51 protein-coding genes and 1 tRNA gene (1 of these 52 only partly in view) are annotated in these 57,003 nt (G+C 63.6%); 26 read left to right on the top strand and 26 right to left on the bottom strand.

What is annotated here, in order from left to right; all coding sequences use genetic code 11:
- Positions 1-191, bottom strand: partial view of a glucan biosynthesis protein gene (locus tag ACR65W_RS10345; RefSeq protein WP_434498329.1) — the start only. 1,378 nt of this gene lie to the left of the window's left edge; the window shows 191 of its 1,569 coding nt (coding positions 1-191); it begins with the start codon at positions 189-191; the stop codon falls past the left edge of the window.
- Between the two features lie 651 nt (positions 192-842).
- On the opposite strand from ACR65W_RS10345, the gene ACR65W_RS10340 reads away from it, so the two are divergent.
- Entirely contained in the window at positions 843-1,988 is a 1,146-nt protein-coding gene (locus ACR65W_RS10340) for a type III PLP-dependent enzyme (protein WP_434498328.1), read from the top strand.
- A gap of 268 nt (positions 1,989-2,256) precedes the next feature.
- Positions 2,257-2,853: a GNAT family N-acetyltransferase gene (locus ACR65W_RS10335; protein WP_434498327.1), complete on the top strand. Its 597-nt coding sequence runs from the start codon at positions 2,257-2,259 to the stop codon at positions 2,851-2,853.
- Between the two features lie 3 nt (positions 2,854-2,856).
- Here ACR65W_RS10335 and ACR65W_RS10330 read toward each other — a convergent pair whose 3' ends face one another.
- The 4 genes from ACR65W_RS10330 to ACR65W_RS10315 form a co-directional block, all read right to left on the bottom strand.
- Positions 2,857-3,468, bottom strand: a complete 612-nt coding sequence (locus ACR65W_RS10330; protein ID WP_434498326.1) for a phosphatase PAP2 family protein — start codon at positions 3,466-3,468, stop codon at positions 2,857-2,859.
- Between the two features lie 191 nt (positions 3,469-3,659).
- Positions 3,660-4,175 (bottom strand): hypothetical protein, encoded by a 516-nt coding sequence (locus ACR65W_RS10325; protein WP_434498325.1) that lies wholly within the window; start codon positions 4,173-4,175, stop codon positions 3,660-3,662.
- Positions 4,176-4,242: 67 nt separating this feature from the next.
- Entirely contained in the window at positions 4,243-6,054 is a 1,812-nt protein-coding gene (locus tag ACR65W_RS10320) for an aminopeptidase P family protein (protein WP_434498324.1), read from the bottom strand.
- 76 nt (positions 6,055-6,130) lie between these two features.
- Positions 6,131-7,060 carry a 50S ribosomal protein L11 methyltransferase gene (locus tag ACR65W_RS10315; RefSeq protein WP_434498323.1) on the bottom strand — a complete coding sequence of 310 codons (930 nt, stop codon included), beginning with the start codon at positions 7,058-7,060 and terminating at the stop codon, positions 6,131-6,133.
- Between the two features lie 102 nt (positions 7,061-7,162).
- Here ACR65W_RS10315 and ACR65W_RS10310 point away from each other — a divergent pair, with 102 nt between their 5' ends.
- Positions 7,163-8,143, top strand: coding sequence for a hypothetical protein (locus ACR65W_RS10310; RefSeq protein WP_434498322.1), 981 nt, complete (start codon positions 7,163-7,165; stop codon positions 8,141-8,143).
- 78 nt (positions 8,144-8,221) lie between these two features.
- The gene (locus ACR65W_RS10305) at positions 8,222-9,043 is read left to right on the top strand and encodes a hypothetical protein (RefSeq protein ID WP_434498321.1); all 822 of its coding nucleotides are present in this window, start codon (positions 8,222-8,224) and stop codon (positions 9,041-9,043) included.
- 3 nt (positions 9,044-9,046) lie between these two features.
- Here the strand turns inward: ACR65W_RS10305 and ACR65W_RS10300 are convergent, their stop codons facing one another.
- Positions 9,047-11,251, bottom strand: a complete 2,205-nt coding sequence (locus tag ACR65W_RS10300; protein WP_434498320.1) for a hypothetical protein — start codon at positions 11,249-11,251, stop codon at positions 9,047-9,049.
- 329 nt (positions 11,252-11,580) lie between these two features.
- On the opposite strand from ACR65W_RS10300, the gene hpnH reads away from it, so the two are divergent.
- Positions 11,581-12,732: an adenosyl-hopene transferase HpnH gene (gene hpnH, locus ACR65W_RS10295; RefSeq protein ID WP_434498319.1), complete on the top strand. Its 1,152-nt coding sequence runs from the start codon at positions 11,581-11,583 to the stop codon at positions 12,730-12,732.
- Here hpnH and ACR65W_RS10290 read toward each other — a convergent pair.
- The 3 genes from ACR65W_RS10290 to ACR65W_RS10280 are packed head-to-tail and all read right to left on the bottom strand — an operon-like array spanning position 12,673 to position 15,737.
- Positions 12,673-13,404 (bottom strand): phosphorylase, encoded by a 732-nt coding sequence (locus tag ACR65W_RS10290; protein ID WP_434498318.1) that lies wholly within the window; start codon positions 13,402-13,404, stop codon positions 12,673-12,675. The genes hpnH and ACR65W_RS10290 overlap by 60 nt on opposite strands.
- A 46-nt stretch (positions 13,405-13,450) precedes the next feature.
- Positions 13,451-15,424: a squalene--hopene cyclase gene (gene shc, locus ACR65W_RS10285; RefSeq protein WP_434498317.1), complete on the bottom strand. Its 1,974-nt coding sequence runs from the start codon at positions 15,422-15,424 to the stop codon at positions 13,451-13,453.
- Positions 15,425-15,446: 22 nt separating this feature from the next.
- Positions 15,447-15,737 (bottom strand): helix-turn-helix domain-containing protein, encoded by a 291-nt coding sequence (locus tag ACR65W_RS10280; protein WP_434498316.1) that lies wholly within the window; start codon positions 15,735-15,737, stop codon positions 15,447-15,449.
- A gap of 163 nt (positions 15,738-15,900) precedes the next feature.
- Here ACR65W_RS10280 and ACR65W_RS10275 point away from each other — a divergent pair, with 163 nt between their 5' ends.
- The 3 genes from ACR65W_RS10275 (at position 15,901) to ACR65W_RS10265 (ending at position 17,797) form a co-directional block, all read left to right on the top strand.
- Positions 15,901-16,272, top strand: coding sequence for a Rieske (2Fe-2S) protein (locus ACR65W_RS10275; RefSeq protein ID WP_434498315.1), 372 nt, complete (start codon positions 15,901-15,903; stop codon positions 16,270-16,272).
- Positions 16,273-16,282: 10 nt separating this feature from the next.
- Positions 16,283-17,035, top strand: a complete 753-nt coding sequence (locus ACR65W_RS10270; protein WP_434498314.1) for a hypothetical protein — start codon at positions 16,283-16,285, stop codon at positions 17,033-17,035.
- Between the two features lie 120 nt (positions 17,036-17,155).
- Positions 17,156-17,797, top strand: a complete 642-nt coding sequence (locus ACR65W_RS10265) for a hypothetical protein (RefSeq protein WP_434498313.1) — start codon at positions 17,156-17,158, stop codon at positions 17,795-17,797.
- A 147-nt stretch (positions 17,798-17,944) separates the two neighbouring features.
- Here ACR65W_RS10265 and ACR65W_RS10260 read toward each other — a convergent pair whose 3' ends face one another.
- From ACR65W_RS10260 to ACR65W_RS10235, 6 genes are all read right to left on the bottom strand, one after another.
- On the bottom strand, positions 17,945-18,289 hold the full coding sequence (locus ACR65W_RS10260) for a Rieske (2Fe-2S) protein (protein WP_434498334.1): 345 nt from the start codon (positions 18,287-18,289) through the stop codon (positions 17,945-17,947).
- A 150-nt stretch (positions 18,290-18,439) separates the two neighbouring features.
- Positions 18,440-19,366: a hypothetical protein gene (locus ACR65W_RS10255; protein ID WP_434498312.1), complete on the bottom strand. Its 927-nt coding sequence runs from the start codon at positions 19,364-19,366 to the stop codon at positions 18,440-18,442.
- Positions 19,367-19,548: 182 nt separating this feature from the next.
- Positions 19,549-19,637 (bottom strand) — tRNA-Leu (locus ACR65W_RS10250).
- Positions 19,638-19,682: 45 nt separating this feature from the next.
- Positions 19,683-20,204, bottom strand: coding sequence for a xanthine phosphoribosyltransferase (gene gpt / locus ACR65W_RS10245; RefSeq protein WP_029649062.1), 522 nt, complete (start codon positions 20,202-20,204; stop codon positions 19,683-19,685).
- A 26-nt stretch (positions 20,205-20,230) separates the two neighbouring features.
- Entirely contained in the window at positions 20,231-20,992 is a 762-nt protein-coding gene (locus tag ACR65W_RS10240) for a competence/damage-inducible protein A (RefSeq protein ID WP_434498311.1), read from the bottom strand.
- A gap of 58 nt (positions 20,993-21,050) precedes the next feature.
- Positions 21,051-22,139: an OpgC family protein gene (locus tag ACR65W_RS10235; protein WP_434498310.1), complete on the bottom strand. Its 1,089-nt coding sequence runs from the start codon at positions 22,137-22,139 to the stop codon at positions 21,051-21,053.
- 212 nt (positions 22,140-22,351) lie between these two features.
- Here ACR65W_RS10235 and map point away from each other — a divergent pair, with 212 nt between their 5' ends.
- From map to ACR65W_RS10215, 4 genes are all read left to right on the top strand, one after another.
- Positions 22,352-23,188, top strand: coding sequence for a type I methionyl aminopeptidase (map, locus tag ACR65W_RS10230; RefSeq protein WP_434497433.1), 837 nt, complete (start codon positions 22,352-22,354; stop codon positions 23,186-23,188).
- The gene (radC, locus tag ACR65W_RS10225; RefSeq protein WP_434498309.1) at positions 23,185-23,910 is read left to right on the top strand and encodes a RadC family protein; all 726 of its coding nucleotides are present in this window, start codon (positions 23,185-23,187) and stop codon (positions 23,908-23,910) included. Before map ends, radC begins: the two co-directional genes overlap by 4 nt.
- Positions 23,911-23,971: 61 nt before the next feature.
- Complete coding sequence (locus ACR65W_RS10220; protein WP_434498308.1) at positions 23,972-25,360, top strand: DHA2 family efflux MFS transporter permease subunit; 1,389 nt, start codon at positions 23,972-23,974, stop codon at positions 25,358-25,360.
- Between the two features lie 76 nt (positions 25,361-25,436).
- Positions 25,437-26,459, top strand: coding sequence for an adenosine deaminase (locus tag ACR65W_RS10215; RefSeq protein ID WP_434498307.1), 1,023 nt, complete (start codon positions 25,437-25,439; stop codon positions 26,457-26,459).
- 9 nt (positions 26,460-26,468) lie between these two features.
- On the opposite strand, the gene ACR65W_RS10210 is transcribed toward ACR65W_RS10215, so the two are convergent.
- The 7 genes from ACR65W_RS10210 to ACR65W_RS10180 form a co-directional block, all read right to left on the bottom strand.
- The gene (locus tag ACR65W_RS10210) at positions 26,469-27,167 is read right to left on the bottom strand and encodes an RlmE family RNA methyltransferase (RefSeq protein WP_434498306.1); all 699 of its coding nucleotides are present in this window, start codon (positions 27,165-27,167) and stop codon (positions 26,469-26,471) included.
- Entirely contained in the window at positions 27,164-29,263 is a 2,100-nt protein-coding gene (locus ACR65W_RS10205; protein ID WP_434498304.1) for an ABC transporter ATP-binding protein/permease, read from the bottom strand. Before ACR65W_RS10205 ends, ACR65W_RS10210 begins: the two co-directional genes overlap by 4 nt.
- Before the next feature lie 82 nt (positions 29,264-29,345).
- Positions 29,346-29,678, bottom strand: a complete 333-nt coding sequence (locus ACR65W_RS10200; RefSeq protein ID WP_124737291.1) for an integration host factor subunit alpha — start codon at positions 29,676-29,678, stop codon at positions 29,346-29,348.
- 213 nt (positions 29,679-29,891) lie between these two features.
- On the bottom strand, positions 29,892-30,716 hold the full coding sequence (locus ACR65W_RS10195; RefSeq protein WP_434498303.1) for a carbon-nitrogen hydrolase family protein: 825 nt from the start codon (positions 30,714-30,716) through the stop codon (positions 29,892-29,894).
- A 112-nt stretch (positions 30,717-30,828) separates the two neighbouring features.
- On the bottom strand, positions 30,829-31,473 hold the full coding sequence (locus ACR65W_RS10190; RefSeq protein WP_434498302.1) for a TetR/AcrR family transcriptional regulator: 645 nt from the start codon (positions 31,471-31,473) through the stop codon (positions 30,829-30,831).
- On the bottom strand, positions 31,470-34,598 hold the full coding sequence (locus ACR65W_RS10185; protein ID WP_434498301.1) for an efflux RND transporter permease subunit: 3,129 nt from the start codon (positions 34,596-34,598) through the stop codon (positions 31,470-31,472). Before ACR65W_RS10185 ends, ACR65W_RS10190 begins: the two co-directional genes overlap by 4 nt.
- Positions 34,599-34,608: 10 nt before the next feature.
- The gene (locus ACR65W_RS10180) at positions 34,609-35,697 is read right to left on the bottom strand and encodes an efflux RND transporter periplasmic adaptor subunit (RefSeq protein ID WP_434498300.1); all 1,089 of its coding nucleotides are present in this window, start codon (positions 35,695-35,697) and stop codon (positions 34,609-34,611) included.
- Positions 35,698-36,056: 359 nt separating this feature from the next.
- Between ACR65W_RS10180 and dnaK the strand changes: the two genes are divergently transcribed.
- The 9 genes from dnaK (at position 36,057) to hpnE (ending at position 45,221) form a co-directional block, all read left to right on the top strand.
- On the top strand, positions 36,057-37,955 hold the full coding sequence (dnaK, locus tag ACR65W_RS10175) for a molecular chaperone DnaK (RefSeq protein ID WP_434498299.1): 1,899 nt from the start codon (positions 36,057-36,059) through the stop codon (positions 37,953-37,955).
- Positions 37,956-38,077: 122 nt separating this feature from the next.
- Positions 38,078-39,190 (top strand): molecular chaperone DnaJ, encoded by a 1,113-nt coding sequence (gene dnaJ, locus ACR65W_RS10170; RefSeq protein ID WP_434498298.1) that lies wholly within the window; start codon positions 38,078-38,080, stop codon positions 39,188-39,190.
- A 164-nt stretch (positions 39,191-39,354) separates the two neighbouring features.
- Positions 39,355-39,957: a class I SAM-dependent methyltransferase gene (locus tag ACR65W_RS10165; protein WP_434498297.1), complete on the top strand. Its 603-nt coding sequence runs from the start codon at positions 39,355-39,357 to the stop codon at positions 39,955-39,957.
- Complete coding sequence (gene pyrF / locus ACR65W_RS10160) at positions 39,954-40,646, top strand: orotidine-5'-phosphate decarboxylase (RefSeq protein ID WP_434498296.1); 693 nt, start codon at positions 39,954-39,956, stop codon at positions 40,644-40,646. The genes ACR65W_RS10165 and pyrF overlap by 4 nt, the downstream gene beginning before the upstream one ends.
- A gap of 14 nt (positions 40,647-40,660) precedes the next feature.
- The gene (locus ACR65W_RS10155; RefSeq protein WP_434498295.1) at positions 40,661-40,867 is read left to right on the top strand and encodes a ChaB family protein; all 207 of its coding nucleotides are present in this window, start codon (positions 40,661-40,663) and stop codon (positions 40,865-40,867) included.
- A gap of 80 nt (positions 40,868-40,947) precedes the next feature.
- Positions 40,948-42,165, top strand: a complete 1,218-nt coding sequence (locus ACR65W_RS10150; protein ID WP_434498294.1) for a glycosyltransferase — start codon at positions 40,948-40,950, stop codon at positions 42,163-42,165.
- 37 nt (positions 42,166-42,202) lie between these two features.
- Complete coding sequence (gene hpnC / locus ACR65W_RS10145) at positions 42,203-43,105, top strand: squalene synthase HpnC (RefSeq protein WP_434498293.1); 903 nt, start codon at positions 42,203-42,205, stop codon at positions 43,103-43,105.
- On the top strand, positions 43,102-43,977 hold the full coding sequence (gene hpnD, locus ACR65W_RS10140; RefSeq protein ID WP_434498292.1) for a presqualene diphosphate synthase HpnD: 876 nt from the start codon (positions 43,102-43,104) through the stop codon (positions 43,975-43,977). The genes hpnC and hpnD overlap by 4 nt, the downstream gene beginning before the upstream one ends.
- Complete coding sequence (gene hpnE / locus ACR65W_RS10135) at positions 43,974-45,221, top strand: hydroxysqualene dehydroxylase HpnE (RefSeq protein WP_434498291.1); 1,248 nt, start codon at positions 43,974-43,976, stop codon at positions 45,219-45,221. Before hpnD ends, hpnE begins: the two co-directional genes overlap by 4 nt.
- A 42-nt stretch (positions 45,222-45,263) precedes the next feature.
- Here hpnE and ACR65W_RS10130 read toward each other — a convergent pair whose 3' ends face one another.
- From ACR65W_RS10130 to ACR65W_RS10120, 3 genes are all read right to left on the bottom strand, one after another.
- A complete protein-coding gene (locus tag ACR65W_RS10130; protein ID WP_434498290.1) occupies positions 45,264-46,703 on the bottom strand; it encodes an amino acid permease in 1,440 nt (479 codons plus the stop codon).
- A gap of 147 nt (positions 46,704-46,850) precedes the next feature.
- Positions 46,851-47,189 carry a small metal-binding protein SmbP gene (gene smbP, locus ACR65W_RS10125; RefSeq protein WP_434498289.1) on the bottom strand — a complete coding sequence of 113 codons (339 nt, stop codon included), beginning with the start codon at positions 47,187-47,189 and terminating at the stop codon, positions 46,851-46,853.
- Between the two features lie 94 nt (positions 47,190-47,283).
- Complete coding sequence (locus ACR65W_RS10120) at positions 47,284-47,685, bottom strand: DUF3775 domain-containing protein (RefSeq protein ID WP_434502633.1); 402 nt, start codon at positions 47,683-47,685, stop codon at positions 47,284-47,286.
- Between the two features lie 125 nt (positions 47,686-47,810).
- On the opposite strand from ACR65W_RS10120, the gene ald reads away from it, so the two are divergent.
- Both ald and phaC read left to right on the top strand, forming a co-directional pair.
- Positions 47,811-48,941 (top strand): alanine dehydrogenase, encoded by a 1,131-nt coding sequence (gene ald, locus ACR65W_RS10115; RefSeq protein ID WP_434498287.1) that lies wholly within the window; start codon positions 47,811-47,813, stop codon positions 48,939-48,941.
- A gap of 247 nt (positions 48,942-49,188) precedes the next feature.
- Positions 49,189-51,213, top strand: a complete 2,025-nt coding sequence (gene phaC / locus ACR65W_RS10110) for a class I poly(R)-hydroxyalkanoic acid synthase (protein WP_434498286.1) — start codon at positions 49,189-49,191, stop codon at positions 51,211-51,213.
- A 130-nt stretch (positions 51,214-51,343) separates the two neighbouring features.
- On the opposite strand, the gene ACR65W_RS10105 is transcribed toward phaC, so the two are convergent.
- Positions 51,344-52,438: a HupE/UreJ family protein gene (locus ACR65W_RS10105; protein WP_434498285.1), complete on the bottom strand. Its 1,095-nt coding sequence runs from the start codon at positions 52,436-52,438 to the stop codon at positions 51,344-51,346.
- A 300-nt stretch (positions 52,439-52,738) separates the two neighbouring features.
- On the opposite strand from ACR65W_RS10105, the gene ACR65W_RS10100 reads away from it, so the two are divergent.
- The 3 genes from ACR65W_RS10100 (at position 52,739) to ACR65W_RS10090 (ending at position 56,878) form a co-directional block, all read left to right on the top strand.
- Entirely contained in the window at positions 52,739-54,361 is a 1,623-nt protein-coding gene (locus ACR65W_RS10100) for a GNAT family N-acetyltransferase (RefSeq protein WP_434498284.1), read from the top strand.
- Positions 54,362-54,566: 205 nt separating this feature from the next.
- The gene (locus ACR65W_RS10095) at positions 54,567-56,021 is read left to right on the top strand and encodes a DUF6538 domain-containing protein (protein ID WP_434498283.1); all 1,455 of its coding nucleotides are present in this window, start codon (positions 54,567-54,569) and stop codon (positions 56,019-56,021) included.
- A gap of 491 nt (positions 56,022-56,512) precedes the next feature.
- The gene (locus ACR65W_RS10090; RefSeq protein WP_434498282.1) at positions 56,513-56,878 is read left to right on the top strand and encodes a hypothetical protein; all 366 of its coding nucleotides are present in this window, start codon (positions 56,513-56,515) and stop codon (positions 56,876-56,878) included.
- Positions 56,879-57,003: the final 125 nt, after the last annotated feature.

Here is a 57,003-nt window from a genome sequence, read left to right as displayed (position 1 = left end):
TCCGGCAGACGCGGCGGAACCGCAGTGTCGAAGGGCGCCAGCGCCAGGTCGTGCGCCCGCTGCACGACGTTCTCAAAGCCGAATCGCGGCTTGGGAACGTCGGAGGCCGCCAGCGCCGGAACTTTGAGCGCAAATTGCGCGCCTGTTGCAGAGAGCGCCCCGGCGAATTGGCGCCGTGTTATTCGCGTCATTCCCGCGTCCGAACCAAGGTCTTGCCTTCGCTGATTGACTGCTGCTCTAGCCTCATCGTCTCGCTTGCGCAAGAAGCTGGCGGCCCAAGGCGGGGGCGCGCGACCAACATGCATCACCCGCTGAAAAAATAATCGCATGGCGCAAAAACCGCTTGTCTCAGCGGCAAAAGCGCGTATCTAAGTCCTTGCCCAAATCGCACGTGCCTGTGGTCGTGTGTCGGTAGGCGGGGATCCGGACAAGAGGCCGGTCAACCGCCAGCGTAAAACCGGCAGCCGGAGGCGAACCGGCGAACTCCGTCTCTGCGGAGGATCGCGACTTAAAGCAACGACGGACCGGGCTTTTTCGTCTCTGTCGACCCTCCAAAGGTCGGCGTACCGAAGAGGCTTGTCTTTCTTGCCGGGCGTGCGGATCGGGATTCTCCCCTTCCAATCGATGGCTGTACCCGCGGAAGCGTGCGCGCTCAGGCGCGCATCATTTCGCATCGGTCCAGTCAACGGCGCATCAACCAGCCATGTGAGCGCTTGCGCTCGCGCGGCCTTGGACAGCTAAACCCAACGTTCGTCGCGTCTCCATCGCGCGCGGGCGAACGGAGCGGCGTGTCCGTTGACGCTCAACGATCTGGGCGCGGTTCGCCGCGCAAGGGGGCCACAATGACCGACCGTATTCTCGATTTCCTCGCCGAGCGCCGACGCAACGGGCGCGACAACGGACCTTGCCTCGTCGTCGATCTCGACGTCGTGCGCGACAACTATGTCGGCTTCGCCAAGGCGTTGCCGGATACGCGCGTCTTCTATGCGGTGAAGGCCAATCCGGCGCCGGAGGTGCTTTCGCTGCTCGCTTCGCTCGGCTCGTGCTTCGACACGGCGTCCGTCGTCGAAATCGAGCAGGTCCTCGCCGCCGGCGCCACGCCCGACCGCATCAGCTTCGGCAATACGATCAAGAAGGAGCGCGACGTCGCGCGCGCCTATGCGCTCGGCGTGCGGCTGTTCGCGGTCGACTGCGAGGCGGAAGTCGAAAAGATCGCGCGCGTCGCGCCCGGCTCCAAGGTGTTCTGCCGCATTCTCTGCGACGGCTCCGGCGCCGAATGGCCCTTGTCGCGCAAATTCGGCTGCGCCCCCGAGATGGCGACGGGCGTTCTGGAGCATGCGCATCGCCTCGGCCTCAACGCCTATGGCGTTTCGTTCCATGTCGGCTCGCAGCAGACGAATCCGCGCATGTGGGACGCCGCGCTGAAGTCGGCGTCGGAAATCTTCCGCGAACTCGCGGAGCGCGGAATCAATCTGCAGATGGTCAATCTCGGCGGCGGCTTCCCGACGAAATATCTCAAGAACGTGCCGGCGGTGAAGCAATATGGCAACGCGATCTTCCGCGCGCTGTCGAAGCATTTCGGCAACCGCATTCCGGAGACGATCATCGAGCCGGGCCGCGGCATGGTCGGCAACGCCGGGCTGATCGAAGCGGAAGTCGTGCTGATCTCGAAGAAGTCGGAGGAGGACAGCGAGATTCGCTGGGTCTATCTCGACATCGGCAAGTTCAACGGCCTCGCCGAGACGACCGACGAGATGATCCGCTATCCGATCCGCACGCCGGCGGACGGCGCGCCGACGAGTCCCTGCGTCGTCGCGGGTCCGAGCTGCGACAGCGTCGACGTGCTCTACGAGAAGCAGCCCTATCAGCTGCCGATCTCGCTGGAGATCGGCGCGAAAGTGCTGATCGAAGGAACCGGGGCCTATACGACGACCTATTCGGCCGTGGGCTTCAACGGTTTCCCGCCGCTCGAGACGCATGTGATCTGAGCCGGCGCTCACCCTCTCCCGCTGCAAACCGGGTGTTCCCGGTTTGCACAGATAGCGCTGAAGTCGGCGACAGCCGACTTCAGTTCGGGAGAGGGTGTCACGCGGAACGCGTGACGGGTGAGGGCCCTCATCCGACCCTCGCTGAAGCGAGGGCCACCTTCTCCCGCAAGCGGGAGAAGGATTCGCCTCACACTACTGTCAGTCCCGATCGGCGGGCGCGTCATGCGCCAGGCGCGAGGGTCGCTTGTCCTTCTTAAGGGAGGAAAAGATGGCCTTTGAACTTGCATGCCCCAATCACGCCCCCGCGTCGTTTGTCGCGCCGCAAGCGCGTGTCGCTCTTGCGCCATTTGCGATTCGCGATGAAGCGACGCGCGACCTTGCGGCGCGTGAAGCCTTGCTCGACGACGCCTTCGGTCCCGCCCGGTTCTTGAAGACCTGCCAGCGGCTGCGCGACGGATCGGCGCCGGCGCCCGGCCTCGCGCTCGTCGCGGCGGACGAAGACGGCGGGTTTATCGGCACGCTGCGGCTTTGGCCGGTTCTTGCTGGCGGGCGTGCGGCGCTGCTGCTGGGTCCGCTCGCCGTCGCGGCGCAGGCGCGTTCGCTCGGCGTCGGCGGCGCGCTGATTCGCGAGTCGCTCGCGCGCGCGGCCGACTTGCGCCATCGCGCCGTGCTGCTCGTCGGCGACGCCCCTTATTATGCGCGTTTCGGTTTCGAGCGGCGGTTCACCGAGCGGCTGACGATGCCGGGCCCGGTCGAGCGCGCGCGCTTTCTTGGCTTGGAGCTTGTCGATGGCGCGCTATCGGCCGCGCAGGGGCGCGTCATTCCCGCGTCTACCCCCGCGCTCGACTTGCCGCAGGCCGCGTGACTTTCACCAATAAGCCAGTATCCCGCTCGCGAGCGGGTAGGAGAGGCCGGCGCCAAGCGCCACGCCCGCCGCGACGTCGCTCGGATAATGGTGCGCCGTCGCGATTCGCGACCAGGCCATCGACAGCAGAAGAAGGCCGGCCGATAGCGTCGTCGCCGGCCAGGCGATGACGATGGGCGCGAGCACGCCGGTGAGCGTCATGGCGTGGCCGCTCGGAAAGGAGTGATCGTCGAGCGTCTTCAACAGCGACGGCAGCCGCGCGTCGACTTGGAACGGACGCCTGCGGCCGAAGCGGCGCTTGATGATCGGATAGAGCATATGCAGCAGCGCGGCGTTCAATCCCGCGAGCGCCGCGACATGCAGTCCTTGCCAGCCGAGGCCGATGAGGACGATGGGCGCGAGGATGAGATAGATCCATCCATTGCCGAGCTTGCTGATGGCGACCGCGAGGAATCTGCCGATCGTGGAGCGCGCCGTTCGAGAGAAGAGATGAACCGCCGCGAGGTCAATTTCGAAGAGACGTTGGCCCCAAGTGGCGGCGACGCTGATGTCTGCTTGCGGCTTTGGTGACGCGTCTCGCGTCAGCTTCGCCAGCTGGTCCGATGTGAACGCCATGACGCAACGCTACGCGACGGACGCTGCGGTTTCGCGACGCGGAGGCTGCGTTTCGATGACGATGCGATAGAGCTTGCGTGACGTTTATGTGATGTTTTGGTGACGCCGCTAGAGCGCTTCCCGATCACATGGAATCATGTGATCGGGAAGGAATCGCTCAAAATCAAAACGTCCGAGCAGGTTCTCCTGCTTTAGGCCGGCGCGTGTTTGGCGAAGGCGCTGCGAAACACGGCGTCGAAGGCGTCGGCGTCGACGTCAACCGTTTCGATCTCCACGCCGTCTTCGGCGACGCCGGAAAAGCGATATTGCGGGTCTGAAAACTCAAGACCCTCGTCGTCTTCAGCGCTCTCGTAAGGCAGCGCGATCTCGACCATCAATTGTCGCTTCAGCGACAGCGCGCGGCCGACCACCGCGTCGATGCGGCCGTCATCACTGCTGAAATACCCATCGAGGATAATCATGCAGACGTCGGCGTTTGGCGCCTCGTCCTCCAGCCATTGCAGCGCGGCCTCGACGCTTTCGGCGACATCGATCTTGCCTGCCTCGCTCACGACGAATTGTTGCGGCTGGTCGACGCCGGCGTCGGACCGCGCCACGCCGAAGGGCGTCAGCATGCGTCCGCGCGCCAGCGTCGTGACGGCTTTCGCGAAGGCCTCGCCGGCCAATGCTGCGATGGGTTCGTTCCGAGATTCTGCGCCAGTGCTCATGATAATTTCCTCCGAGCGAGCGGAGTTCTGAGGATCAACAGATCAACGTCATCCGTTTCGAGATTCATCATATTGACGTCGTCGCCTCTCGCAGCCATTTGCGCGTCTTTGCGTCCACAAGCGGCGATAGGATTTTGCGCACCCGGGCGTGATAGGCGTTCAGCCAGTCGATTTCTTCCGGCGACAGCAATTTCGGCTCGACGCAATTCAAATCGAAAGGCGCAAGCGTGATGGTCTCGAAACCATACATCTCGCGTTCGGCGCCTTTGATCTCGCGCTTCTCGACGATGACGAGATTTTCGAGCCTGATCCCATATTCGCCGGCGCGGTAATAGCCGGGTTCGTTCGACAGAATCATGCCCGGCTGCAAGGGCGTCGTCCCGAGCTTCGAGATGCGCTGCGGCCCCTCATGCACCGAAAGGTAAGCGCCGACGCCGTGGCCGGTCCCATGATCGAAGTCGAGCCCTGCCTCCCACAGCGCGCGGCGCGCGAAAGCATCCAGCTGCGCGCCCGAGACGCCCTTGGGAAAGACGGCGCGAGCAATGGCGATATGGCCTTTGAGCACGCGGGTGAAATGTTCGCGTAATTGTTTCGACGCCGGGCCGACGACCACCGTGCGCGTCACGTCGGTCGTGCCGTCGAGATATTGCGCGCCGGAATCGACGAGATAGACGCCGCGACCGATCTTGAGATTGCTGGTTTCCGTCACCCGATAATGCGGGATCGCCGCATGTTCGCCGAAAGCTGAGATCGTCGGGAAGGAGATGTCGCGCAGGTCGCCGTTTTCGCGGCGAAAGGTTTCGAGCGCTTCCGCCGCGGAGATTTCGGTGAGCCGGCCCTTCGGCGCGGTTTCGGAGAACCAGGCGAGGAATCGCGTCAGCGCCACGCCGTCGCGGATATGAGCTTCGCGTGCGCCTTCGAGCTCCCTTTCATTTTTGATCGCTTTCGGCAGCGTCGCGGGATCGTCGGCGAGACGCGGCTTGCCGCCCGCCGCGCGCAAGGTTTCCACAAGTTTCGCCGGCGCCGTCGCAGAATCGAAGAGAATGGTCGCGCCGCGCTTGCCGGCGTCAACGAGATCGTCGATGAGCGCTTCGGGCGTCTTCAGCGTCAAAAATTTTTCAAGCGCGGCGCGCACCTTCGGCGAGAGCTTCGCTCCATCGATGTAAAGCGCAGGCGCGCCGTCCCTGGGCAGCAGCGCGAAGCACAGCGCGATCGGCGTATGCGCCACATCGGCGCCGCGAATGTTGAACGCCCAGCTGATCGCATGCGGATCGGACATCAACGCCGCGTCCGTATCCTTCAGCGCGGCGCGAAGCTTCTTGATCTTGGCGCCGGCGCTTTCGCCCGCATAACGCGCCGGATGAATCGCCACCGCGCCTTTCGGCTCGGCCGGCCGGTCAATCCAAAGCGCATCGATCGGATTGGCGAGCGGAACCAGTTCGATCTTCTTTTCCGCGAGAATTTTCCCGAAGCGTTCGATCTGCGCGCTGGTGTGCACCCAGGGGTCATAGCCGATGCGCGCGCCTTCGCGCGCATGTCCGCCGAGCCAGGCGGCTGGCGTCGTTTGCGCGATGTCGAGCGGCTTGAAGAGCTTCGCGTCGATCTCGCCGCGCACCTGAATGACATAGCGGCCATCGACGAAGAGCGCGGCCTCTTTCTCCAGCACGACGGCGAAGCCGGCCGACCCGGTGAAGCCTGTCAGCCAGGCGAGGCGCTCCGCGCATTTGGGCACATATTCGTTTTGATGGACGTCGGCGCGCGGAACGAGAAAGCCGTCGAGTCCTTGCCGTTTCAACTCAGTGCGCAGCGCCCTGAGGCGCGCCGCGCTGTCGCCGCGCATGGCGTCGTCGACGAATGTTTGGAATTTCGCTTCGAACATGGAGCAAAGCTAGTCGCGCGCCTGCCGCAGGGCAATGCTTTGCGCGCGCCTTTCCCCATCCCATCCCTCTCCCGCTTTAAAGGGGAAGGGGCAGGGAGGGTGACCGAGACGATCCGCCCCTCCTCAACACCAGAGTCGCCCAGCCGTCGATGTCGCTTCGCTCGGCCAGGAAAAAGCCCTGGGCGCGATAGGCGTCGAGCACGCCGCAAACGTCGCGCGCCAGCAGTCCCGAAAGCACCAGCTCCGCGTCAGCCGCAGCGGCGCGGGCAATCTCCGGCGCGAGCAGGCGCAGAGGCTTCGCCAGGATATTGGCGAAGATCAGATCATATTGGCCTTGCAGCGATGCGTGGCGCAGCCCGGTGGCGACGACCGGGCGAACATCGGCGCCGGCGCCATTGGCGCGGGCGTTAGCCGAGGCTGTCGCCACAGCGACGGGATCGATATCGCCGCAGGCGACGCGCTGGTGAAAGAGCCGCGCGGCGGCGATCGCGAGAACGCCGGTGCCTGTCCCGACATCTAGAATGCGGCGTGGGCGCCGGCGCTTGGCGATTCTCTCGAGCGCTCTAAGGCAACCGAGCGTCGTGCCGTGATGGCCGGTGCCAAAGGCGAGCGCCGCCTCGATTTCGACGCCGATGTCGTTCGGGCGCCGCCGGCCCCGATCATGCGCGCCGTGGACCAGCACCCGACCGGCGCGGACCGGGGCCAATCCGGCAAGAGCGTTCTCCACCCAGTCCTGCTCGGCGACAGTCGAAAAGCGCGCCGCCCGCGCGGTTTCGGCGTCGGCGGCGGCCTCGATCAGGGCGAGGATCTGCGCTTCGTCGGGCGCGGTCGCGAAATAGACCTCGACGGACCATTGGGGGCCGTCGTCCACTTCGAAGGCGGCGGCGGCGGTCTCGGTCGGCTCGAAGGTTTCGACGATGAGGTCGGCGACGGCGCGGGCGCGCTTTTCGTCGCAATCGAGGCGCAGCATGTGGCTGGCGTTATTGGGGGGAAGGCCTTCAAGCATGAGCGCGCTTACCACGGCCGGGGCGCGCGCGTCACCTTTCGCCAGGCGCTATCGGTCTGTATTGTCGCGCTAGAGGCTGGCTCCAACGAGTTGAAGGCGTGAATGACCGAAAGACTTTCGATTTGTCTGATCGGCCCGAAGAAGGGCGGCAAGTCGTCGCTGCTCGCCTCGCTCGTCGACTGCGTCGCGCAAAGCGCCTTCGGCTATTCGCCGCGCCTGCGCCCCGCGCTGCAGCCCATCACCGAGGCGGAATATTTCGCCGAGAGCGCCGAGCCAAAAAAAGCCAGCCTGCTGTCGGTCGAACAGGGCGACTATGAGCGGCTGCGGCGCGAATTCGCCGAGGGCGGCCTCGCCACCGACACGCTCGACACTTACGAATATCGCTTCCGCCTGACGGTCAACGGCGAAGCCCCGCCGGCGGCGGTGCTACGGGGTCCCTGGCTTCTGGAGATCGTCGACTCGGCGGGCGAGATCGCCGTGCCGCCGGACGGCGCCGAAGTCGCCATTCTCAATGATGTCAAAGCCAAGCTCGCCAGGCAGATGCTTGAGGCGGACGCCATCGTGATCGTGCTGCCGCTGGTGCGGCTCGAGGATTCCGGCTGGTCCGGCAATCTTGCGCGCCTCATCGACCGGTTGGCGCTGGCGCCTGAGAAAAAGCTCAAGCGGCTGGTCGTCGTCTTCTCGCAATATGAGCGCTTGTTCGCGCGCCTCGGGCCGAGCGCCTTCACCTATGCCTGCGATCCGGCGGTGGCGCTGCACGCCTTGCGCAAATCGCTGCGCGCCGTGCAATGGCTGGATCGGCTGCGGGCTCTGGAGTCGCCGAACGGCGGCGGCGCATCGGTGCGCTTCACGGTTTGCTCGGCCTATGGCTTCGTCAAGCGCTTTCAGAATCCCAATATCGATCCGCATCAGCCTGGCGAGCGCCGGTTTCGTCGCGCCGGCCTCGAAGGCGCCCGCGCCTATAATGAATATTGGCGGCCGTTTCTCACCGCCGAGCCGTTTCTTTACGCCGCGCTCGGCCTCGATAGCGCCTTCACCTTTTCCTACCCGCAGCTCGACGCGCGCGTCGAGGAACTCGCCTGAAGCGAAATTTCGTCAATTCTTGCTTAAGGCTCTGCGCATAGGGTGATCGCGCGGATTTCCCGCGCGAAAGGACGCGCGATGCGCATAGCTGCGCCGAATGGCGACGAAACGGCTGAGATTTCTCTCGAACGGCTGCACTATGGGAAGCTCGCTTTTGGCGCGACGCTGCGCGTGCCGGCGACCGCGGGCTATGGCGTGACCTTGCGCAGTTGCAATCTGCAGCCGGCCGACGACCAGCTGCTTTCGCCGCCGCGTCTGATGGCGCTTCGCCGCTTCGAGCCTGACCTCGTCGATCCGGCTTCTCGACGACGCGGCTCCTTCATCGCGCGGATCGCCCCGGAGCCCAATTCTCGCCGCGCCATTTTTTTGCGCGCGCGTTTCCGGCCTGAAGACGGCGAAAGCGGCCACGGACGTCTCTATCAGCAGAGCGCCGTCTGGAGCGCGAGCGCCGCGGACTGGCGCCGACATCCGGCGGCGCTCCTCGCCATGGCGGACGCCGAGCTCGATGCGCGACCGGATCTCGTGACCGAAGACGAGGCGACGCGCTACAGCGCCGCGCCGGCGCGTTACCTAGTTCGGTTCATCGATCCGCGGGACGTCTGGAGCGCGCTCGAGGATGCGCTGGGAGCGACCCGCTGGGCGACGCCAACGCTCGAATTTCTGGCGCGGGGCGCCGAAACGGGCCAGGACGCGACGCTGACCTTTGGCGCCGACGATTTTGCGAGCGAGACCGAGTTTCTCGGAGCTGTCGGCCTGGCGCTGCAGTTCTTGCCGGCGAGCTATCCCCGCTGGCGCGAGATCAGCGTCGTTTCCGGTCTGCTGCACGCGCCGCAGGGTCTTTGCCTGCGCTACCTTCCGTCGCTACGCGCGGCAGCGCGCGCAACCCCCGTCGCCGCCTGAACTCTAACCTGGCGAACGCCTCTCCATCGGCCCCGGTTCGGCGATCAGGTAGCGCTCAAGCGCGCCGGAGCGCCGCCGTGGCAGGTTCGCGGCGCCGGCGTCCGAGTAATAGGCGCGCGGGCCGCTGACGACGCCGTCGGCAGAGTAATGCAAGGCGCGGGCGGCGCGCGGCTTCAGCGCCGCGAAGAGCCGCGCCTCAATCTGCCCGACGGTGACATTGTCGACGAGATAGGCGCCTTTGCGGTCGACGTGAGCGATTTCGTCGCGCACGAGCCGATTGAGAATAGCGACGATATTGTCATGCACATTCGGCGGCAGCGCCGACATCGCTTCCGCGTCAGGGTCGATCTCGCTCATGTCGCCGTGAACCGGCTGCGCCGCGCGCAGGACGGCTTTCATCGCGCGGATATCGACGGGCTGCTCCTCGTCGTCGGAGAGATCGATCGGCGCGGCGAACTGACGCCGCTCGCGCGCCTCATAGCCGCGTTTGAAAATCTCCGACAGGAATTTCATGATGAACAGAAAGGCGTCCTGCGCCATCGCGACGCCGATCGCCATCGTCGAATCGGGTGTGAAGCTCCAGAAAGCTTCGCGCGCCAGTTCGAATTTATTGCGCTCGGAACTGTGCGTGCGCAAATAGGCGTCGCTTTTTTTCAAAAGCTCGCGCACCTCGTCGTCTGAAAGCCCAGCCGCCTTGCCGGAGACGACGCAGGCGTCGACGAGGGTCTTCGCATCGTTGAAGCCGTTTGCCGCAGCGGCCTTGTCCGACGCCGGCGCCGAGCGGATCTTGGCGACAATCGCTGAGAGTTCGTCGCGCAGCCCGGCTTCAAGCCCACATTTTTTATCGAAGGCCGCGCGCGCGGCGATCGATTCGTCGCGCGCCGAGAGCAGATCGCGGGCCTCCCCCTGCGGTTCGCAGGTGAAGTCGCGCGGCACGCTTCCCGGCAGCGCATTTGATTGCCGCGCCGCCGCCAGAATCGGTTCGCATAGAGGCTTCGCGTCGCGCACGGCGCGCCACGTCGGCTCGAGGCGCAGCTGGTCGCGCAGCGCGGCGAGGTCGCGCAATGTCGCGTCGAGATCGAGCGCGGCTTCGCCCTTCGGCATCGGACGGCCGGAAGCGGCGCTCGCGGTCTCGGCCTTCTGTTTTAGCGTGATCGTCTGCGCGTTGAGCGCGTCGCGCCGCTTCACCGCGTTGGCGCGTTCGTTGGTCGGGCCGGCGAGCGTCTGCCGCAGCGCCGCAACGCGTTTCATCGCTTCAGCCGCCTTCTCCCGATGCGCCCGGCAGTTTGGTCCGCAGGACGCGCCCATGCCGTCGAGGCCATGCTCGGCGTCGACGGCGAGCTGTTCTTCCTGGCGCACGGCGGCGGCCGCGGACGCCATCTCGTCCTGTTTCGCTTTTACGACGGCGTCGAGCTCGGCGATGCTGCGCTCAAGCGCCTCGATTTCGCGTCGCGCATCCTCGAGCTGACGCATCGCCGCCTGCGCGCTTGCCATTTCCAGCGCGGCCTGGCTCGCGGCCTGCGCGATGACCGCCTGCTGCGCCTCCTGCCGCTTGCGAATGGCGTCGCGCAGCGCCGGTCCCGCTTGCCGCGCGGTGTCGATGAGGCCGTCGATCGAATCGAGATAGGCCTTGTAGCTGGGCGTCGCGGCGATGCGCGCGGAGGCCGCTTCGAAAGCGGCGGCGATGTCTTTCGTCGCCGGCAGCAGGACTTCCGTCGCAAGCTCCATCGGCGCCAGCTCGGCGACGATCTTGCGCGAGGAGAGCTTGAAGATGTTGTTGTAGTAGTAGGTGAACGAAAAAAAGGCGGAGATCGAGAAGACGAACGCGAAGACCAGCGCCGTTACGCCGGTCTTGATGATCATGCGTTCGCGGGCCATGCGCCGCCGCGCGATGAGCGCCGCAAGGTCGACGCCCAGCGACCAGGATGTCGCGGCCAGCATCGTAAGGACGGCGGTCGTCGCGATCAGCGTGCCGGCGATCCCGATCACGTCTCCGGGCTCCCGCTGCATGATGTCGATCATGCCGGACGAGGTTGTGTAGAAGACCCAGCCCAGAACGGGCAGGGCGGCGGCCATGCCGAGGCGGCCGAGGTTGAGATCGCCGCTCCACAGGCGGGCGAGCGGCGAAATCAGAGCGTCGAAAAGACCGAAGCGCCGCCGCGGGGCCGAGGCGTCGGCGACGCGCGCCTGCTGCGTGGAGACGGTCATCGCGCAGACGCTCTCGACGCTGGAACCAGCCGGCTGCGCATGTCCGCTCCCTTGGAAAAAGCAATGTGGGTTGGTGACGTTGCCGGCGAATTGAGACGGATTTGCGCTCCGGCGCAAGGGCGGACCGCCGCTGCGGCGCAGCGCGTTGGCGGCGCTCCCGGCGGATGCTCGCCGCGCATCGGACCTTGGGGGCGGGTGCGGCGCGGCGCCCCGCTTCCCCTTCCTGAACGATTCGTGCTAGACGGCGAGATTATTGTCTGCGGCTGGGCCGTTCGGCCGCGACTCGCGCTGACGGGCCTTGATCCCGTCAGGTCTCCAAGGGGTCAGCCGTGGCCATTCCGTTCCGCTATATCGCCAAGATCGGCGTCTATCTGCTCAAGCAGCACCTCACGGGCGTGCGGCGCTATCCGCTCGTGCTCATGATGGAGCCGCTGTTCCGCTGCAATCTGGCCTGCGCCGGCTGCGGTAAGATCGATTACCCCGATCACATCCTCAACAAGCGGCTTTCGGTCGAGGACGCGCTGCGCTCGGTGGACGAATGTGGCGCGCCGGTGGTGGTGGTCGCCGGCGGCGAGCCGCTTCTGCACAAGGAGTTGCCGGAGATCGTCGAAGGCGTCGTCGCGCGGCGCAAATTCGCGATCGTCTGCACCAATGCTCTGCTGCTCGCCAAGAAGATCGACCTCTTCAAGCCGAGCCCCTATTTCACCTGGTCGATCCATCTTGATGGCGACAAGGAGATGCACGACCGCGCGGTTTGCCAGGACGGGGTCTATGAGCGCGCCGTCGAGGCGATCAAACTCGCCAAGTCGAAAGGCTTCCGCGTCACCACCAACAGCACCTTCTTTTCCGACGCGGATCCTGAGCGCGTCGCGAAATTCCTCGACGCGACCACGGCGCTCGGCGTCGATGGGATGACGCTTTCGCCGGGTTACGCCTATGAGCGGGCGCCGGATCAGACTCACTTCCTCAACCGCACGCGCACCAAGGAATTGTTTCGCGCCATTCTGCGTCGCGGCCGGGGCGGGAAGGCTTGGGACCTCACCCAGTCGACGCTGTTCATGAATTTTTTGGCCGGCAATGTGAGCTATCGCTGCACCCCCTGGGGGATGCCGCTGCGCACGGTGTTTGGCTGGCAGCGTCCCTGCTATCTGCTCGGCGAGGGCTATGTGCCGACGTTCAAGCAGCTGATGGAGGAGACCGACTGGGACGCTTACGGCGTCGGCAATTACGAGAAATGCGCCGACTGCATGGTGCACTCCGGCTTTGAGGCGACCGCCGTCGCCGATTCGGTTCGCCGGCCCTGGCGGGCGGCCGCCGTCGCGCTCTTTGGCGTGCGCACCGAGGGGCCGATGGCGCCTGACGTCTCGCTCGAGAACCAGCGCCCGGCCGAATATGTCTATGACGAAAATATCGCCAAGCTCTCAGAGATCCGCGAGCACGAGGCGCAGCAACGGGCCGAGCAACGGTCCACAGCGGCTTAGCGAGACGAAGGCGGCGCGGGAATCGAGGCCAGCCCGGATCATGCCGCCAAGTTGATGCGGCCCGCGGATCAGCTCGCGGGCGACGCCAAGGGCATGAATGTCGCCTTCAGGCGTCAGCGCTTTGGCGACGAGCGGCGGCAGCGCGCGCGCCGCCGGATCGCTGATCGCGCGCAGCGCGACGAAAGGAATGTCGCGCCGCCGCGCGAATTCTTCGGCCAGATGCGATTCCATGTCGACCGCCACCGCTTGCGCGCCTTCGCGCAGCGCCGCCTTGGCGGCTGGATGCATCGCCGGCTGGTCGACGCCGATGATGGCCCCCGGCGCAACCTTGCAGCCGGCTGCGGCCGCGCCTTTCATCAGCACTGACGAGAGCCGCGGATGGGTGTCGCGCCGCAAGTCGCCCCCGACGATGGCGTCGGCCACGACGACATGGCCGGGCCGCAGCGCGTAATCCAGTCCGCCCGCGAGTCCGAAGCTGACGACGGCGGAAAACTCGGCTCCGCCGAGCGCATCGAGCGCTTGCCGCAGGCGCGCGACATTCGCGCCGCTGCACAGCGTCGTGACGCCTTCGCCGGCGGCGCAGGCGGCCTCGCGCTTCATGCCGACGATGACGAGAATCGGCGCGAGGGCGTTCAGTTCGGCGGTTTTTCTGCGGCCAGCAGTGCGCGCCATTGCTCCTCCGGCCAAGGGCCGTATCAGCTTTATCGAGAAGATGCTTCTAGAGCCCGACCTGCACGCGCTTGCTGTTGGCGCGCCTCAAATTGCGATAGCGCGCGAGCGCCCAGAGCGGGAAGAATTTTCCATAGCCATGATAGCGCAGATAGAAGACGCGCGGAAAACCCGTCGCGGTGAAACGCGCCTCATTCCATAGGCCGGCGTCGTTCTGCGTCGACTGCAGATAGGCGATCCCGCGCGCGACGGCCGGATGGTCGACGTCGCCCGCCGCCATCAGCGCGAGCAGCGCCCAGGCGGTTTGCGAGGCTGTCGAGGGCGATTTTTCATAGCCCTTGTAATCGAGCTTGTAGCTCGCGAGGTCTTCGCCCCAGCCGCCATCCTCGTTTTGGATCGCGGCGAGCCAGCCGACGGCGCGACGGTAAGCGTCATGCTCTTGCGGCAGGCCGACGGCGTTGAGCGCGCACAGCGTCGACCAGGTCCCGTAGATGTAATTCGCGCCCCAGCGGCCGAACCAGCTGCCGTCCTTTTCCTGTTCTTTGAGCAGATAGTCGACGCCGCGCTTGAGGCATTCGCTCGATTCAATCGTATCGCCGAGCTGCGCCAGCATGGACACGCAGCGCGCGGAAACGTCCGCCGTTGGCGGATCGAGCAGCGCGCCGTGATCGGCGAAGGGGATGTGGTTCAAATAGTGGCATGTGTTGTCGGCGTCGAAGGCGCCCCAGCCGCCGTTCTTCGACTGCATGCCGATGATCCATTCTTTGGCGCGGGCGATGCGTTCGTCATAGGGACGGGAAGCGTCATTCGCCGTGAGGCGATCCATCGCCGTCACGACGACCGCCGTGTCGTCGACGTCCGGATAATAGGCGTTGGCGTATTGGAAGGCCCATCCGCCGGGCCGAACGTCGGGCCGCTGCGCCGCCCAGTCGCCTTTGACGTCGAGCACCTGCAAGGGCGCGAGCCATTCGCAGGCCTTGCGCGCCTGTTCGCGCGCGTCTTCGTCGCCCGTCTCAAGCAGCGTGTGCGCCGTCAGACAAGTGTCCCACACCGGCGAAACGCAGGGCTGGCAATAGACTTCCGTATCGGTCACGACGAGCAGCCGCTCGATCGCCTCGCGCGCCTGTTTCTTACGCTCGTCGGCGTCGGGCGCGCCGAGCACGTCATACATCAGCAGGCTGTTGACCATGGACGGAAAGATGCCGCCCAGTCCGTCGACGCCATTGAGACGCTCGGTCGTCCATTCCATGGCAAGTTCGATCGAGCGCTCGCGCGGGCCGCTGGGCATGTGCGGCTCAATCAAACGCAGAAGCTTGTCGATCTGCCCGAAAATATTCGCCCAAGGCCAGGTCTGGTGTTCGCCCTTGGGCCATACCTTCACCTCTTCCGGCGGCGTCGTGAAGAGTTCGGCGATGTGAATGTTCTTGGGGTTCTTCGCGCGCGGCTTTTTCGTCATCAGCACCAGCAGCGGCACGAGAACGGTGCGGCCCCAATAGGAAATCTTGTCGAGGTGGAAGGGAAACCACTTCGGCAGCAGCATGATTTCGACCGGCATCACCGGCACGCCGCGCCACGGAATCTCGCCGTAAAGCGCCAGCAGCGCGCGCGTAAACACATTGCTCTTGGCCGCGCCGCCATACGCGAGGATCGCCGCGCGCGCGCGCGCCATATGCGGCGCGTCGACTTCGTCGCCGATCATCTTGAGCGCGAAATACGCCTTGACGCTGGAGCTGATGTGGAAAGGCCCGTCCTGATAGAGCGGCCAACCGCCGTGATCGCCCTGACAGCGGCGCAGATAAACGCCGATCTTGCGCTCGAGTTCCGCGTCGACCGGCTCGGCGCGGAAATGGCGCATCAGCACATATTCAGCCGAGAGGCTGGTGTCGGCTTCGAGCTCGAAGCAGAAATGTCCATCGCCTTTGCCGAGCGACAGAAGCGCGCGCTTGGCATTTTGAATGCTCGTCTCCAGCGCTTCGGCGGAAACGGCGGTGAAATTAGCGTCGATACGCGCGGCGGCGTTCATTGCAATCCTTTTTGATTTGCGGTCACGCGATGCTGAGCGTCGCGGACTTCGCCGATTCATGATGCGGCTTCACGACGATCTCGACGTCCTGCCCCAGGGCGACGAGAAATCGCATGAGCCGCTCCAGCGAGAACTGCCGGAAATCGCCGTGCAGCAGCTTCGACACGTCCGGCTGCTTGACGCCGAAGAGTTGCGCGGCTTGCACTTGCTTCAACCCGCGCTCCTTAAGCAGCGCTTCGATCTTGCGAACGAGCTGCGCCTTGAGGAGGTGGTCGTCGAGTGGCGCCTTGGGCGCGAGCGAGTCTTCGGTCATCTCGGCTTGGGGGATGTATTGGACGCCCAGTTCGCGCCGATGCGCATGAACTATAGTGAATTAGCTATATCGTCAAGTCGCATCTGGCTCATCGATTGCTACAGGGCAGGGCAAGGGCGCCTGGCGCCGGCGTGGCGCGCGACTTTGTCCGAAAGGTGAGCCGATGGACGAACTCTATGTGATTTGTCGGACAGAGGAGATCGAGGACTCCGAGGCGACGGGATTCGTCCTGATGCGCGCCGAGGCGAGCGGCGACGCCGCCCCCTATCCGATCCTGATCACGCGCAAGGGCAACAATTTCTATGGCTTCGAAAACGCTTGCCCGCATGAAGGCGAGCGGCTCGACGTCAATGCTGGCCAGTTCATGGACGAGGAAGGGAATTTCCTCGAATGCGGCAGGCATCATGCGCAGTTCGACATCGACACCGGCCACTGCTTCATCGGCCCCTGTCAGGGCCAACGGCTGACGCCGATCAAACTCGTCGTCGACGAGGGCGACGTCTGCCTTACCGGCGTGCTGCTCGCCGAAGAATGAAAGGCGCTCTATGACCGATATGGCGGAACTGCAAAAACGAAAGCAACCGCTCAATCTCGCGATCGTGCATGTCGATCCCGACGCCTTCATCGCGAATTATGTGCCGTGGCTCGAGATCACGAGTTTCATCACGGCGCTGCGCGCGGGCGACGTTGAGGCCCCCGCCGACGGCGCGACGCCGAAGCTGACGCCGCAGCAGATCAAAGGCGCGGCCGCGGTGAATTACGGGGGAGACGCGCTCTTTGCCTTTTGCATGGCGGCGGCGCTGAAAGGCGACAAGGCCGCGGTTGAAAAGGTCGACGCGGCGCTCACCGAGCAGCTCGGCCAGGAGTATCCGGGTTCGACGGCGCTGTGGAGTTTCCGTTCGCCCATCGCCTCGCCGATGAGCCTTGAAGATCACGTCGGGCAGGCCGCGCAGAAAATGCTTGCCGGCGACATCCCGCCGCCGCCCATGCGCGCGCGCGAGAACTGGAACGCCGGCCTGCGCTTCTTCGAAAAGGCGCGCAAATCGAATTTCGTGAACGAGATCGTCTATCCGCTGGCGTTGTGGACGCGCGCCAAATGGACCGAGACGCTGGAGAAGGGCGTCGCCTTCATGGCGCATATCGAGGATAGCGTGCCGGAGTTGCAGGAATGCCTCGCCGAGACGCGCAACGATCAGGCCTTCATCGCCAATATGCTGCTGAAGATGGCGCCCGCGATTGAAACGGATCTAACGGACGAGATGCAGGGCTTCCTGCGCTCGCTGTCGCGGCGGGTGTAGGCCGCGCCGTCGCGCCGCGACGATGCGCCACTATAAAAACTGCTGATGTTTTCGCCGGGCGAAACGAAGTCTTAACCATCGGCCGCTGATGGTCGTTCGAACGGAGCTAGAGGAGTGAGCATGGCTACGAAAACGGAAGGCGAACGCGCACTGGCCGACCTCGAGGCCGGTAAGTTTTCTTTCCCGATGGTCGACGCCATCAGGGATCATGTGAATCAGCTCGACGCCGAGCTGCAACGCGCCAGGACGGAGCTTCAGAGCGTCAATTCGCTGCATGAGGGCGTCGTCAACCAGCTCAGACAGCAGGAGTTTACGATCCTGCGGCTCGAAGGAGAGCTGCGCAAACTGAACGCCAGACTCTACGCCCTGCTGAAGGCCAATGTTCTGACGGAGATCGCCCTGCGCGAGACGAAGCGCGGCGCAGTGAAATTTATCGAACTTCTCCCCGTCGCGCGCAAGCATGCCGAGGAAGGGTCGAAGGCGGCGCTGGCCTATCTCTCGACGATTGATTTCAAGGCCAAGGTCGAGGCGGCGAAGGCGCATCCGCTGACCGAGAAGACGCTCGCCTGGCTTGCGAATCTCGATCTACGGGCCGAGTGGACGAAGCTGAAGACGCATCGACTGACGACAAAGGCTATCAGCGAGCTTCAGTCGGCCCTTCTCATGGCGAAGGACAATCTGCCGGTCGTGCAGAAGCGGATCGCCGCGCTTGTCGAAAAGGCGACGGCTTATATTGCCGAGCTGCAAAAGAAGGCTGCGTAAATCCGACGAGGGCAGGGCGCCAAGCTGCGCCCGCTCGCTGGCCGCGCGCCTATCCGCGCGCGAGTCGAAATCGAACCGACACGGGCCTTGCGGCCCTACGAGTTAAGTCCGTGAGCGCAAGTCTGTGCGCGCGACTGCAGTTCGCATTCACGCTGGCGCCGACGTGCGCGCCGGCTTTACCGCTCCGACATCGACCTGAATCTCGTCACCCTCGACGCGAAGCGCATAGGGGTGGAGCGCATTGCGGACGAGATGCGTCACGCATTTGCCGCTTGTGCTGTCGAACCCCCATTGGTGGTGTGGACAGGTGACGGTTTGACCGTTGAAGGTCGCCTCGCTCAACGGCATGTCCGCATGCGGACAGCGCCCGCGATAGGCCTTGAGGTCGCCGCCGGTCGGCCAAACCAGGAGCACGCTCTTTTTGCCGGCGTGAAAGAGGCCCATGCCGCCTTCGCTCACGGCCCCGGTGTTACAGATCGCGGTGAACGCCATCATGATCGCCTTCAGAAGATCAACCTCTGAAGGCGGTAGCAAATTGCAGACCAGGGAAAGTGCGGCGACGAGCCGGGCGCGCAAGACGAGACAGCGGTTGCATGGCAGAGAGTCGAACCGGCGCGGGCCTTGCGGCCGCCCGGTTACGCCTCACTGCGGCGAAGAGAAGGTTATTGTGAGCGGATCGTTAAGGCTTGCGCATTGGTCGTAGGGCTGCACCGTACCCGACGGATAGCCGCAGTAGTAGAGACCATTGCCAGTTTGTGTTCCCATGGGATTGCTGCCGCCGTCGCTCATGGGGCTGAAGAACGCCTGATAGCAGCCCGTCCCCAAATTGCCTGCGCAGTTCTTGAGAGTCGGCGCGAGCGAGCTGTAGCCACATTTGCTTGGATAGTTTGCAGGTCCCAAAGAGGGCGTCCCTCCGCAGGTGAAGGTGGCGTGGCCAGCGCTGCAGGAGACTTGAACGCCGAAATTGTAATTTGCGGGCCCCTGACTGGCGCAATACCCCGGCGATGAAGTTTTATTCTGCTGGTTGGCAGGGTCAACCTGGCTAGGATTTAACTGGGACACGTTGTAACCGGACTGTACGACGCCATAGTCATAATAGGTGCAGTTCGGAAGCCATTGCGGGTCGTTGCAGGCGACGCCATTCGCGTCCACATTCCTCGGGATCACGCTGATGTCATATCCGAGCCCGGAACCCGTGCCGGATACTTCGATAATCGTCATCGGTTGCAGAGAGGCAGGCGTGCAACCCGTCATCGACTGGGTGTTAGCGCAGACCTTGTTTTGCGCGGAAGGCCAGCTCACCGAGCCAGTGCACGTCGCGCCTTGAGGAACGATTAAGTTGTTATTCGAGTCAGAGGTGCAGCCGCCGGAAAAAGAAACTCCCGGAAGCAGATTCGATCCTGTCGGGCCATAGGCTCCGACGATTATTTGCTGCCCGACATTGTTGATGAAATTCACCTGAGCGCTGACATTCTGCGCGTGGCCGAACCGAGTGAAGCAAATCAGCGCGCCCATGATCGCAGCGAGTTGAAACAGCGATCGTGAAAATGAGGATGTATCGTTTCTCATTTCATCGTCCTACGTCTTTGAAATTAAAAACTCGAAAGCGCCGAAACGGAGCGCCGACGATAAACGCCGGTTCTGTCGAGCTTAAGCTAATGGCTCTCGGTAGCGCTTGTCTAGGCAGAGCCCCTGCAGAGATGTGGAAATGCTAATCTCAGCGACGGCGCTAGACAGGAAAGACGCTTGCGTGGTGCGGGCGGCCGGAATCGAACCGGCACAGGCCTTGCGGCCCTACGGATTTTAAGTCCGTTGCGTCTACCAGTTTCGCCACGCCCGCGGAGCGCTCGTTTATAGGGGCGCGGACCCGACGCCGCCAAGAGGATTATATGCGCCGCCGGCGCCGGCCCTCGGGCTTGGCGTCCGGCGTGCCGATCGGCGCCTGAAACGACAGGCCCGTGTCCCACGGAAAAAAGATCCAGGTGTCCTGCGAGACTTCGGTGACGAAGGTGTCGACCATCGGCAGGCCTTGCGGCTTGGCGTAGACAGTGGCGAAATGCGCATTCGCCAGCGTGTCCCGTACGGCTTTCGCCGTGGCGCCGGTGTCGACGAGATCGTCGATGATAAGCACTTCGGAGCTTGGCCGCGCGAGAATCGTGTCGGTCAGAGGCTTGAGCACCTGGATCTCGCCACGCTCCGTTTCCTCGTGATAGCTCGCGACGCAGATAGTTTCGATGACCCTTATGCCGAGTTCGCGCGCCACGATCGCCGCGGGCACCAGACCGCCGCGCGTTACCGCCACAATCGCCGAGAATCCGCCGATAGAAGCGAGACGCCAGGCGAGCGCGCGCGCGTCGCGGTGAAAAATGTCCCAGGAGACCGGAAAGATCTTGTCGGACCCATACATCAGCTTCAAGCCTCCCGATCGCGCCGTCAGCGCGCCTTTTCCGACGATAGCGACGCAATCATCGCGCGCGCCGCCGCCGTCGCGCGCGCCAAGAGCGCCGCGTCGCGACTGCGCAGCACAATCTGATTCCTGAATCCGGCGCTCGTAAAGGATGGATAGGAGCCGACGCTCACGCCATCATGGCCGCGCGCGATCGCTTCCAATCCCGCGGCGTAGGCGCCTTCCGGAACGCCGTAAGCTTCGATGGTCTCGACGAGCACCCGCGGGCCGGCCGCGAGCCGCGGCCCGACCACGTCCATCATATTCTGCATGATCGTCGGCACGCCGGCCATCACGATGACATTGCCGATCCAGAATCCCGGCGCCTTGGAAATGGCGTTGAAAATCAGCTCCGCGCCCTTTGGAATGCGCGCCATCCGCCGGCGCGCCGAATTGAGCTCGCCTTCCGAAAAGCGTTCCCGAAGGAGCGCAATGGCGCGCGGATCCTCGCCGATGTCGACGTCAAAGGCGCGGGCGACCGAGTCGGCGGTGATGTCGTCATGGGTCGGCCCGATGCCGCCGGTCGTGAAGACATAGGTGTAGCGGGCGCGCAGCGCATTCAGCGCCTCGACGATCGCCTCCGTCTCGTCGGGCACGATTCGCGCCTCGCGAAGATCGACGCCGATCTGCGCCAGATAATTCGCGATATAGCTTGTGTTCACGTCCTGCGTGCGGCCGGACAAGATTTCATCGCCGATCACGAGAACCGCCGCGCTTGCCGGCCTGTCGCCCGCCGTTTCTTGCGCCATTACCGGCCTCCCTGTCGCTGATTATGACCATGGCGGCCGTGAACGCCAGCCCTGGCGCTCATTCCGCAGCGGCGGGCGCGACCAGGGTAAATTGCTCGACGGCGGCGGCGATGCGGCGCAGCAGGCCCAGGCAGGCCACAACGAAGATGACGTCAAGGGCGGGCGAAGCGAGGCTTGCCTCCTGCAAAATCTGCCCGAACGCGCTCAGCAGGCTGGCGCTTGAATAGGTCGAGAGGCCGTTGCGGCCGAGCAGCGTGAAAAATGGAAAAAGCCGCGTTTGGCTCAGCGCCGCGGTGATCTTCGAAAAATGAAGCACATAAGCGAGGGCGACGAAATCGACGATGCGGACGACGCCAAGATCCGTCTTGTCCCAGTCGAGATAGCGCCCTGCGGCGTCGACAAGCCCGGGCGCAAAGCCAAACGCATTGGAGACGACGAGTGACGAAAGGATGGTGAAGGCGAGAGCGAGTCGATAGGCGATGGCGTGATAAGGCACCCCGCGCGTTTTGAGCGCGCCGCCGCAGTAGATCCCCAAGGCGAACATAAATTGCCAGGCGAAGGGGTTGAAATACCAGTAGCCGGGCTCCGGCCAGGTGGGAACGTTGAATCCCAGCAGGCGCGCGGCGGCATAAACCGCGGCCGAGGCCGCAAGCATGCGCAGACCGCCGCGCGAAGCGCATGCGAAGAGCGCCGGCGCAAGCGCGATCAGCACGACATAGAGCGGCAATATGTTGAAGTAAGCGACTTGGTGACTGAGCGCGAGAATGCCGACGACGCCTCGCGCCGGGTCGGCGAAAGGCGCGGCGCGGCTGTTCTCGGAGCCGAGGAAATCCCAGGGCGTGAAATAGCTCGCGACGCCATAAAGCGCCAACGCCGCTACGGTCAGACCGAGATGGGCCCCGTAAAGGCGCAGAGCGCGGCCGTAGAGCGAAGCCGCCGCGTCGACGACATTGCGCCTGAATTTTTCGCCATAGGCCAAGGCGATCGAAACGCCCGAAAGAAAAACAAAGCCTTCGGCTGCATCAGAAAAGCCGAAATTGCGCGGCGTGATCGCGCCGAGCACATTGCCCGGGATGTGATTCACCAGGATGATGGCGAGGGCCGCGCCCCGCCAGAAATCTATGCCCTCGACTCGCTTTCCCTGCACCCGCTTTCCACGCCCTTTTGTCCCTGCGCCCGTGGCCCGGTAGCAAGCCGCATGCTCCATTGATATTGAATCGCGGCTGTCCCGCCAAGACCGCGCTGCGCGCTTTCCAGCGGAATCGCAGGCGGCGTCCCGCGGCAGCCTTGCGTTGCCGCCTCAAACCATTACCTTGTCGAGCATACCCTTCGCCCAGGAAAGCCGAGCCGCTACGTTACATGACCTTTATCGAATCTCATCTCGCGCCCGCCGCGCGCAAAAGCGGACAGATCAAGCTGCATGGTCCCAAAGATTTCGAGGGCATGCGCGCCGCGGGCCGGCTGACGGCGGAGGCGCTGGACATGCTGGTCGAACACGTCCAGCCGGGCGTGACGACGCAGGCGCTCGACGATCTGGTGTTCGACTTCGCCATGGCGCATGGCGCCTATCCCGCGCCGCTCGACTATCGCGGCTACCGGAAGTCGATCTGCACCTCGATCAACCATGTCGTCTGCCATGGCGTGCCGGACAACAAGCCTTTGCGCGAAGGCGACATCGTCAATATCGACGTGACGTTCATCCTCGACGGCTGGCACGGCGACGCCAGCCGTATGTTCGCCGTCGGCGAAATTCCACGACGGGCGCAGCGACTGATCGACGTGACCTATGAGGCGCTTGAGCGGGGCGTCGCCGCCGTCAAGCCTGGCGCGACGACCGGCGACATCGGCGCGGCGATTCAGCATTATGCCGAAAGCGAGCGCTGTTCGGTGGTGCGCGATTTTTGCGGCCACGGGCTCGGGCGCGTATTCCACGACGAGCCGAATATTCTGCACTATGGCGTCAAGGGCGAGGGCGTCGAGTTGCGGCCGGGCATGTTCTTCACCATTGAGCCGATGATCAATCTCGGCCGGTCGCAAGTGAAAATCTTGTCGGACGGCTGGACGGCGGTCACCCGCGACCGCTCTCTTTCCGCGCAATTTGAACATTCCATCGGCGTCACCGAAACGGGCGCGGAAGTCTTCACAAAATCGCCGGCGGGGCTCGATAATCCCTCTGCCGCGCGCGCCGACGCATGAAGAAGGCGGCTGACGCCGCATCCAGCGACGGCTCAGGCCTGCGCGATTCCGCGCCCCACTACCACGGTCACCGGCAGCGTCTGCGCGATCGCTTCATGGACGCAGGCGAAGCGGCGCTTGCCGATTACGAAATGCTGGAGCTGCTGTTGTTTCGCGCCATCGCGCGGCGCGACGTGAAGCCGCTCGCCAAGGCCTTGATCACGCGCTTTGGCTCCTTCGCCGAGACGGTCGCGGCGCGGCCGGAAAGGCTTCGTGAGGTTGAGGGCCTCAGCGAAGCGGCGATCGTCGAAATCAAGCTTGTGGAAGCTGCGGCGAAACGCCTGGCGCGCGGCGCCCTGCAGAAGCGTCCTGTGCTTTCCTCATTCATGGAGGTGCTCGACTATTGCCGAACGGCGATGGCTTTCGCCGAGCGGGAGGAGTTTCGCATCCTGTTCCTTGATAAACGCAACGGGCTGATCGCCGACGAGGTGCAGGGCGTCGGCACCATCGACCATACGCCCGTCTATCCCCGCGAAATCGTCAGACGTGCGCTGGAGCTTGGCGCGAGCGCGCTCATCCTGGCGCATAACCATCCATCCGGAGATCCGACGCCATCGTCCGCCGACATCCGCATGACGAAGGACATCGCCGCCATCGCGCAGCCGTTCGGCATCACGGTCCACGACCACCTCATCGTCGGCCGCCATGGCCATGCCAGCTTCAGAGGGCTGAAGCTCATTTGACGCGAAGTCCGTCAACAGGCGTCAGGATTGACGTGACACCTTCAAAAACGGGCTGAGCGTATTGTCCTATTTCGTCACGCCGCTGATTATCGCCACTGCGCTCTTCATGGAGCAGCTCGACGGCACCGTGCTCGCCACGGCGCTGCCGGCGATGGCGGCCGATCTTCACGAAGATCCCGTGGCGCTGAAACTCGCGCTGACGTCCTATCTTCTATCGCTCGCGGTCTTCATTCCGCTTTCGGGCTGGGCGGCGGATCGCTTTGGCGCGCGGCGCGTCTTTCGCGCGGCGATCATCGTTTTCACCTTCGGCTCCATTCTTTGCGGCCTGTCCAATTCGCTCGGCGCGATCGTGGCGTTCCGGATCGTGCAAGGCCTCGGCGGCGCGATGATGACGCCGGTCGGACGCCTCGTGCTGCTGCGCACCGCGCCGCGCCACGAACTTGTGCGCGCCATGGCCTATCTCACCATCCCGGCGCTCATGGGCCCGATGATCGGCCCGCCGATCGGCGGCTTCATCGCGACGTATTTTCACTGGCGCTACATCTTCTGGATCAATGTCCCGATCGGGGCGCTCGGCGTCATGCTGGTCACGCGCTTTATTCCAAATATGCGTGAGGAATGGACGCCGCCGCTCGACGTCGTCGGCGCGATCCTTTCAGGCGTCGGCCTCTCCTGCCTCGTCTTTGGCTTCACGATCGCGGGGCGCGGCTTCGCGCCGGCGCCGGTCGTGGTTTTGATCGTCGCGCTCGGGGCAGGGGCGCTCTTCGCTTATGTGCGTCACGCCAAACGCGCGCCCTATCCGATCGTCGATCTCGATCTCTTGCAGATCCCGACATTCCGCGCGGCCGTCTTTGGCGGCTTTCTGTTTCGCGTTGGCTTGGGCGCAACGCCCTTCCTGCTGCCGCTGTTGCTGCAGGCGGGCTTCGGACTCTCCGCCTATGAAGCGGGGCTTCTGACCTTCGTTTCGGCGGCAGGCGCGATGGCGATGAAAACGACCGCGCAGCCAATCCTGCGGATTTTCAGCTTTCGGCGGGTGCTGATCGTCAATGCGCTCATCTCCTCGGGCTTTCTCGCCTTCAACGCCAGTTTCACGGCGGCGACGCCGCATTTGGTCATCATGGGCGCGCTGCTCGTTGGCGGCTTTTTCCGCTCGCTGGAGTTTACGGCGCTCAACGCCATCGCCTACGCCGACGTCGATCAGGACGCGATGAGCCGCGCCACGAGTTTCGCCTCCGTCGCGCAGCAATTGTCGCTGTCGACGGGCGTCGCCATTGGCGCGGCGGCGCTGGAGGCGACGCGCGCGCTGCGCGGCGGCGGCGCGCTGCAGGCGGCGGATTTCACGCCGGCCTTCATTGCCGTGGCGTTGATCTCGATGTTTTCGGTGATGAGCTTCCTGCCGCTGGCGCCCAATGCGGGCGACGACCTGACCGGGCGCCGAAAACGCGTGTAATCTCACGGGCGATCGACGGGCGAAGAACTCTTGCCGATGAGGATCGCGAGCGCCAGATCGACTGAAAGAGGACGTTATGTCGAGCGCAGCTCAAGGCTTCATCGCGGGGCTCCCGAAGGCGGAGCTTCACCTTCATATCGAGGGGACGCTTGAACCCGAGATGGCCTTCGCGCTCGCCGAGCGCAATGGCGTCAAACTCCCGTACGCGTCGGTCGAGGCGATGCGCCGCTTATACGATTTCCAAAACCTCGCGGACTTTCTCGATCTCTATTATCAGGCGACGCAGGCGCTCTTGACCGAGCGAGACTTCTACGATCTGGCGCGCGCATATCTCGACCGCGCCCGCGGAGAGAACATCCGCCACGTCGAAATCTTTTTCGATCCGCAAGCGCATATGCGTCGCGGCGTTCCCTTCGGAGCAGTCTTGGAGGGATTGAGCGCAGCTCTGAACGACGCCGCGCGCGAGGGCGGGCCGACGTCGCGCCTCCTCATGTGCTTTCTGCGCGATCTCGACGCGGCTGACGCAATGGCCACTCTCGAAGCGGCGCGCCCCTGGCTCGATCGCATTACCGGGATCGGACTGGATTCGGCGGAAGTCGGAAATCCGCCGGGCAAGTTCACCGAGGTCTATGAGCGCGCCCGTTCGCACGGCCTGCGCGCCGTGGCCCATGCGGGTGAAGAGGGACCCGCCGCCTATGTCTCCGAAGCGCTGGACCGCTTGAAGGTCGAGCGCATCGATCATGGCGTGCACGCGATCGATGACGCAGCCCTGGTTCAGCGGCTCGCGCGCGAGCGGGTTCCGCTGACCGTCTGTCCGCTGTCGAATATACGCCTTCGCGTCTACCCAGATATGCGCGCGCATCCGATTCAGCGGCTCTTCGAGGCAGGCGTCGTCGTGACCGTCAATTCCGACGATCCGGCTTATTTTGGCGGCTATGTGAACGAGAACTACCGCGCCATTCAGCAGGCTTTCGCATTAGGAGCAGCCGAGCTGACGCAGCTCGCAAAAAACAGTTTCGCGGCCTCGTTTCTTTCTGACGATGACAAGAAAGAAAGGATCGCCGAGGTCGACGCCTATGCGCGTGCGCATGGCGCCTAAGCGCATCGCCTATTCGAAGCGCCGCCCGCGAAAGCCTGTCGCCAGCACATAGAGCTCGGCCGAACCCGCGCGGCTCGCCGCCGGCTTGACGTGCCGCACGGTCGCGAAATCGCGCTTGAGGCGCGTGAGCAGCTGGCCTTCGGTTCCGCCTTGCAGCACCTTAGCGATGAAGAAGCCGCCTTCCGCGAGCACGTCGCAAGCGAAATCAGCGGCAAGTTCGGCCAGAGCGACGATGCGCAGATGATCGGTCGCCCGATGCCCGGTGGCGTTCGCGGCCATGTCCGACATCACGCCATCGGCGTGGCCTCCCAGCATTTCTCTGATGAATTCCGGCGCGTCGGGATCGTTGAAATCCTTCACCGCGAATTCGACGCCGTCGACCGCCTCCATGTCGAGAAGATCGACCGCGACGACTTTGCCCTTGCCCTCTTTCGCCTTCACATGCGCGGCGGCGACCTGTGACCAGCCGCCAGGCGCGGCGCCAAGATCGACGATGCGGCCGCCCGGCTTAAAGAGATGATAGCGATCATCCATCTCGATGAGCTTATAGGCGGCGCGCGAGCGGTAGCCCTCGCGCTTGGCGCGCGCGACATAAGGATCATTGAGCTGGCGCTCCAACCAGAGCGTCGAGGAGAGCGACCGCTTGCGCGCGGTCTTGACCCGCGTCTTGAGCGATCGTCCGCCTTCGCGCCCCGACTCTTTCGTCATGCGAGCACCTTGTCGCATGGGCTAAAGACGCCGCCCGGCGCCGGCTCCATGACGATGTATCGATCGTGGAAGGCGTGCAGCGTCGAGCGATGGCCGATCGAGACGATCGTCGTGCCCGGCAGCCGCTCGCGCAGCATCGCGTAGATCTCTTCTTCGAGCTGCTCGTCGAGCGCCGACGTCGCTTCGTCGAGGAAAAGCCAGTCCGGCTTGGCGAGAAGCGCGCGGGCGATGGCGACGCGCTGCTGCTCGCCGCCTGAAAGCCGCTGACCCCAGTTGTTTTCCTCGTCGAGGCGCTCCACGAAAGGCGCAAGCCGCGCAGCGCGCAGCGCCTCCTGCACGTCAGCGCGCGAGTAGTCGTCGACGTGGCCCGGATAGACGATGGCGTCGGCCAGCGCGCCCATCGGGATATAGGGCCGCTGCGGCGCCAGCATCACCTTCGCGCCGCGCGGAGTCAGCACTTCGCCCGAAGCATAAGGCCAGATGCCGGCGATGGCGCGAAACAGCGTCGACTTGCCGGAACCCGACGGGCCGGTGAGCAGCGCCGACTGGCCGGCGGCGAGCGTCAGATCGTCGACCGTCACGATCTGGCGCCCGTCAGGCAAAGCAAGCGTCAGCCCGCGCAGGCGAATATCAGCGCCGTCGGTCGGAGAGACAATCTGCGTCGCGGACGTCTGCCGGCGGGCCGTATCGATCGCGTGGTCAAAGGACGACAAGCGGTCGAGCACGGACTTAAAATTGGCGAGAGAGGTGTAATAGTTGACGAAGAAGGTCAGCGCGCTCTCCACCCGCCCGAAAGCGCTCGCCGTCTGCGTCATGACGCCCAGCGTAATGCGCCCGGCGAAATAGAAGGGCGCCGTGATCACGTAAGGGATGATCGGCGACATCTGCCCATAGGTCGAGGTGAACACCATCAGCTGCTTGCGCTTTTGCACGATCGCCAAATAATTGACGATAATGCCGGCGAAGCGCCGGAGCAGCGAGCCGCGCTCGGCAGGCTCGCCGCCGAGCAGCGCGATCTGCTCGCTGTATTCGCGCATACGCGCCAGTGAAAAGCGGAAATCCGCCTCGCGTCTCTGCCGATCAAAGTAGAGCCCGGTGAGAGAGCGGCCGATAAGATGCGTCACCAGCGTTCCCACCGCCGCATAGAGCAAGACCACCCAGAAGAGGAAACCGGGAATATAGATGTCAGTTCCAGGCAGCGGATAATTGCCCGACAAGTCCCACAGCACATAGGCGAAGGAAACGAGCGAACTTAAGGTGGAGATCAGCAGGATCGAATAGGTGTAGACGCCGTAGCCTTCCTCCCCGCCGCTGATGAAGCGATTGACGTCTTCGGCGATACGCTGGTCTGGATTGTCAGCGCCGCTTCCGGCGAGCGCCATGCCGTAATGCGTGTGCGCGCCGAGCCAGCGCTCGATGTAATGCCCCGTCAGCCAACGGCGCCAGCGGATGATCAGCATCGACTGCAGAACGAATTCTATGATCACGGAGGCGACGTAAACGAACGCCCATGGCGTGAACACGTAGAGGAGCTGTCGCCAGAACTCCCCGGCGTTCTTCTCCTGAATAGCGTTGAACCAATCGCGATTAAAGAAGGACAGGCGCACGGTAATGCCGACCTGTCCTTGATTGAGGAGCACCAGCACCACCACCATCGCGATGGCGATGGCGCTCTCACGCGCCGCAAAGGGCCGGAACGGCCAGACGCGCCCCTCGCCACGATCGCGCGAACTGAAATAGAGATCGGCGATGCGCGTCATCTCCTGGACGACTGGAATATGCGAGATCGCGTAAACGATGATCGAGAACACCGCCACGGTGAGCGGCATGGTTTCGGGAGGCGCATAGTCTTTCAGCGACTCTGGCCACAAGCCTTCCGCCTGGGCGAGGCCGATGAGTCCGAAGACGATCGTCTCCGTTGAAAAAATGAAGGCGAAGATTTTCAGGAAGCTCGACATGTCGGCCGCGCGCCATGTCGTATAGGCGCAGAGCGCCGCCGCGGCGACGAGGACGAATAGGCTGGAGTCGCCTTTATGGGCGCCGACCAGCGCGGTAAGCGCCGCGAAGACCGCGACCGCCACGCTCAATTTCCGCATCTTTCACCTTGGATGTGAGAAGCCGTTCGGCTCGCCGCGACCGCGTCGCCGGCGATTGCCGTCTAGCCCCATGATAGAGGAGTCAGTCCTCTTCAGGAATGACCGCGTCGCCATTGACATGCGCGACAAGCACGGGCGAGGCCTTAAACGTCAGCACACGGCGCGACGTTATCGTGGCCTCGACGCCAGTTTTGGGATTGCGGCCAATGCGCTCACGCTTGGCGCGCACGTTGAAAGTCCCGAAAGACCGCAGTTTTACGGATTCGCCGCGGAGCAAAGCTTCGCTGATCTCGTCAAAAGTCGCGTCCAGGATTTTGCGGGCTTCGGCGCGGGACAGCGATGGGCAACAGCCATAGACGGCTTCTCGCAGCGCCGCCCGCGTCAAGGTGCTGCCTGGAGCGGTTCTCCTTACCATGCGAAGAGAACGCCCAATGATCGTTCTGTCGGGACTGGGCTGAACACAACTCCCCCTCGAAGCTTCTGGCAATCGCAACATCGCAATAAATGGGCGCTGAACCCATGGCCTCATAGTACGCATAAATAACCGATTTGCAAGGGCGATCACGTGTTCTACGTCCCGGTGAAACAACCCCGGACGCGGACCTGCGGGCGGGCGATGGCGGAACCCTCAAACGGCCAGTTTCACCTTGTGCTGCGCCACCGGGATCATGGCGCGAATTTTACGAATGCGTTCGACGTCCACATAGGACGATACGAGCCCCGGCCCTTCGGAAGCCTTGGCGACGACTTGGCCCCAAGGGTCGGCGATCAGAGAATTGCCGTATGTGAAGCGCGTCTCATGCCCGGCCTTATGCGCGCCCGTTTGCGCCGGCGCGCAGAGATAGGCCTGCATCTCGATCGCGCGCGCGCGGCACAGCACTTCCCAATGGTCCTTGCCGGTCACCAGCGTGAACGCCGCCGGCAGCGCGACGATATCCGCGCCCTTATCCGCGAGCGCCTGGAAGAGATATGAAAAGCGGAGGTCGTAACAGATCGCGCAGCCGACGGTGACGCCCTCGCAGTCATAGGTGACGACGGAGTCGCCCGGCTTGAACGCCGCGCTCTCGTGATATTTCGCCCCGTCGGGCGCCGTGATGTCGAACATGTGGATCTTGCGGTAGCGCGCCACCTCCTCGCCCTCGCGGTTGAAGGCGACGCTGGTGTTGTGCAACCGCTCCTCGCCAGGCGCTTTTTCAAGAATCGACCCGGCGTGTATGAAGACCTTGTGCTCGCGCGCGAGGGCCTGGCACATTTGATAGGCGGGACCGCCCGGCAGCTCCTCGGCGGCGGCCATCTTCTCGGCGCGCGAGCCGCCGATGAAATCGAAGACCTCAGGAAGACAAATCCAGTCCGGACGCTCCTGAACAACGGCGCGCTCGATCAAAGCGCGGGCGTTGGCGAGGTTCAAGGCCTTGTCGCCAACGGAATTCATCTGAACCAGAGTAACCTTCATCGACCGCCCGATTGTTTCGCCGTTGCTCCCGCGACTCCCAGTCGCATCCTAACGAATAGCGCCGCTCGCTCATTATACGTCGCCGGCGCCGAAGGTATAGGTCGAATCGCGTTTAGCGCGACAACGTCGCCGATCGGTTGAGATCGTGAAAGCCGGCGCGCAACGCTGCAATGCAAAATTCGACCATTTGCGCGCTCGTCGGAGTCGGGCGATCGGCGCACTCCACCATCAGCCGCGGGTGGCAGTAGCGAATACAGGCGGCGTGCACCAGCCGCGCCGCGAGCTGCGCATCGCCGTCAGCGAATTCGCCGCTCTCCATGCCAGAGCGAATGACGTCCCCGAGCGCGGCGTCGATTCGGTCGATGTGATCCGAGATGATCGGCCAATTCTCGTCCAGCGCCGCTTCCACCATGTCGTGCAGCTTGCGGTCGGCGACGTAGCGCTCGGCGTTCATCGCCTCATTGGACAGGATGAGCGCGCGCAGCCGCTGCTCCGCCGAACCAGGTCCGTGCGCGATGCTCTGCGCCGACTGTTCGACTTCGTTCATCAGATGGCGGGCGACGGCGGCGTTGATTTCCGATTTGGCGCCAAAGAAGCGATAGACGTTCGCCGGCGACATCCGCAATTCGCGGGCGATGTCGGCGACCGTGGTCTTTTGGAAGCCGATCTCGCGGAAGAGCCGCTCAGCGGTGGCGATGATTCTCGCGCGCTGCTCGGTCTCGCGCGCGTTCTGCGCGCTTGCTCCCATCACGCTCATTCGGCCGCTCCCCTCGCCAGCGCGTCGGCCAGAGTCTGGACTCGCGCGCCTTTGGCTTCGGCCAATCCCTCGCCAAGATGACGGCGGAACCATGTCGCGTAAAGCGCCGGCAGGAAGAGAACGGTGAGAAAAGTGGCGACAAACAGCCCGCCCATGATGGTCAGCGCCATCGGCCCCCAGAAGGCGGAGCCCGACAGCGGAATCATGGCGAGAATCGCCGCGAGCGCCGTCAGCGCGACAGGACGCACCCGCCGAATCGTCGCGCCGATGATCGCCTCACGATATTTCTCGCCGCGCTCGAGGTCTTGTCGCACCTGATCGACGAGAATGATCGAATTGCGCATGTCCATGCCCGAGAGCGCGATGAGGCCAAGCAGCGCGACGAAGCCGAACGGCGCGTGAGCGACATTGAGCGCGAGCGACGCGCCGATGACGCCGAGCGGCGCGCTCACCATCACGAGCGCGACGCGCGTGAAGTTCTGGAGCTGGAACATCACAATGGTCAGCATGACGAGGCCGACGAGCGGAAAAACCGCAAAGATCGACGCGTTGCCTTTTTTCGATTCCTCGATCGCGCCGCCCATCTCGATGCGATAGCCCGGGGGAAGATGCTCGCGAATCTGCGCAAGCTGTGGCCAGATGCGCATCGTCGCATCCGGCGCCTGCACGCCGTCCTTGACGCCGGAGCGCACCGTGATGCTCATGTCGCGATTGCGCCGCCAAAATATCGGCTCTTCGTGGTCGTAGACGATCTTCGCGACCTGCGAGACCGTCACCGCCTTGCCGTCGCGCGCATAGATTACCATGTCGCCGATCCTCGAGAGATCGCCGCGCTCCTGAGGAATGGCGCGCGCGACCACTTCGACCTGATCGATCCCGTCGCGCAACGTCGTGATCGTCACGCCGGAAATCGCCAGACGCAGCCTGTTCGACACATCCTGCGGCGTCAGCCCGAGGAGCCGCGCGCGATCCTGATCGATGACGAGGCGTACGCGCGGCGTCTGCTCGTTCCAGTTGAGATGCGGATCGTCGACGCCCTCGTCGCCGCGCATCACGTCGCGCACCTGATAGGCGATGGCGCGGACGGTCGCCGGATCGGAGCCGACCACGCGAAACTGCACGGGAAATCCCACCGGCGGTCCGTAATAGAAGCGATCGACGCGCGCGCGCGCCTGCGGCAAAGCGCCGTTGGCGATGGCGGTCTCCAGCTTCTTCTTCAAGCGCTCGCGCGCCTCGATGTCCTTGGCGACGATGACGATCTCGGAATAGGCTTCGTTCGGGAGCTGCGGATTGAGGCCGAGCCAGAACCGCGGCGGTCCCTGTCCGACATAGCTCGTGTAGAGGGCGGCGTCCGGATCGTCCTTGAGGAGCGCCTCGGCTTGTTTCGCGGCCTCGAGCGAAGCGCCGATCGACGAACCTTCAGGAAGGCGCAACTGGAGGAAGAGCTCCATGCGCTCTGCATAGGGGAAGAATTGCTTGGGAACGACGAAGAAACCGAAGACAGCGAGCGCGAAAACGCCGATCACGCCTGCGATCACAACGCCGCGATAGTCGACCGCCCAGGTGACGACGGCGCGGAGCCAGCGATAAAAGGGCGTCCGATAGATCTCGTCCGGATCGCGATGCGGATGCAGCTTGGCGAAATCGGGAAGCAGTTTCACGCCGAGATAGGGCGTGAACATCACCGCGACAAACCATGAGGCGATCAGCGCGACGAGCAATACCCAGAACATCGAACCCGTATATTCGCCGACTGCGGAATTAGCGAAGCCGACGGGCAGGAAGCCCGCGGCGGTCACGAGCGTGCCGGTCAGCATCGGAAAGGCCGTCGACTCCCAGGCGAAGGTCGCAGCTTTGATCCGATTGAAGCCCTGCTCCATCTTCACCATCATCATCTCGACGGCGATGATCGCGTCATCGACAAGAAGGCCGAGCGCAATGATCAGCGCGCCAAGCGAGATGCGCTGGAGATCGATGCCGAGCGGCCCCATGAAGATGAAAACGATGGCGAGCACCAAAGGCACGGACAGCGCGACGACGATGCCGGTCCGAAAGCCGAGCGAGACAAAACTCACGCCGAGCACGATCACCAGAGCCTCGAGGAACGAACGCGTGAATTCGCTGATCGCCTCCTCGACGACCTTCGGCTGATCGGCGACCTGGTCGATGTCAATGCCAACCGGCGTCTTGCCGCGTATCTCCTCGACCGCTGCGCCGACGTTCTCGCCGAATTTGAGGACGTTGGCGCCCTTTCCCATAACCACGCCGACGACGATCGCCGGTTGGCCTTTAAAGCGTGCGAGAAAACTCGGCGGGTCTTCGAAGCCGGCATAGACAGTGGCGATGTCGCCGAGGCGGATCACCTTGCCGTTCGCTTCGATGGGAATCGCGGCGATGGCGTCCGCGCCTTTAAGATCGCTCGTCACCTGAACCCGCACGCGGTTCGACGACGTCTCGAAAACGCCGGCGTCGTTGATGGCGTTCTGCTTGGCGAGCGAATCGAAGACGGCCTGAGGCTGGATCGCCAGGCTCGAGAGTTTCGCCTCGCTGAATTCGACAAAGATGCGGCGTTCCTGATCGCCATAGACGTCGACTTTGATCACATCCTGCACGGCGAGCAGCCGTTGGCGCAGCGTCTGGACCACCTTGTCGAGGACATGATAGTCGGCGCCGTCGCCGGTCACCGCATACATCACCGTATCGACGTCGCCATATTCGTCATTTACTTGCGGGCCGCGCACGCCGGCCGGAAGCGTCGGCGCGATGTCGTCGAGCTTCTTGCGCAACTGATAGAAGAGCTGCGGCACATCTTTTGGCGGAGTCGTGTCCTTGAAGGTCACCTGCATCGCCAGAAAGCCTGGCTTGGTATAGCTCTCGATCTTGTCGAGGAAGGGCAGCTCCTGAAGCTTCTTCTCCATCAGATCCGCGACCTGATCGCGTATCTCGGTGGCCGTCGCGCCTGGCCAGGAGGCCGTGACGACGGCGACCTTGATGGTGAATGACGGATCCTCGGCGCGTCCCAGCCGCATGTAGGAATAGACGCCGGTCAGACTGATCGCGATCATCAGAAACAGCATCAGCGTCGGCCGTTGAACGGCCCAGCGTGAAAGGTTTACGCCAGCCATCGCCGCACCCTCAAAGCGATTGCCGCGAGATCACGCGGACTTTTGTGTTGGGATCGAGCTTGTGGACGCCGAGGACGACGATGTTGTCGCCGTCCTTGACGCCGCCGGCGACTAGCGCGGCGTCGGCTTCGAGGCGCACCAATGTTACCGGAACGAGCTGCAAGTTCCCTTCGCCGTCAACTTTCCAAAGCGAGGGTCCTGCGCCCTGATTGTAGATCGCCGAGAGCGGCACGCTGACGACGGGCTGCGCATCCGAAGCGGAAATGTGCAGCGTGGCGCTCATTCCCAGCGCGACGGCGGCATCCGGGTTAAGGATAGAGAAGCGCGCCGCGAAGGTGCGCGTGACCGGATCGGCGGCGGGGCTCAGTTCGCGCAACTTGGCGCGATAGACCGCGCCGGGCTTCGACCAGAGCGTCAAGGTCGCCTCGCCCTTTCCAGCGGCCGCGGCGAACGCCTCCGGCAGCGCGACGGCGGCTTCCAATTCGCCGGCATGGGCGATGCGCACGGCAGGCTGCCCCGCCGCGACCACTTGCCCCGGGTCGACCAGCGTTTGCGTGACGACGCCGTCCGCCCCGGCGCGCAGCGTGGCGTAGTCCAGCGCGTTGCGGGCGAGCTCGACCGCGCGTTCGGCCCGACGGAACCGCCCGCGCGCCTCCTCGCCGCCGGCGCGCGCCCGATCGAGCGCCGCCTGGGCGGTCCAGCCCTTGGCGCGCAGTTCGGCGGCGCGCCTTTCATCGGCGACGGCCTGAGTTTGCGCCACCCGCGCCGCGGTGAATTCGGCGTCGGACTGCTCCTTCTGCAGCCGCAGATCCTGCTCGTCGAGCGCCGCAATCGGGTCGCCAGCCTTCACCCGCTGACCAACTTCGACAAAGCGCTTGACCACCTTCCCGGCGATGCGAAAACCTTGGTCGGACTCGACCCTGGGGCGAATGGTGGCGACAAATTCGCGCGCCTGCGATTGCGCGGCGTAGCGCGCCGGCGCGACCAGCACCGGTCGCTCGCTCTCTTGGGCGGCCCGCTCGCCCTTGCCGTCGCAGCCGGCCAGCGCCGCGGTCAGAATTGCAGCAAGCGCACAAAGACTCGAGCGATAGTTGAGCATTGAAGCCTGTCCATTGACGCCAGAGCTGCATTGAGTTCCTTCTGACGATTTTCAATAATCGTCAGCCGTCAGCCGTTGGTCAATAGGAAAGACAAATTTGTTGAAGCGAAATCTTGTTCCAGGCGCTGGCTAAACCGGCTTGGCCCGCGACTGGACGCGCCCCGGCGCAGCCCGGACGCCTTGTCGCGAGGAAATGATTCTTCTATACGCGGCCTGCTCTTGCGGCCGGGTGAGCGCAACACAATCTTGGGAGAGCTAAGCGTGAAGGATCGCGCGGCGGGCTCATGGCGAGCCGCCGTCCTTCGCCTTTTGAACCGGACCGCTTCGGGGTTCGGCGTTCACCAGCGAAAGGAAACGATATGGGCAAAATTATCGGCATCGACCTCGGCACGACCAATTCCTGCGTGGCCGTCATGGAAGGGTCGAGCCCCAAGGTCATTGAAAACGCCGAAGGCGCCAGGACGACGCCTTCGATTGTCGCCTTCACCGACGACGGCGAGCGCCTCGTCGGCCAGCCCGCCAAACGTCAGGCGGTGACGAACCCCGACAAGACCTTCTTCGCCATCAAGCGGCTGATCGGCCGCACCTACGATGACCCGATGACCAAGAAGGACATGGGTCTCGTCCCCTATAAGATCGTCAAGGCGAATAATGGCGACGCCTGGGTCGAGGCGTCCGGCAAGCAATATTCGCCGTCGCAGATTTCCGCCTTCATTCTGCAAAAGATGAAGGAGACGGCCGAGGCCTTTCTCGGCCAGACGGTCACGCAAGCCGTCATCACCGTCCCCGCCTACTTCAACGACGCTCAGCGCCAAGCCACCAAGGACGCCGGCAAGATCGCCGGGCTCGAGGTGCTGCGCATCATCAACGAGCCCACCGCGGCGGCGCTCGCCTATGGCCTCGACAAGAAGCAGTCGGGCACGATCGCCGTTTATGACCTCGGCGGCGGCACATTCGACGTGTCGATCCTGGAGATCGGCGACGGCGTCTTCGAGGTGAAGTCGACGAATGGCGACACGTTCCTCGGCGGCGAAGACTTCGATATGCGTCTCGTCGAATATCTCGCGGGCGAGTTCAAGAAAGAGCAGGGCATCGACCTCACGAAGGACAAGCTCGCCCTGCAGCGCCTCAAGGAGGCCGCCGAAAAGGCCAAGATCGAACTCTCGTCGGCGACGCAAACCGAAATCAATCTGCCTTACATCACCGCCGACGCTACGGGACCCAAGCATCTGACGCTGAAGCTCACGCGCGCGAAATTCGAAGCGCTCGTCGACGATCTTATTCAGCGCACGGTGGAGCCCTGCCGGAAGGCGTTGAAGGACGCCGGACTGTCGGCGGCCGACATCGGCGAAGTGGTGCTTGTGGGCGGCATGACCCGTATGCCCAAAGTGCAGGAGGTCGTGAAGCAGTTCTTCGGCAAGGAGCCGCACAAGGGCGTCAACCCTGACGAAGTCGTCGCCATCGGCGCCGCGGTGCAGGCGGGCGTGCTGCAGGGCGACGTGAAGGACGTGCTGCTGCTCGACGTGACGCCGCTATCGCTGGGCATCGAGACGCTCGGCGGCGTGTTCACGCGCCTCATCGACCGGAACACGACGATCCCCACCAAGAAGAGCCAGGTGTTCTCGACGGCCGAAGACAATCAGACCGCCGTCACCATCCGGGTCTTTCAGGGCGAGCGCGAGATGGCGGCGAACAACAAGCTGCTCGGCCAGTTCGACCTCGTCGGCATTCCACCGGCGCCGCGCGGCATGCCGCAAGTGGAAGTGACCTTCGACATCGACGCGAACGGCATCGTCAATGTCACGGCGAAAGACAAGGCGACCAACAAGGAACAGCAGATCCGCATCCAGGCGTCTGGCGGCCTCAGCGACTCCGACATCGACAAAATGGTCAAGGACGCCGAGGAGCACGCCGCGGAAGATAAGATCCGCCGCGAACTTGTCGACGCCAAGAACCATGGCGAGGCCGCGGTCCACGCCGCCGAGAAATCCGTCGCCGAATTCGGCGACAAGGTTTCCGGCGCCGACAAGAGCGCGATCGAAGCGGCCATCGCCGCGCTGAAGAGCGCGGTCGAGGGCGACGATGCGGACGCGATCAAGGCCAAGACCAACGAATTGAGTCAGGCCTCGATGAAGCTCGGCGAGGCGATGTATAAGGCGCAGCAGGCTGAGGCTTCGGGGACTGGCGGGTCTGAGGAGGCGCCCAAGGACGACGTGATCGACGCGGAGTTCAAGGACGTCGGCGACGACAAGAAGTAAGCCGGGACTGGCCATAGCCGCTTCGATGCGGTAGCGAAACGGGAACCCGGCGCGAATACGCCGGGTTTCCTTGCGTTCATGTGATCGCGGCCAGGCCCGCCGCGCACCATCAGAAATCAAGCATGTCCAAACGCGACTATTACGAAGTTCTGGGCGTCAGCCGCACAGTCACGGAAGTCGAATTGAAGATCGCCTTCCGCAAGGCTGCGATGCAGTGCCATCCCGATCGACACCCTGGCGACAAGCAGGCGGAAGCGCGTTTCAAGGAATTGAACGAAGCCTATCAGTGCCTGTGCGACCAGCAGAAGCGCGCGGCATACGACCGTTTCGGCCATGCCGCCTTTGAACAGGGCGGCGGCTTTGGCGGAGGCGAGGGCTTCGGCGCCTCCATGGCCGACATTTTCGAGGATCTGTTCGGCGACGTCATGGGGCGGCGCAGCCGTTCGGGCGGCCGCGAGCGGGGCTCGGATCTGCGCTACAACATGGAGATTACCCTCGACGAGGCCTATCACGGCAAGGCCGCTTCGCTGAAAATCCCCACCTCGGCGACCTGCGACGCCTGCTCGGGAACGGGCGCGAAAAAGGGTTCAAAGCCCAAGACCTGCACAACCTGCGGCGGCATGGGACGCGTGCGCGCCCAGCAGGGCTTTTTCGCGATCGAGCGCACCTGTCCGACCTGCCAGGGGCGCGGCGAGACGATCGAGAATCCCTGCCCCTCCTGTTCCGGGACGGGGCGCAAGACGATCGAACGCTCGCTGTCCGTCAATGTGCCGCCGGGCGTCGAGGACGGCACGCGCATCAGGCTCGCTGGCGAAGGCGAGGCGGGCCTGCGGGGCGGGCCGCCCGGCGACCTCTACATCTTCCTTTCGGTGAAGCCGCATCCGTTCTTCCAACGCGATGGGGCGGATCTCTATTGCCGCGTGCCGATCTCGATGGTGCGTGCGGCGCTCGGCGGCGAGATCAAGGTCCATGCGCTCGACGGCTCCGAGGTGAAGCTCAAAATTCCCGAGGGCGCGCAGTCCGGACGCCAGCTCAAGGCCAAGGGCAAGGGCATGCCGGTGCTGCGCGGGCGCGACCAAGGCGACCTGCATGTGCAGATCAGCGTCGAGACGCCGCAAAAGCTCACCAAGCGGCAAAAGGAGCTCCTCGCCGAATTCGAGGAGGAGTCCTCGCTTGACACGCATCCCGAGGAGACGGGCTTTTTCGCGCGGATGAAGGATCTGTTCGGGGGGTAGCGCCAGAGCGCTAAAGACGCCGCGTTGTTTTTGACGCGCGGCTCTCCTATCATCCGCCCAACGGCCCTCCGATCGCGGGGGCCGTTTGCGCGTTTTTATCGCGCCGATCGGGAGGGGCGCTGTTGCCGCACAGAACGCACAAAGCCAGTGGGCGCGCGAGGCTCGTGGATAACGCGCGCTTCATCCGTCAATGGATCGAAAATCCGCGCCTCATCGGCGCCGTTTCGCCGTCCGGACGCGCGCTGGCCAAGACGATGGCCGGCTTCGTCGAACTGGATCGAGACGGCCATATCGTCGAACTCGGTCCCGGCACCGGGCCGGTGACTCAGGCGCTGCTCGCGCGCGGCATCGCGCCCGAGCGCCTCGTCCTCGTCGAATATGAGAGCCGGTTCTGCCATCTGCTCTCCGAACGCTTCCCGGGCGTCAACATCGTGCAAGGCGACGCCTATGGCCTCAAGGCGACTCTCGACGGCAAGGTTCCGGGAAAAATCGCCACCGTCGTCTCCAGCCTGCCGCTCCTGGTGCGGCCGGAGCGCGATCGCGTCGAGCTGTTGAATCAGGCCTTCGAACTGATGGGCGACGAGGGGCTCTTCATCCAATTCACTTACGGCCTGACCAAGTCGCCGATGCCCATGCACGCCAGCGGCGTCAATGGCGCCTATGTCGGCAAGGGATCGCCCCCGGTCGTGCTCAACATCCCTCCGGCAAGAGTCTGGCGCTATCGCAAAGCGGGTTACGCCGGCTTCGCCGGAAAGCGCAAGGCGTGAAGGCGCGGGAGCGCCTGATCGTCGCGCTGGACGTCGAAAGCGTCGACGACGCGCGGGCGATGGTCGCGGCTCTGGGCGAGACGGTCTCCTTCTTCAAGGTCGGCATGGAGCTCGCCTATGCGCCGGGCGGCTTCGACTTCGCGCGTGAACTGAAGGCCGCCGGCAAGCGCGTGTTTCTGGATCTGAAGCTTCATGACATCGGCGTCACCGTGGAGCGCGCGACGCGCCAGATCGCCCGGCTCGGCGTCGACTTTCTCACCATCCACGCCTTTCCCCAGACGATGGCGGCGGCCCGCGCGGGGGCCTCGGACGGCGCGCTCAAGCTCCTCGCCGTGACGGTGATGACCTCCTATGACGACGCGGATCTGAAAGAAGCGGGCTACGCCTGCGGCGTCGCCGAACTCGTCGCGCGCCGCGCCAGACAAGCCAGGGAGACGGGCGTCGACGGCCTCATCCTGTCGCCGATGGAGCTTGCGTCCATAAGACCGCTGGTGGGCTCGGACATGCTGCTGGTGACGCCGGGGGTGCGGCCGGAGGGCGCCGACGTCGGCGATCAGAAGCGCGTCATGACGCCGCGGCAGGCGGTCGCGGCCTCCGCCGACTATATCGTCGTCGGCCGGCCGATCACGCGCGCAGCGGACCCCGCAGCGGCCGCGCAAGCGGTGGTGGGCGAGATGGCCGGCGCCTGATCGAGGTCCGTCGGATGCCCTATGACAGCAACGCCGACCTGCCGGAGAATCTCCAGCACATTCTTCCGGAGCACGCGCAGGACATCTATCGCGAAGCCTTCAACCACGCCTTCGACGCCCATCGCGGCGACCCGCGGCAGGAGGAGGCGGCGCACCGCATCGCCTGGGCCGCGGTGAAGCGAAGCTACGTCAAGACCGAGGCGGGCTGGGTGAGGCGTTAGGAAGGACGTAGGGCGCGCTGGCCTGCCTTGAGCGTGGGTGCTAAAACGCGGGCTTGTCGAATCCTTACCCCGATTCGCCCATGCTCGCGATTGTCATCTCCGCCCTCGGGCTGTTCGTTTGGCTCTATCTGATCGCGCTTCGCGGCGGGTTCTGGCGGCTGACCGAACATGACCGGGACCTTGGCGGTCACGCAGCCGTCCCGGCGACCCATGTCGTGGCGATCGTTCCGGCTCGAAACGAAGCCGACGTCATCGAAAAAAGCCTGGCGTCGCTGTTTGCGCAACAGTTTCATGGCCGTTTCGACGTTGTTCTCGTGGATGACGAGAGCAACGACGGCACCGCCGAGGCGGCCCGCCGCTGCGCGGCCGCCTGTGGCGCTTCGAGCCGCCTGACGATTCTCTCCTCGCGCGGACCCGATGCGGGCTGGACGGGAAAGCTCGCGGCGATGCAACGCGGGTTCGATCATGTGCGGAGCTTGCCGATCGACCCGGATTTCGTGCTGTTTTGCGATGCGGACATCGAATTTTCGCCGCATGTGCTCGCCCGCCTCGCTTCGGGTGCGACGGCGCGCGGCGCCGTTCTCACCTCGCTCATGGTCAAGCTTCGTTGCGAAAGCGTCGCGGAGCGCTGGCTCGTCCCAGCGTTCATTTTCTATTTCCAGAAGCTTTACCCGTTCCGCCACATCAATGATCCGGATCACCCGGCGGCAGGCGCCGCGGGAGGAGTCATGCTGCTGCGTCCGGAGGCGCTCGCGACCGCGGGCGGCCTGCGGGCCATTCGCGGCGCGCTGATCGACGATTGCGCGCTGGGCGCGCTGATGAAGGCGCAAGGTCCGATCTGGCTGGGTCTGACCGAAGACGTCCACAGCCTGCGCGCCTATCCGCGCCTTGCCGATATCTCCCGAATGGTCGTGCGCTCGGCCTACGCGCAGCTTAGCTATTCCCCCTGGCGTCTCGCGGGCGCGCTCTTTGGCTTGGCGGCCGCCTATCTTGCGCCGCCTTATCTGACGCTGTTCGGCGAATCGCCGGCGCGCGAGACGGCGCTCGTTTCCTGGCTCCTGATGGCGCAGGCCTATATGCCGACGCTGCGCTTTTACGGCCTGTCGCGGTGGCGCGCCTTTGCTTTGCCAGGCGTCGCGGCATGCTATACGTGGTTTACGGTTGAATCGGCTTGGCGGCACCTGAGCGGCCGCGGCGGCGAATGGAAAGGCCGTTATCAGGCGCCGCGCGCGCAAAAGTCGGCGCAGCGCTTCGAAACGCCCGGCGAGATCGAGGCGAACCGCCACATCGAGGTATAGGGCGCGCCAGCGCCGTGGAGCGGCAAGACGGCGTCATATGGATATTGCGCAGACGAGTTCGGGAAAGACCCATCGCGACGAGAATTTTCCCGTCGCCTCCTTTCTCATTGCGCCGCGGCATCGCGCGCCGATCCTCGCCTTCTACGACTTCGTTCGCGCCGCCGACGACATCGCCGACCATCCGACGCTTTCCGCGCAAGAGAAGCTGGATCTGCTGGACGCGCTTGACGCCGCCCTGATCGGAGACGCGGAAGAGGATGCGGACGTCGCGCGCCGCCTGCGTGAAACCTGCCGCGAGCGGCGTCTCGACCCGCAGCATGCGCGCGACCTGATCACCGCCTTCAAGCGCGACGTGACGCAATTGCGCTATCGCGACTGGGACGATCTCGTCGACTACTGCCGTTATTCCGCCATGCCCGTCGGACGCTTTGTCTGCGATCTCCACGGCGAGAACCCCGGCCGGGTCTGGCCGGCCAATGACGCGCTCTGCGCGGCGCTGCAGATCATCAATCACCTGCAGGATTGCGGCAAGGATTACCGCAACCTCGACCGAATCTATCTGCCGCAGGACGCGCTCGCGGCGCATGGCGCGACCGTCGAGATGCTCGCGCAGGAGTCGGCGCCGCCGCCGCTCCTGGCGACGATCCGCGACCTCAACGAGAAAACCGGGCGTCTGCTCGCGCAGTCGCGTCCCTTCGCCGATCTGATCGACGATACGCGGCTCGCCATGGAGGTCGGCGCCATTCAAACATTGGCCGAACAGCTCGTTGCGCGCCTCGCGGTCGCCGACCCGCTTCGCGACAAGGTTCACGACGACAAGTTCAGCTTTGCGCTGAAAGGCGCGCTGGGCGCGCTCGGCGCGCTTCTTCGCCGCATTTCGCGTCCACGCCGCGTAGATTCCGAGGCCCTTCCGAGCGCGCGCCCAAGGACGCGCCAATGACCATGGACGCGCTTGCCGATTCCGCGACGCTGCGCACGCGCGCCATCGCGACCAGAAGCTCCTTCTATCTCGCTATGCGCATCCTCGAGCCGCCGCGGCGCGACGCGATGTTCGCCATTTACGCCTTCTGCCGCGCCGTTGACGACATCGCCGACGACGAGGGCGACCGCGCCGCGCGCCGCGCCGCGCTCGACCAGTGGCGCGCCGACCTCGACGAGCTTTACGCCGGCCGCATCCGCGCGCGCGTGAGCTTTCTCTCTGAACCCGTCCGCCGTTTCCGACTCGAGCGCGCCGATTTCGAGTCGGTGATCGAGGGCATGGCCATGGACGTCGAGGAGGATATTTGCGCGCCGGACTGGGAAAAGCTTGAACTCTATTGCGACCGCGTCGCGAGCGCCGTGGGACGGCTGTCGGTGCGCGCGTTCGGTCTCGCGGAGGAGGAGCCGGGCGCCGAATGCGATTTGCCGACGGGTCCGAAACTGCTCGCCTACCACCTCGGGCGCGCGTTGCAGCTCACCAACATCTTGCGCGACCTCGACGAGGACGCCGCGCGGGGGCGGCTGTATTTGCCGCGAGAGGCGATTGAGTCCGCCGGCGTGGCGAGCCTGGCGCCGCACGCCGTGCTGTCGCATCCTTCGCTCGAAGAGGTGTGCGCGCCGGTCCTCAGCCGCGCCCGCGAACATTATGACCAGGCGGATCTGGTGATGGCGGGCTTGCCGAAGCGCGCGGTGAAAGCGCCCTATCTCATGGCCGCCGGCTATCGTTCGATCCTCGACAGTCTCGCCGCTCGCGGCTTTTCGGCGCCGCGCGCGCCGGTGCGGGCGTCGCGTCTAAAGCTCGTCAGCGCCTTCCTGCGACACGCCTTCACGTGAGCGAAACGATTCATGTCGTCGGCGCGGGCCTCGCGGGGCTCGCCTGCGCGCTGCGTCTTGCCGACGCCGGACGGCGCGTCGCGCTCTATGAAGCCGCGCGCATGGCGGGCGGCCGCTGCCGCTCCTATTTCGACGCGTCGCTCGGCCTGACGATCGACAACGGCAATCATCTGCTGCTCTCGGGCAATCGGGCGGCGCGGGATTACGCCAAACGCATCGGTGCGAGCGGCGCGCTTGTTGGTCCCGACGAATGCGCCTTCGATTTTCTCGACGCGCGCACGGCCGAGCGCTGGACGCTGCGCCCCAACGCCTCGCGCATTCCCTGGTGGGTGTTTGTCGCCGACCGCCGCGTCCCCGGCACGGCGCCGCTCGATTATCTGGGCGCCGGAAAGCTTCTCTTTGCGAAGGACGGCGCGACCATCGGCGACACGATGCGCTGCCGCGGCCCGCTGTGGGAGAGGCTTTGGCGCCCGGTTCTGCTGTCGGCGCTGAACACCGAACCTGAAGAGGCGTCCGCGACGCTCGCCGGCGCCGTGCTGCGCGAGACGCTCGCGGCGGGCGGCGACGCCTGCCGCCCCATGGTCGCCAAAGGCGGCCTCGGCGACGCCTTCATCGAGCCGGCGCTGCGCACGCTTCGCGCCAAAGGCGTCGAGCCGCGCTTCGGCGCGCGTCTGCGCGACATCGCTTTCGAGGAGTCGCGCGTCGCCGCGCTGCGTTTCGGCGACGCGGAAGTGACGCTGGAAAAAGGCGACGTGGTGGTCCTCGCGACGCCGCCGTGGATTGCGCAGGAGCTTCTCCCCGGTCTCGTCGCGCCCGATGATTTTCGCGCGATCCTCAATGCGCATTTCAAGATCGCGTCGCCGCCGGGCCAACCGCTGCTTCTCGGCATGATTGGCGCGCTCACCGAATGGCTCTTCGCCTTCGACGATCGCCTGTCGGTGACGATCAGCGGCGCCGACCGGCTGATCGACGAGTCGCGCGACGCGCTGGCGGAAAAAATCTGGGCGGAGGTGTCCGCCGCGACGGGCCTGCCGGCGGCGCCGCCGCCCTGGCAGATCGTCAAGGAAAAGCGCGCCACCTTCGCCGCGACGCCGGCGCAGGAGAAGCGCCGGCCTGATGCGAAGACGCGCTGGGACAATCTGTGGCTTGCCGGCGACTGGACGAATACGGGCCTGCCGGCGACGATCGAAGGTTCGATACGATCAGGGGATAGAGCGGCGGAACTGGCGACGACGGCCAGTTGAATGTGACGCTTCGTGCATGGCGTAAGGAAGCGCGCTTGCGCCTCATGAGTGCGAAATTTGCCGGCGGTCTTGCGGCGCGTTGACGCCCTGCGCCAGCCGGCTGTGACGGCGGCTGTAGAGAAAATAAATCGCGAGGCCGATCGCCATCCAGATCGCGAAGCGCTCCCACGCCACCGCCGGCAGGCGCGACAACAGCCAGAGCGAGAAGCCGATGCCGGCGAGCGGCGTGAAGGGGACAAAGGGCGCGCGAGAACTGCGCGGCACGTCGGGGCGGGTGCGGCGCAGCACGATGATCGCCGAGCAGATGACGACGAATGCGGAGAGCGTGCCGATATTCACCAGCTCCGCCACTTCCTTGATCGGGTAGAGCGCGGCGACGAGCGCGGTCAGCGCGCCGGCGATCAGCGTCGGCCGATAGGGCGTCTGAAAACGCGGATGCAGTTTCGCGAACCAGGCCGGCAGCAGGCCGTCTCGGCTCATGGCGAACCAGATGCGGGCGCAGGCGAGCAGAAAAGCGAGCATGACGCTGGCGATGCCGGCGACCGCGGCGAGCGAGACGACGAAGGCGACCCAGGGCAGGCCGAGCGACGCGAAAGCGGTCGCGACCGGCGCGGGATTGTCGAGCGTGTCATAGCGCACGACGCCGGTGAGCACGAGCGACATGGCGATATAGAGCGTCAGCGCCACGACGAGCGACAAAAGGACGGCGCGCGGCACGTCGCGCTGCGGCGCGCGGGCTTCTTCGGCGGCGGTGGTCAGCGTGTCGTAGCCGAACACCGCGAAGAACACGACCGCCGCGCCCTGCGCCACGCCGGAAAAGCCGAAGGGCATGAAGGGCGTCCAGTTCTCGACGCGCACATAGGGAAGGCCGGCGACGATCACCAACAGCGCCGCGGCGATCTTGACGACCACCATCGCGGTGTTGAAGCGCGCGCCAAGCTCCACGCGCAGCGTCAACAGGAAGGCGACGCCAAGCGCGCCGAGCGCGGCGAAAAGATCGACGACGCGGCCGGGCCCGGTTCCCGGCGCGCCGCTCGCCCAATCGGGAAGCGTGACGCCGAATTGCGCGAGCAGCGCCTGCAAATAGGCCGACCAGCCGATCGCCACCACGGCGACGACCAGCGCATATTCGAGTAGAAGATCCCAGCCGATGATCCAGGCGGCGAGTTCGCCCAGCACCGCATAAGCATATGTGTAGGCGCTGCCGGCGACGGGAATCATGCCGGCGAATTCGGCGTAGGACAGCGCCGCCGCGGCGCTCGCGACGCCGGCGATCAGGAAGGAGAGGGCGACGCCCGGCCCCGCCTGGGTCGCCGCCACTACGCCGGTCAGCACGAAAATGCCGACGCCAATGAGGCCGCCAAGGCCAATTCCGGTGAGCTGCCAGACCCCGAGCACGCGACGGAATCCGCCCGGTCGGTCGGCTTCGGCTTGCAGCGATTCGATGGATTTGGCGCGCAGCAGCGAGGAGGAAAGCTTCATCAAAATGGCCCGTCGGCGGGCGTGTCCGCCATGACGTCCATAGGCGATCCGGGCGGCGCTGTCATTGCCGCCCCGCCACGCGCAGCCGCAAAAGAAAAGAGCGGCCCCAGTAAGGCCGCTCTTTCCATTTTGTTCGGGCGCCGCGGCCTATTTCTTCGCGGCCTCGAGATGGGTCAGCGCCTCTTCGGCGTGTTTCGTCGCGACATCGGGGTGCTTCTGCTTGCCGTGGTCAATCGCCATTTCGAGATGCGAGATGCCCTGTTTGGTATGCTCGTTTGGCTTTTGCGCTTCGGCGGCTTTCGCGTGCTTCAAGCCTTCTTCCGCATGCATCGTCAGCGCCTCGGCCTTTCCCTGCTTGCCTTCGCTGATCGCCTGCTGGGTGTGGGTGATGGCTTCACCCAGATGATCTTCGGCGTAGGCCAATCGGGGGGCGACAAAGGCCGCGAGGGATAGAGCCAAGACGGTTGCAAAAATTCTGCGATTCATGGGGGATCTCCTCAATGCTCGCCGCATGACGTAAATATGGTCTCTTTCGCTCTAGGATCGAGGTCTCGCAGGCGTCCTAGATGTCGCGGCGTGATCACTGCCGGTCGGCGGCAAAAAGCTCGCAACTTTCGCCGAATTCCGCCAGGCCGCCCTCAAGAAACGAGGCGAGAAGCGGAACCCCGAGCAGATATGCCGACGTCGCGCCTTCGTGCCGGGCTCGCGCTTGCGCGAGAGCTTCGCCCCATTCGCTGGCGGCGAAGTCGCCGCGCCCCACCCACATCAGCGCGACCAGCTCGACCTGCTCGTCGACGTCCATGGCCTCGATAAAGGAGGAAACCTCGTCGCGAATGGTGGGGAACGCGTCCTCCGTCAATACGCTGACGAAACCGTCGTCCGTGGCGTTCGAGGCGTCCGCGTCGATGCCCTCATCTTCGCTTTCAAGCTCACGAGCCTTGACGACGACGAAACAGACTTTGTCCGTATTGATGGTCGGCATTTCTTCCTCTCCGCCGTTCTGAAAACGCGCTTGACCTTCGCCCTTGTATTGAAAGGTCGCCCTTTGCATATATTCCCCGAAGGCGAGATTTTTACCCAAGTCGACGCCGTATTTTGGAGCCGCAAATGCGTGTCGGCGCGCCCAAAGAAACCAAAGACAACGAATATCGCGTCGGCCTTACGCCGTCTTCGGTCGCTGAACTCGCCCATGCGGGACATGACGTCTTCATCGAGCGCGGCGCGGGCGAGGGCGCGGGGCTATCGGACTCGGATTACGCCGCCGCGGGCGCGACGCTCGTCGATGGTCCCGAAGCGCTGTTTGCCGCAGCGCAATTGATCGTCAAGGTGAAGGAGCCGCAGCGGCGCGAGATTGCTTATTTGCGGCCGGACCAGGTGCTCTTCACTTATTTCCATCTCGCCGCGGACGCTGAACTCACGCGCGAGCTGATGGCGAGCGGCGCCCATTGCATCGCCTATGAGACGGTCACGGCGCCCGGCGGCGGATTGCCGCTGCTCGCGCCGATGTCCGAAATCGCCGGCCGGCTCGCCCCGCAGATCGGGGCGCATTTTCTTGAAAAGCAGGCGGGCGGCCGCGGCGTTCTGCTTTCGGGCGCGCCGGGCGTGCCGCCAGCTGACGTTCTCGTTCTCGGCGCCGGCAGCGTCGGCGCCCAGGCGACGGCGATTGCGCTCGGCATGGGCGCAAGCGTGCTCGTCGCCGACCGCAACCCCGACGCGCTGCGGCGTCTCGAAACGCGTTTCGGTTTCGCGGCGCGCACCATTTATTCCACACGCGCCGCGATCGCCGAATCGGTGAAGCGCGCCGATCTCGTCATCTGCGCGGCGCTCGCGCCAGGCGCCAAGGCGCCGATCCTGATCACGCGCGACATGCTGTCGACGATGAAGCGCGGCGCCGTGATCGTCGACGTCGCGATCGACCAGGGCGGCTGCTGCGAGACGTCACGGCCGACGAGCCATTCCGACCCGACCTATGTCGTTGACGGGGTCGTGCATTATTGCGTCACCAACATGCCCGGAGTCACGCCGCGCACATCGACCTTCGCGCTCAACAACGCCACATTGCCTTTCGTGCTGGCGCTCGCCAACAAGGGCTGGCGTCGCGCCATCGAGGACGACCCGCATCTTCGCGCAGGGCTGGAAGTTTCCGCCGGCCGCATTCTGTCGCCGCCCGTCGCCGCCGCGCATGGCCTGCCGCTGTCGCCGCAGCTCATGGCGCTGGACAGCGCCGGCGCCGCATAGCATCCTGCTGAATGACGTCATCCATTCCGGTCCATGCGACTTTTTCGCGCAATCCATGCTGGAGAGCGTTGGCTCCGGCGCGTGCTTCGGCATCGCATTGTAATAATTCGCGCTTATGTCGCCGGGACGCACCGCTCGCGCCAGGCCGGCAGAGCTTTTCTCATCAGCGCGCACTTGTTAGACCAGAGCGTCGCGGCCTTTGCGGAGCGGCGCCCCCTATCATTCGAAGAACAGACAGGTTTAGGGCATGAGCGCGAACCAGGACCAGGATCCCGCCGCCAACCGGAAACGAGGGGCCACGGCGGAAAAGGTCTCCGCGCTCGGCAAGTCCGAAACGCCGGTGAAGCCGTCCCACAAGGCCAAGAACAAGGCCAATAACAAGGCCAAGAAAAAGACTGTGGCGAAAAAGCCTTCGGCGCCGAGCGTTTCGACGCAAACGGCCGCGCCCGCGACGCCCAAGGGCGCCGGGGCTCCCGCGCCGCTCGCCAATCTGGAGACATTCGCCCGGCTTGATATCGAAGCGATCGCCGACAACATGGCGCAGCTCGTGGACGAGGGCCGCAAGGCGCTGGCGGCGGCGATCGGCGGCGCCAATCCCGACGAAACGCGAAGCGAACTCGCCGCGAGCGTCGCCGACGCCACCAAGACTCTCGGCGCCGTCGCCGAATATTGGCTGTCGAAGCCCGACCGCGCCGCCGTCGCCCAGGCCGATCTTTACAGCGGGTTGAGCGAGATTTGGCGGCAGACGCTTCGCCGCTACGGCGGGGAGGATGTCGCCCCGATCGTTCCTTCCGACCTCTCCGACAAGCGCTTCTCGGGGCCTGAATGGAACGAGAATCCGTTCTTCGACTGGCTGCGGCAATCCTATCTGCTCGCGTCGCGCTGGGCGGGCGACATGGTCGAGAGCGCCGAGGGACTCGATCCGCAGACAAAGGCGAGAGCCGTCTTTTATACGCGGCTGATCTCGAGCGCGATCTCGCCATCCAATTTCGTGCCGACCAATCCGGAACTGTTGCGCGCCACGATGGACGCCAAGGGCGAGAATCTGGTCCGCGGCTTGAAAATGCTCGCGGAAGACATTTCCGCGGGCGGCGGCGTGCTGAAGATTCGCCAGAGCGCGGATCGGAAATTCGAACTCGGCGTCGATCTGGCGAATACGCCCGGCAAGGTGATCTGGCGCAATGACGTGATGGAGCTCATTCAATATGAGCCCACGACGGCGGAAGTTTATGCGCGGCCGCTGCTCATCACGCCGCCCTGGATCAACAAATTCTATGTGCTCGATCTCAACCCCGAGAAAAGTTTCGTTCGCTGGGCCGTCGAGCAGGGCTTCACGGTCTTCATCATCTCCTGGGTCAATCCCGACGAGACCAAGGCCGCAAAGGGGTTCGAGGCTTATATGCACGAGGGCGTGCTGACCGCGCTCGACGTGATCGAGAAGGCGACGGGCGAACGCAAGGTCACGGCGGCGGGCTATTGCGTCGGCGGCACGCTGCTCGCGCTGACGCTCGCCTATATGGCTGCGACCGGCGACGATCGCATCGACAGCGTCACCTTCTTTGCGACGCAGGTGGATTTTTCGGACGCCGGCGATCTGCAGATTTTCGTCGATGAGGCGCGCCTCGCGGCGCTCGACGAAAGCATGGCGCGCACCGGCTATCTCGAAGGCTACAAGATGGCCAACGCCTTCAATATGCTGCGGCCGAACGAACTCATCTGGAATTATGTCGTCAACAATTACATGAAGGGGGTCGAGCCCGCCGCGTTCGATCTCTTGTATTGGAATTCCGATTCGACGCGCATTCCGCGGGCCAATCACTCCTTCTACCTGCGCAGTTGCTATCTCGAAAACCGTCTGGCGCGCGGCGAGATGGTCATCGACGGGGTTCGGCTCAATTTGCGTCAGGTGAAGGCGCCGGTCTTCGAGATCGCGACGAGGGAGGATCATATCGCGCCGGCGCAATCCGTGTTTCGCGGCGCGAGGTTTTTCGGCGGCGAGGTGACCTTCGTGCTCGGCGGCTCGGGCCATATCGCGGGGATCATCAACCCGCCCTCCAAAGACAAATATCAATATTGGACGGGCGGCCCCCCGAAGGGCGCTTTCGAGGACTGGATCAAGAAGGCGAAGGAAACCAAGGGCTCCTGGTGGCCGCACTGGCTGGCCTGGGTGACGGCGCAGGCGCCCGAGAAAGTCCCCGCGCGCCGGCCTGGCGGCGGCAAGCTCAAGATCATCTGCGACGCGCCCGGGGAATATGTGCGGGCAAAAAGCTAGGCGGCAGGTGGATCCGGCAGGGTCGCGGCGCGAAACGTGACGCCGCGGCCCACGCTTTAGCGCGCGCGCCGTCTCACCGTGTCCATAGACGCAGCGAGCCCGCGACAACCGATGAGGTCATCCTAGAGCCTCACCCGGGAAGAACCCCGATTCGCTCAAAGAACCAGTAGACCCCCGCAATCGCAATCAGCGCCGAGGCCACGTAGACGAGCTTTTCGCTGCGCTTGCCGCCTGTCTGCTTGTCGATGAAGAACAGGATCGGCATGACCGCGAAGACGATAGCGATCTGACCGAGTTCGACGCCAATGTTGAACGCGGCGAGCGCCGGCACGACCCCCCCTTGCGGCACGCCCATCTCCGTGAGCGCCGAGGCGAAGCCGAAGCCATGGATGAAGCCGAATAAGAAAGTGTTGCGCCAGCGGTTGTCGACGTCGCGCGAGAAATAGTTCTCCACAGCGACGAAAACGATCGAAGCGGCGATCAGCGCTTCGACCAATGTCGAGGGAAGCGTGAAGATATTGAGCGCCGCCAGCGACAGCGTGATCGAATGCGAAATGGTGAAGGCGGTGACGATCTTCACGACCGGCCAAATGCGGGTAGCCCACAGAATGAGCGCGAACAGGAAGCACAAATGATCGTAGCCGGTGACGATGTGTTCGACGCCGGCTTTGAGAAACTTCCACATCAGCTGTGCGGTGGTTTCCATCGGCTTTGACAGATCGAGCGGGGGATCGTCGGGGTAGAGCATGGTCTGGCCGGCGTTTTCGCTTCCCTCGAGCGTGACCAGGTGCTTCCCCTTTGCGCCTTGCGTGGCGAGGAGCTTCGTCGCGTCATAGAAGAGCGTGCCGGTCGTTCCGCCGCAGTCGAAGCGGATCAAGACGAGCGCGCTGTCCTGGTTGGTGGGGTCTTCGCCCGACTTTTCGACATTGGCGATGCAGGCCCGGCCTGTCGCATCGCGCATTGCGACACGCTTTTGGACAAATTTGCCGATTTCCGCTTCGAGCGCGCCGGGCCCCGAGAGGTCGACGCTGGCGCGTTCGCTCATCGTGTCCTGAAACATGCGCTCGAGATCGGTGGCGAGAAAGCCGACCTCGACGGCATAGGTTCGATTGTCCTTGGGAAGAATTTTGCCTGTCGAAATATCAGGCGTATGGGCCATAGCCGGAGCCGCGAGGCCGACGCAAAACAAGATTACGGCGGCGACTATCCTGAAAACTCCGGTCATACGCGCTCCCTTCGTTCGTGGCCGCGCAACATGCCAAACGCCGCTGCGCTGGACAAGACAGCGGAAGCGGGAGCGTTGAGCAGGCGCAAGCCGATCTTTGCCGTCGGCGGTGGGTCAGTTCATTTAATTCTCGCCGTAGGCGAAGCGCCGCGTCGAAGGATAAGGGCATGGGAGGGAAGGTTTTTCGAGCGTCGCGCCTCCTAATGCGCGACGCCAAGAGGCCCGCGCCGCTCGCCCCTTCCGGCGGCTTTGCGCGCCAGTTCCGGATTTTCTTCCTCGACCCGATTCAATTGATTAGAAGTGTCCGACAGATTTGAGTTTCTCAAGAAAGCGAGCGTTTCGGTGCCCCCTGGCCTCAGTACGAAATCAAAGACGCTCAAATCCCAGGAGCAGCTCGTCATTCGTCGCGCGAACCGTGGCGACGTCCCTGACATCATCGCCATGATGAAGCGGGCCTATCCCTCGCTCCCCGTTTACAGCCGCGGGAATTTGCTCGGTCAGATCACCTCCTTCCCCGAAGGTCAGTTTGTCGCGGACTATGAAGGCAAAATCGTTGGTTACGCGGCAACCTTCCGCATCGACGAGGCGACCGCGCTGAAACGGCATAATTGGGCGGAGATCACCGGCGGCGGCTACGCCTCTCGCCATGACGCCGCCGGCCCCTGGCTTTATGGCATGGAAGTCTGCGTCGATCCTGACTGGCGCGGTTTGCGCATTGGCCAGCGGCTCTACGAGGCCCGAAAGCGGCTTGCAGAAGAATTGGAGCTGAAAGGCATCGTATTTGGCGGCCGCATGCCGGGACTGTCCCGTAAAATCAAGGAATTCAAGACGCCCGAGGCCTATCTCGAAGCCGTCAAGGCGCGCAAAGTTCGGGATCAGGTCGCCAGTTTTCAAATCGGCAATGGTTTTGAGCCCCTCGGCGTGCTCGAGGCCTACATGCCGAGCGATCATGAGAGTCTCGGCTATGCCGCGCATATGGTCTGGCGCAACCCCTATGTCGACCAGGAGGCGACGCCGACGAAGAGCGCGATCCGCCCCAAGGATTGGGTGCGGGTTGCGACCGTTCAGTTTCAGCAGCGCGCCGTGAAAAGTTTCGAAGAGTTTCTGGCCAATATCGAATATTTCGTCGACGTCGTTTCCGATTACAAATCGGACTTTGTCGTCTTTCCGGAGTTGTTCACGCTGCAGCTGCTGGCGCTCGAAAAAAAGCGTCTTGGCCCCGTGGAAGCGATCGAAGCGCTGACGCAACGGACGGAGCCCTTCGTCGCGGCGCTACGACAGATGGCGCTGTCCTACAACATCAACATCATCGGCGGCTCCCATCCGACCCGCGTGGCCGACGGCGATATTCGCAATGTCGCCTATGTCTTTCTGCGTGACGGAGCCGTGCACGCGCAGGAGAAAATCCATCCCACGCCCAATGAGCGCAACTGGTGGAACATTCGGGGCGGCGACGAGATTCGCGCCATCGACACGGATTGCGGACCGATTGGCGTGCTCGTTTGCTACGATTCTGAATTTCCCGAACTCGCCCGGCTTTTGGCCGACGAGGGCGCGAAGTTGCTGTTCGTGCCCTTTTGCACGGACAATCGTCAGGGCTATCTTCGGGTCAGATATTGCAGCCAGGCGCGCGCGATCGAAAATCAGTGTTACGTCGTTCTCTCCGGCAATGTCGGCAATTTGCCGGGCGTCGAGAACATGGACGTGCAATACGCCCAGTCCTGCATTTTGACCCCATGCGACTTCCCCTTCGCGCGCGACGGCGTGGCGGCGGAGACAACGGAAAATGTCGAAACCATCGCCGTCGCGGATCTCGATCTCTCCGACCTCGCCTGGGCGCGGCGGGAAGGCACTGTCCGTAATCTACGGGACCGGCGGTTCGATCTTTACAGGCTCGTGCGACACGACGACGCGAAATCATGAGACGCGTCTAGCGAACCCGCCCACTGCGGAGGGGCGGGGACGCAGCGGAAGAGGTGATCCAGTGGTGGGGGAAGTATAAATCTAACCGACGGCCATATGCGCTTGATCTAGTTGTATTTATTGACTTAAAGCGTAGAATTTGGCACATAGATTTAGCACAAACATCCGTCCATTAGCCGCCATGCGGCCTTAACCTCAGCCCTCTATGAACCTTCCGAACTACCTCAAGAGAAGCCCTAAGACGGGCGTCTTCTCATTCCGAATGGCCGTCCCTGAAAAGCTCCGCCCGGTATTCGGTAAGCGGGAGGTCAAGCACTCGCTCAAGACGAAGGATCATCGCAAAGCGGTCGTCATAGCGATGCGTCTACATGAGGAATGGAAGGGACGCTTCCTCATTGCTGAGCAATCGCTCGCTGGGCAGAAGGGAGGCTCAGAGTCCTCCGGCCTCACGCTTTACGACGATGCGCTTGCATGGCTGCACTCGTTGGATTTGGAGAAAAAGCCGCTTCGGCGTGGGCAAGTTCCTGAGCAAGAGTTTCATGATCGCATGGATTATGCAGACGCTCTGATTGAAGAATACCAGCGCAAACCCGATCCGCTTACGAGCATGAAGATCGCTGCGCTACAGGGTAGCCTCAAGCGCCCGCTACCTACCGTCAGAGATGCGGTGAACCTTTATCTCCAAGAGAAGAACCCGCCCGGCAAGCGGACTGAGGCGAAGGCGAAACAGTTTGACCTTCATATTAGGCGGAACGAGCGATACCTGCTTGCGTCTTTCAAGCGAGACAAGGCGCTCACTGCGATAACCCGTCAAGACGCTCGGCAGTTCAGAGATTATTTGAAGGCACGTAAGGACTCACGAGATGGGACGGCCTTAAAACCCGAAAGCATCAACAGGAGTCTGCAAGCCATCGTGGCTGTGTTCAATCACGCCATCCGAGAATATCAGCTTGACGTGAAGAACCCGTTCAGCGGGCTTTACGTGGATGATCACGAGGCCAAGGGGGAGAAGCGACACTCCTTCACCGACGAACAGTTAGAGGCTTATCTGGCTGCTGCATCAGAGACGCTTAACTCAGAAGCGAAGCATTGCACTGTGTTGATGGCTTACACAGGGGCGAGAACAGATGAGATAGCTGGCCTAGAGGTTCAAGACGTTGCGCTTAATGATGATGAGGAAATACCCCACATCTTCATTCGCCCAAACCAAACGAGACCGAAGCTCAAATCCCCCGCCAGTAAGCGGGTGCTGCCCCTGATTGGCCCTGCCTTGGCCAGTGCTAAAGAGGCCGTTGAGGCGGCAAGGGCCGCTGTCGAGGAAGCCCGAAAGCGGAATGGCGGTGACAGTGCGTTGCCTGCGAGCTTAAGCGAGCTTCAACACGTTCCCCTGTTCCCCCGCTATGGAAGGCCGAGAGGCGCAGACGCGCTTTCGGCAGTCCAAAACAAACTCATTCGTAAGAAGCTCAACATAACCGATCCCAAGGTCACAGCGTATTCCACTCGCCATCGGATGAAGGACAAACTGAGGAACGCACTCATAGACTCTGACTTGCAGGATGCGATCATGGCTCATGAACGAGGGCAAATCTCGGATCGTTATGGCAATGGCTATTGGCTGGACGTTTTGAGTAAGGCGTTGACGAAAGCGCTTGGCGTTTGAGGCCCGCATGTTCGCAGTCTATGGAAGAATGAAATCAACTACTACACTACAGTAACAGTTGAACATTAGAAACAACTACAAAAGTTTAAGTAATATATCAGTTGACATGGCGAACTATCAGGGATTATATCTATAAATTCTCCTACTAAACATTAGGTAACTGCTTACAATGAATATATAGCTTCGCTCCTTTGAAGGCTGCATCACTATTGAAGACTACATCAAGAACTATGAACCTCATTATGGAGATGAGGTTGAGGAACAGGTGGCTGAGCTTGGGCCTTGGATGGAAGCGAGGGAGAAGGACTTGCGTTTAACCCCGTCTTCAATGAAGCGGGGCATAGAGTTTTCCAAAAGGGCCTTGTGGCGTGGGCGTTTTCTAGGTGACAAGGGATTGGGCGAGGCGTGGAGGTTTCTGCGCCTTGCTTCGGTTGACCGCAAGCTTTATTGAAGGCGCGTTGTCCATGGTGGATTAACGCAAAGGATCAGGTGTGTCCAACTTCTGGGAGAGCATCCAGTCGCTGTATTTGCTGCCTTTCATGCCGAAAGTAATAATCACGCTGATCGGCTTGATGGTTTATGGGTTACTTATCTATTTTCTATGGATACCTCAAGACAGGGACGCAAAACCATTTTCTGAGCTGGCAGTGGCGTCGCAGAGTTCTACACAAGTGCTGATTGCTGCTACACCTCCTACACCTCTCGCATGGGATGATCACTGGGGAACAACTACCGTTGGTGCGAACGGCACAATCTATCTGTCCGCATTGCAGATTAAGGCCCGCAACGTCTCAGACAAAGAGGTGGCGCTAAAGGACGCATTCGTCATCTCAGGAAAGACTGTAAGCATCCGGTGAGGCACGTGGGCTGATCATTTTCAGCCAAGGACGGCTGCGCGTAGATCAGGCGGCGAGCTTTTTGGCTTGTAGGTCGGCGGCCCAGCGCCACGGTAGCAAGGCGGCGAGATCGGTTATCTTGTGAT

This window comes from Methylocystis sp. (assembly GCF_051062815.1).
In the GTDB taxonomy this organism is placed as follows: domain Bacteria; phylum Pseudomonadota; class Alphaproteobacteria; order Rhizobiales; family Beijerinckiaceae; genus Methylocystis.
This window is presented reverse-complemented; position numbering and strand designations above follow the sequence as displayed.

Excerpts from the sequence above, each read along its gene's own strand:
- ACR65W_RS10340 (WP_434498328.1), top strand. The coding sequence starts at position 843 with ATGACCGACCGTATTCTCGATTTCCTCGCCGAGCGCCGACGCAACGGG.
- ACR65W_RS10280 (WP_434498316.1), bottom strand. The coding sequence starts at position 15,737 with ATGACCGAAGACTCGCTCGCGCCCAAGGCGCCACTCGACGACCACCTC.
- dnaK (WP_434498299.1), top strand. The coding sequence starts at position 36,057 with ATGGGCAAAATTATCGGCATCGACCTCGGCACGACCAATTCCTGCGTG.
- ACR65W_RS10240 (WP_434498311.1), bottom strand. The coding sequence starts at position 20,992 with ATGGCGCAAGAAACGGCGGGCGACAGGCCGGCAAGCGCGGCGGTTCTC.
- ACR65W_RS10275 (WP_434498315.1), top strand. The coding sequence starts at position 15,901 with ATGGACGAACTCTATGTGATTTGTCGGACAGAGGAGATCGAGGACTCC.
- ACR65W_RS10335 (WP_434498327.1), top strand. The coding sequence starts at position 2,257 with ATGGCCTTTGAACTTGCATGCCCCAATCACGCCCCCGCGTCGTTTGTC.
- ACR65W_RS10180 (WP_434498300.1), bottom strand. The coding sequence starts at position 35,697 with ATGCTCAACTATCGCTCGAGTCTTTGTGCGCTTGCTGCAATTCTGACC.
- ACR65W_RS10330 (WP_434498326.1), bottom strand. The coding sequence starts at position 3,468 with ATGGCGTTCACATCGGACCAGCTGGCGAAGCTGACGCGAGACGCGTCA.
- ACR65W_RS10150 (WP_434498294.1), top strand. The coding sequence starts at position 40,948 with ATGCTCGCGATTGTCATCTCCGCCCTCGGGCTGTTCGTTTGGCTCTAT.
- ACR65W_RS10255 (WP_434498312.1), bottom strand. The coding sequence starts at position 19,366 with ATGAGAAACGATACATCCTCATTTTCACGATCGCTGTTTCAACTCGCT.
- ACR65W_RS10200 (WP_124737291.1), bottom strand. The coding sequence starts at position 29,678 with ATGGTAAGGAGAACCGCTCCAGGCAGCACCTTGACGCGGGCGGCGCTG.
- dnaJ (WP_434498298.1), top strand. The coding sequence starts at position 38,078 with ATGTCCAAACGCGACTATTACGAAGTTCTGGGCGTCAGCCGCACAGTC.
- ACR65W_RS10290 (WP_434498318.1), bottom strand. The coding sequence starts at position 13,404 with ATGGCGCGCACTGCTGGCCGCAGAAAAACCGCCGAACTGAACGCCCTC.
- ACR65W_RS10205 (WP_434498304.1), bottom strand. The coding sequence starts at position 29,263 with ATGCGGAAATTGAGCGTGGCGGTCGCGGTCTTCGCGGCGCTTACCGCG.
- ACR65W_RS10185 (WP_434498301.1), bottom strand. The coding sequence starts at position 34,598 with ATGGCTGGCGTAAACCTTTCACGCTGGGCCGTTCAACGGCCGACGCTG.
- ACR65W_RS10310 (WP_434498322.1), top strand. The coding sequence starts at position 7,163 with ATGACCGAAAGACTTTCGATTTGTCTGATCGGCCCGAAGAAGGGCGGC.
- ACR65W_RS10155 (WP_434498295.1), top strand. The coding sequence starts at position 40,661 with ATGCCCTATGACAGCAACGCCGACCTGCCGGAGAATCTCCAGCACATT.
- ACR65W_RS10260 (WP_434498334.1), bottom strand. The coding sequence starts at position 18,289 with ATGGCGTTCACCGCGATCTGTAACACCGGGGCCGTGAGCGAAGGCGGC.
- ACR65W_RS10095 (WP_434498283.1), top strand. The coding sequence starts at position 54,567 with ATGAACCTTCCGAACTACCTCAAGAGAAGCCCTAAGACGGGCGTCTTC.
- ACR65W_RS10305 (WP_434498321.1), top strand. The coding sequence starts at position 8,222 with ATGCGCATAGCTGCGCCGAATGGCGACGAAACGGCTGAGATTTCTCTC.
- ACR65W_RS10130 (WP_434498290.1), bottom strand. The coding sequence starts at position 46,703 with ATGAAGCTTTCCTCCTCGCTGCTGCGCGCCAAATCCATCGAATCGCTG.
- ald (WP_434498287.1), top strand. The coding sequence starts at position 47,811 with ATGCGTGTCGGCGCGCCCAAAGAAACCAAAGACAACGAATATCGCGTC.
- phaC (WP_434498286.1), top strand. The coding sequence starts at position 49,189 with ATGAGCGCGAACCAGGACCAGGATCCCGCCGCCAACCGGAAACGAGGG.
- ACR65W_RS10300 (WP_434498320.1), bottom strand. The coding sequence starts at position 11,251 with ATGACCGTCTCCACGCAGCAGGCGCGCGTCGCCGACGCCTCGGCCCCG.
- ACR65W_RS10265 (WP_434498313.1), top strand. The coding sequence starts at position 17,156 with ATGGCTACGAAAACGGAAGGCGAACGCGCACTGGCCGACCTCGAGGCC.
- map (WP_434497433.1), top strand. The coding sequence starts at position 22,352 with ATGACCTTTATCGAATCTCATCTCGCGCCCGCCGCGCGCAAAAGCGGA.
- ACR65W_RS10210 (WP_434498306.1), bottom strand. The coding sequence starts at position 27,167 with ATGACGAAAGAGTCGGGGCGCGAAGGCGGACGATCGCTCAAGACGCGG.
- ACR65W_RS10215 (WP_434498307.1), top strand. The coding sequence starts at position 25,437 with ATGTCGAGCGCAGCTCAAGGCTTCATCGCGGGGCTCCCGAAGGCGGAG.
- hpnD (WP_434498292.1), top strand. The coding sequence starts at position 43,102 with ATGACCATGGACGCGCTTGCCGATTCCGCGACGCTGCGCACGCGCGCC.
- ACR65W_RS10325 (WP_434498325.1), bottom strand. The coding sequence starts at position 4,175 with ATGAGCACTGGCGCAGAATCTCGGAACGAACCCATCGCAGCATTGGCC.
- ACR65W_RS10315 (WP_434498323.1), bottom strand. The coding sequence starts at position 7,060 with ATGCTTGAAGGCCTTCCCCCCAATAACGCCAGCCACATGCTGCGCCTC.
- radC (WP_434498309.1), top strand. The coding sequence starts at position 23,185 with ATGAAGAAGGCGGCTGACGCCGCATCCAGCGACGGCTCAGGCCTGCGC.
- smbP (WP_434498289.1), bottom strand. The coding sequence starts at position 47,189 with ATGAATCGCAGAATTTTTGCAACCGTCTTGGCTCTATCCCTCGCGGCC.
- gpt (WP_029649062.1), bottom strand. The coding sequence starts at position 20,204 with ATGTATGGGTCCGACAAGATCTTTCCGGTCTCCTGGGACATTTTTCAC.
- ACR65W_RS10190 (WP_434498302.1), bottom strand. The coding sequence starts at position 31,473 with ATGAGCGTGATGGGAGCAAGCGCGCAGAACGCGCGCGAGACCGAGCAG.
- hpnC (WP_434498293.1), top strand. The coding sequence starts at position 42,203 with ATGGATATTGCGCAGACGAGTTCGGGAAAGACCCATCGCGACGAGAAT.
- ACR65W_RS10120 (WP_434502633.1), bottom strand. The coding sequence starts at position 47,685 with ATGCCGACCATCAATACGGACAAAGTCTGTTTCGTCGTCGTCAAGGCT.
- ACR65W_RS10195 (WP_434498303.1), bottom strand. The coding sequence starts at position 30,716 with ATGAAGGTTACTCTGGTTCAGATGAATTCCGTTGGCGACAAGGCCTTG.
- ACR65W_RS10105 (WP_434498285.1), bottom strand. The coding sequence starts at position 52,438 with ATGACCGGAGTTTTCAGGATAGTCGCCGCCGTAATCTTGTTTTGCGTC.
- ACR65W_RS10320 (WP_434498324.1), bottom strand. The coding sequence starts at position 6,054 with ATGTTCGAAGCGAAATTCCAAACATTCGTCGACGACGCCATGCGCGGC.
- shc (WP_434498317.1), bottom strand. The coding sequence starts at position 15,424 with ATGAACGCCGCCGCGCGTATCGACGCTAATTTCACCGCCGTTTCCGCC.
- ACR65W_RS10270 (WP_434498314.1), top strand. The coding sequence starts at position 16,283 with ATGACCGATATGGCGGAACTGCAAAAACGAAAGCAACCGCTCAATCTC.